The sequence below is a fragment of the Rhodanobacter sp. B04 genome, from assembly GCF_002001125.1.
Lineage (GTDB): Bacteria > Pseudomonadota > Gammaproteobacteria > Xanthomonadales > Rhodanobacteraceae > Rhodanobacter.
Genome location: NZ_MUNV01000007.1, coordinates 114,361 through 171,004, shown reverse-complemented (window position 1 = coordinate 171,004; position 56,644 = coordinate 114,361). Strand labels below are relative to the sequence as shown.

General features: G+C 65.4%; 54 protein-coding genes and 1 tRNA gene (2 of these 55 running past the window's edge). 21 read left to right on the top strand and 34 right to left on the bottom strand.

What is annotated here, in order from left to right:
* The 21 genes from B0E46_RS05495 to B0E46_RS05390 all read right to left on the bottom strand — a co-directional run.
* A protein-coding gene (locus tag B0E46_RS05495; protein WP_077554772.1) for a LacI family DNA-binding transcriptional regulator crosses the window boundary here: on the bottom strand, positions 1-475 show its beginning. It extends 533 nt beyond the left edge of the window; 475 of the gene's 1,008 nt are visible here — the first part of the coding sequence; it begins with the start codon at positions 473-475; the stop codon falls past the left edge of the window.
* A gap of 16 nt (positions 476-491) precedes the next feature.
* Positions 492-3,203 (bottom strand): sugar-binding domain-containing protein, encoded by a 2,712-nt coding sequence (locus B0E46_RS05490; RefSeq protein ID WP_254425056.1) that lies wholly within the window; start codon positions 3,201-3,203, stop codon positions 492-494.
* 37 nt (positions 3,204-3,240) lie between these two features.
* Entirely contained in the window at positions 3,241-4,668 is a 1,428-nt protein-coding gene (locus B0E46_RS05485) for an APC family permease (protein ID WP_254425055.1), read from the bottom strand.
* A 29-nt stretch (positions 4,669-4,697) separates the two neighbouring features.
* The gene (locus B0E46_RS05480; RefSeq protein ID WP_077554770.1) at positions 4,698-7,883 is read right to left on the bottom strand and encodes a TonB-dependent receptor; all 3,186 of its coding nucleotides are present in this window, start codon (positions 7,881-7,883) and stop codon (positions 4,698-4,700) included.
* Positions 7,884-8,076: 193 nt separating this feature from the next.
* Complete coding sequence (locus B0E46_RS05475; RefSeq protein WP_077554769.1) at positions 8,077-10,422, bottom strand: family 20 glycosylhydrolase; 2,346 nt, start codon at positions 10,420-10,422, stop codon at positions 8,077-8,079.
* Positions 10,419-11,483, bottom strand: coding sequence for a glucokinase (locus tag B0E46_RS05470; protein WP_077554768.1), 1,065 nt, complete (start codon positions 11,481-11,483; stop codon positions 10,419-10,421). The genes B0E46_RS05475 and B0E46_RS05470 overlap by 4 nt, the downstream gene beginning before the upstream one ends.
* 809 nt (positions 11,484-12,292) lie before the next feature.
* The gene (locus B0E46_RS05460; RefSeq protein ID WP_254425054.1) at positions 12,293-12,799 is read right to left on the bottom strand and encodes an Arm DNA-binding domain-containing protein; all 507 of its coding nucleotides are present in this window, start codon (positions 12,797-12,799) and stop codon (positions 12,293-12,295) included.
* Positions 12,800-12,988: 189 nt separating this feature from the next.
* Positions 12,989-13,074 (bottom strand) — tRNA-Leu (locus tag B0E46_RS05455).
* A gap of 25 nt (positions 13,075-13,099) precedes the next feature.
* Complete coding sequence (locus B0E46_RS05450) at positions 13,100-13,681, bottom strand: cysteine dioxygenase family protein (RefSeq protein WP_077554766.1); 582 nt, start codon at positions 13,679-13,681, stop codon at positions 13,100-13,102.
* A 48-nt stretch (positions 13,682-13,729) separates the two neighbouring features.
* Positions 13,730-14,857 carry a homoserine O-acetyltransferase gene (locus B0E46_RS05445; RefSeq protein ID WP_077554765.1) on the bottom strand — a complete coding sequence of 376 codons (1,128 nt, stop codon included), beginning with the start codon at positions 14,855-14,857 and terminating at the stop codon, positions 13,730-13,732.
* Positions 14,857-15,909, bottom strand: a complete 1,053-nt coding sequence (locus tag B0E46_RS05440) for a hypothetical protein (RefSeq protein ID WP_077554764.1) — start codon at positions 15,907-15,909, stop codon at positions 14,857-14,859. The genes B0E46_RS05445 and B0E46_RS05440 overlap by 1 nt, the downstream gene beginning before the upstream one ends.
* A complete protein-coding gene (locus B0E46_RS05435; RefSeq protein ID WP_077554984.1) occupies positions 15,906-16,379 on the bottom strand; it encodes a cytochrome c-type biogenesis protein in 474 nt (157 codons plus the stop codon). Before B0E46_RS05435 ends, B0E46_RS05440 begins: the two co-directional genes overlap by 4 nt.
* The gene (locus B0E46_RS05430; RefSeq protein WP_077554763.1) at positions 16,379-16,924 is read right to left on the bottom strand and encodes a DsbE family thiol:disulfide interchange protein; all 546 of its coding nucleotides are present in this window, start codon (positions 16,922-16,924) and stop codon (positions 16,379-16,381) included. The genes B0E46_RS05435 and B0E46_RS05430 overlap by 1 nt, the downstream gene beginning before the upstream one ends.
* Entirely contained in the window at positions 16,921-18,897 is a 1,977-nt protein-coding gene (locus tag B0E46_RS05425; RefSeq protein ID WP_077554762.1) for a heme lyase CcmF/NrfE family subunit, read from the bottom strand. Before B0E46_RS05425 ends, B0E46_RS05430 begins: the two co-directional genes overlap by 4 nt.
* On the bottom strand, positions 18,894-19,361 hold the full coding sequence (gene ccmE / locus B0E46_RS05420; protein ID WP_174567061.1) for a cytochrome c maturation protein CcmE: 468 nt from the start codon (positions 19,359-19,361) through the stop codon (positions 18,894-18,896). Before ccmE ends, B0E46_RS05425 begins: the two co-directional genes overlap by 4 nt.
* A gap of 24 nt (positions 19,362-19,385) precedes the next feature.
* Positions 19,386-19,580 (bottom strand): heme exporter protein CcmD, encoded by a 195-nt coding sequence (gene ccmD / locus B0E46_RS05415; RefSeq protein ID WP_174567062.1) that lies wholly within the window; start codon positions 19,578-19,580, stop codon positions 19,386-19,388.
* 5 nt (positions 19,581-19,585) lie between these two features.
* Positions 19,586-20,344, bottom strand: coding sequence for a heme ABC transporter permease (locus tag B0E46_RS05410; RefSeq protein ID WP_077554759.1), 759 nt, complete (start codon positions 20,342-20,344; stop codon positions 19,586-19,588).
* A gap of 6 nt (positions 20,345-20,350) precedes the next feature.
* Positions 20,351-21,037 carry a heme exporter protein CcmB gene (gene ccmB / locus B0E46_RS05405; RefSeq protein WP_077554758.1) on the bottom strand — a complete coding sequence of 229 codons (687 nt, stop codon included), beginning with the start codon at positions 21,035-21,037 and terminating at the stop codon, positions 20,351-20,353.
* Positions 21,034-21,669, bottom strand: coding sequence for a cytochrome c biogenesis heme-transporting ATPase CcmA (gene ccmA / locus B0E46_RS05400; RefSeq protein WP_077554757.1), 636 nt, complete (start codon positions 21,667-21,669; stop codon positions 21,034-21,036). The genes ccmB and ccmA overlap by 4 nt, the downstream gene beginning before the upstream one ends.
* 60 nt (positions 21,670-21,729) lie before the next feature.
* Positions 21,730-22,137, bottom strand: coding sequence for a DUF3293 domain-containing protein (locus B0E46_RS05395; protein WP_077554756.1), 408 nt, complete (start codon positions 22,135-22,137; stop codon positions 21,730-21,732).
* Positions 22,130-23,533 (bottom strand): NAD(P)/FAD-dependent oxidoreductase, encoded by a 1,404-nt coding sequence (locus tag B0E46_RS05390; RefSeq protein ID WP_077554755.1) that lies wholly within the window; start codon positions 23,531-23,533, stop codon positions 22,130-22,132. The genes B0E46_RS05395 and B0E46_RS05390 overlap by 8 nt, the downstream gene beginning before the upstream one ends.
* Positions 23,534-24,084: 551 nt before the next feature.
* On the opposite strand from B0E46_RS05390, the gene B0E46_RS17250 reads away from it, so the two are divergent.
* Positions 24,085-24,459 (top strand): STY0301 family protein, encoded by a 375-nt coding sequence (locus B0E46_RS17250; RefSeq protein ID WP_139350436.1) that lies wholly within the window; start codon positions 24,085-24,087, stop codon positions 24,457-24,459.
* Between the two features lie 118 nt (positions 24,460-24,577).
* Here B0E46_RS17250 and phbB read toward each other — a convergent pair whose 3' ends face one another.
* The 7 genes from phbB to B0E46_RS05355 form a co-directional block, all read right to left on the bottom strand.
* Complete coding sequence (phbB, locus tag B0E46_RS05385) at positions 24,578-25,339, bottom strand: acetoacetyl-CoA reductase (RefSeq protein WP_077554754.1); 762 nt, start codon at positions 25,337-25,339, stop codon at positions 24,578-24,580.
* 121 nt (positions 25,340-25,460) lie between these two features.
* On the bottom strand, positions 25,461-25,958 hold the full coding sequence (gene phaR / locus B0E46_RS05380; RefSeq protein WP_077554753.1) for a polyhydroxyalkanoate synthesis repressor PhaR: 498 nt from the start codon (positions 25,956-25,958) through the stop codon (positions 25,461-25,463).
* Positions 25,959-26,049: 91 nt separating this feature from the next.
* Positions 26,050-27,618, bottom strand: a complete 1,569-nt coding sequence (locus B0E46_RS05375) for a DHA2 family efflux MFS transporter permease subunit (RefSeq protein WP_077554752.1) — start codon at positions 27,616-27,618, stop codon at positions 26,050-26,052.
* Positions 27,619-27,634: 16 nt separating this feature from the next.
* Positions 27,635-28,870, bottom strand: a complete 1,236-nt coding sequence (locus B0E46_RS05370) for an efflux RND transporter periplasmic adaptor subunit (protein WP_077554751.1) — start codon at positions 28,868-28,870, stop codon at positions 27,635-27,637.
* Positions 28,857-30,353 (bottom strand): efflux transporter outer membrane subunit, encoded by a 1,497-nt coding sequence (locus B0E46_RS05365; RefSeq protein ID WP_077554983.1) that lies wholly within the window; start codon positions 30,351-30,353, stop codon positions 28,857-28,859. The genes B0E46_RS05370 and B0E46_RS05365 overlap by 14 nt, the downstream gene beginning before the upstream one ends.
* A gap of 25 nt (positions 30,354-30,378) precedes the next feature.
* Positions 30,379-30,903 (bottom strand): MarR family transcriptional regulator, encoded by a 525-nt coding sequence (locus B0E46_RS05360; protein ID WP_077554750.1) that lies wholly within the window; start codon positions 30,901-30,903, stop codon positions 30,379-30,381.
* 67 nt (positions 30,904-30,970) lie between these two features.
* A complete protein-coding gene (locus B0E46_RS05355) occupies positions 30,971-31,771 on the bottom strand; it encodes a TatD family hydrolase (protein WP_077554749.1) in 801 nt (266 codons plus the stop codon).
* Between the two features lie 172 nt (positions 31,772-31,943).
* Here B0E46_RS05355 and B0E46_RS05350 point away from each other — a divergent pair, with 172 nt between their 5' ends.
* Positions 31,944-32,570 carry a glycine zipper 2TM domain-containing protein gene (locus tag B0E46_RS05350; protein WP_077554748.1) on the top strand — a complete coding sequence of 209 codons (627 nt, stop codon included), beginning with the start codon at positions 31,944-31,946 and terminating at the stop codon, positions 32,568-32,570.
* 26 nt (positions 32,571-32,596) lie between these two features.
* Positions 32,597-33,085: a glycine zipper 2TM domain-containing protein gene (locus B0E46_RS05345; protein ID WP_077554747.1), complete on the top strand. Its 489-nt coding sequence runs from the start codon at positions 32,597-32,599 to the stop codon at positions 33,083-33,085.
* 104 nt (positions 33,086-33,189) lie between these two features.
* Here the strand turns inward: B0E46_RS05345 and B0E46_RS05340 are convergent, their stop codons facing one another.
* Positions 33,190-33,624 (bottom strand): cell wall hydrolase, encoded by a 435-nt coding sequence (locus B0E46_RS05340; RefSeq protein ID WP_254425053.1) that lies wholly within the window; start codon positions 33,622-33,624, stop codon positions 33,190-33,192.
* A gap of 478 nt (positions 33,625-34,102) precedes the next feature.
* Positions 34,103-34,906: a folate-binding protein YgfZ gene (locus B0E46_RS05335; protein WP_077554745.1), complete on the bottom strand. Its 804-nt coding sequence runs from the start codon at positions 34,904-34,906 to the stop codon at positions 34,103-34,105.
* Between the two features lie 107 nt (positions 34,907-35,013).
* On the opposite strand from B0E46_RS05335, the gene B0E46_RS05330 reads away from it, so the two are divergent.
* The 14 genes from B0E46_RS05330 (at position 35,014) to lpxK (ending at position 47,961) form a co-directional block, all read left to right on the top strand.
* The gene (locus tag B0E46_RS05330) at positions 35,014-35,181 is read left to right on the top strand and encodes a DUF1674 domain-containing protein (protein WP_077554744.1); all 168 of its coding nucleotides are present in this window, start codon (positions 35,014-35,016) and stop codon (positions 35,179-35,181) included.
* A 91-nt stretch (positions 35,182-35,272) separates the two neighbouring features.
* Entirely contained in the window at positions 35,273-35,668 is a 396-nt protein-coding gene (gene sdhC, locus B0E46_RS05325) for a succinate dehydrogenase, cytochrome b556 subunit (RefSeq protein WP_077554743.1), read from the top strand.
* Positions 35,669-35,685: 17 nt separating this feature from the next.
* On the top strand, positions 35,686-36,069 hold the full coding sequence (sdhD, locus tag B0E46_RS05320) for a succinate dehydrogenase, hydrophobic membrane anchor protein (protein WP_139350449.1): 384 nt from the start codon (positions 35,686-35,688) through the stop codon (positions 36,067-36,069).
* 19 nt (positions 36,070-36,088) lie between these two features.
* Positions 36,089-37,876, top strand: a complete 1,788-nt coding sequence (gene sdhA / locus B0E46_RS05315) for a succinate dehydrogenase flavoprotein subunit (RefSeq protein WP_077554741.1) — start codon at positions 36,089-36,091, stop codon at positions 37,874-37,876.
* 22 nt (positions 37,877-37,898) lie between these two features.
* Positions 37,899-38,681 carry a succinate dehydrogenase iron-sulfur subunit gene (locus B0E46_RS05310; RefSeq protein WP_077554740.1) on the top strand — a complete coding sequence of 261 codons (783 nt, stop codon included), beginning with the start codon at positions 37,899-37,901 and terminating at the stop codon, positions 38,679-38,681.
* Between the two features lie 100 nt (positions 38,682-38,781).
* Positions 38,782-39,033 (top strand): succinate dehydrogenase assembly factor 2, encoded by a 252-nt coding sequence (locus tag B0E46_RS05305; RefSeq protein ID WP_077554982.1) that lies wholly within the window; start codon positions 38,782-38,784, stop codon positions 39,031-39,033.
* Positions 39,005-39,442 carry a protein YgfX gene (locus B0E46_RS05300; protein WP_077554739.1) on the top strand — a complete coding sequence of 146 codons (438 nt, stop codon included), beginning with the start codon at positions 39,005-39,007 and terminating at the stop codon, positions 39,440-39,442. The genes B0E46_RS05305 and B0E46_RS05300 overlap by 29 nt, the downstream gene beginning before the upstream one ends.
* Positions 39,443-39,567: 125 nt before the next feature.
* Entirely contained in the window at positions 39,568-40,809 is a 1,242-nt protein-coding gene (locus B0E46_RS05295) for a lipoprotein-releasing ABC transporter permease subunit (RefSeq protein WP_077554738.1), read from the top strand.
* Between the two features lie 7 nt (positions 40,810-40,816).
* A complete protein-coding gene (gene lolD / locus B0E46_RS05290) occupies positions 40,817-41,530 on the top strand; it encodes a lipoprotein-releasing ABC transporter ATP-binding protein LolD (RefSeq protein WP_077554737.1) in 714 nt (237 codons plus the stop codon).
* Positions 41,531-41,649: 119 nt separating this feature from the next.
* Positions 41,650-43,959 (top strand): DNA internalization-related competence protein ComEC/Rec2, encoded by a 2,310-nt coding sequence (locus tag B0E46_RS05285; RefSeq protein ID WP_077554736.1) that lies wholly within the window; start codon positions 41,650-41,652, stop codon positions 43,957-43,959.
* Between the two features lie 115 nt (positions 43,960-44,074).
* Positions 44,075-44,746 (top strand): MotA/TolQ/ExbB proton channel family protein, encoded by a 672-nt coding sequence (locus B0E46_RS05280; RefSeq protein ID WP_217316319.1) that lies wholly within the window; start codon positions 44,075-44,077, stop codon positions 44,744-44,746.
* A 9-nt stretch (positions 44,747-44,755) separates the two neighbouring features.
* The gene (locus B0E46_RS05275; protein WP_077554735.1) at positions 44,756-45,187 is read left to right on the top strand and encodes a biopolymer transporter ExbD; all 432 of its coding nucleotides are present in this window, start codon (positions 44,756-44,758) and stop codon (positions 45,185-45,187) included.
* A gap of 17 nt (positions 45,188-45,204) precedes the next feature.
* Positions 45,205-46,968: a lipid A export permease/ATP-binding protein MsbA gene (gene msbA, locus B0E46_RS05270; RefSeq protein WP_077554980.1), complete on the top strand. Its 1,764-nt coding sequence runs from the start codon at positions 45,205-45,207 to the stop codon at positions 46,966-46,968.
* Between the two features lie 9 nt (positions 46,969-46,977).
* A complete protein-coding gene (lpxK, locus tag B0E46_RS05265; protein WP_077554734.1) occupies positions 46,978-47,961 on the top strand; it encodes a tetraacyldisaccharide 4'-kinase in 984 nt (327 codons plus the stop codon).
* On the opposite strand, the gene hutI is transcribed toward lpxK, so the two are convergent.
* Genes hutI through B0E46_RS05250 form a run of 3 tightly spaced genes read right to left on the bottom strand, consistent with a single transcriptional unit; the run spans position 47,947 to position 52,257 of the window.
* Positions 47,947-49,176 (bottom strand): imidazolonepropionase, encoded by a 1,230-nt coding sequence (gene hutI / locus B0E46_RS05260; RefSeq protein ID WP_077554733.1) that lies wholly within the window; start codon positions 49,174-49,176, stop codon positions 47,947-47,949. The two genes, lpxK and hutI, sit on opposite strands and share 15 nt — an antisense overlap.
* The gene (locus B0E46_RS05255; protein ID WP_077554732.1) at positions 49,173-50,648 is read right to left on the bottom strand and encodes a chloride channel protein; all 1,476 of its coding nucleotides are present in this window, start codon (positions 50,646-50,648) and stop codon (positions 49,173-49,175) included. The genes hutI and B0E46_RS05255 overlap by 4 nt, the downstream gene beginning before the upstream one ends.
* Before the next feature lie 49 nt (positions 50,649-50,697).
* Positions 50,698-52,257 (bottom strand): carbon-nitrogen hydrolase family protein, encoded by a 1,560-nt coding sequence (locus B0E46_RS05250; RefSeq protein ID WP_077554731.1) that lies wholly within the window; start codon positions 52,255-52,257, stop codon positions 50,698-50,700.
* Between the two features lie 92 nt (positions 52,258-52,349).
* On the opposite strand from B0E46_RS05250, the gene B0E46_RS05245 reads away from it, so the two are divergent.
* Positions 52,350-53,720 (top strand): formimidoylglutamate deiminase, encoded by a 1,371-nt coding sequence (locus B0E46_RS05245; protein ID WP_077554730.1) that lies wholly within the window; start codon positions 52,350-52,352, stop codon positions 53,718-53,720.
* A gap of 156 nt (positions 53,721-53,876) precedes the next feature.
* The gene (locus B0E46_RS17680; RefSeq protein ID WP_168171137.1) at positions 53,877-54,023 is read left to right on the top strand and encodes a hypothetical protein; all 147 of its coding nucleotides are present in this window, start codon (positions 53,877-53,879) and stop codon (positions 54,021-54,023) included.
* A 73-nt stretch (positions 54,024-54,096) separates the two neighbouring features.
* Here B0E46_RS17680 and B0E46_RS05240 read toward each other — a convergent pair whose 3' ends face one another.
* Positions 54,097-54,597 carry a Spy/CpxP family protein refolding chaperone gene (locus B0E46_RS05240; protein WP_077554729.1) on the bottom strand — a complete coding sequence of 167 codons (501 nt, stop codon included), beginning with the start codon at positions 54,595-54,597 and terminating at the stop codon, positions 54,097-54,099.
* Between the two features lie 156 nt (positions 54,598-54,753).
* On the opposite strand from B0E46_RS05240, the gene B0E46_RS05235 reads away from it, so the two are divergent.
* Together B0E46_RS05235 and B0E46_RS05230 are read left to right on the top strand one after the other, a co-directional pair.
* Positions 54,754-55,440, top strand: a complete 687-nt coding sequence (locus B0E46_RS05235; protein ID WP_077554728.1) for a response regulator — start codon at positions 54,754-54,756, stop codon at positions 55,438-55,440.
* On the top strand, positions 55,437-56,644 hold the 5' portion of the coding sequence (locus tag B0E46_RS05230) for a HAMP domain-containing sensor histidine kinase (RefSeq protein ID WP_077554727.1). The gene runs 163 nt beyond the window's last position; the window shows 1,208 of its 1,371 coding nt (coding positions 1-1,208); its start codon is at positions 55,437-55,439; its stop codon lies beyond the right edge, outside the window. The genes B0E46_RS05235 and B0E46_RS05230 overlap by 4 nt, the downstream gene beginning before the upstream one ends.

The window sequence follows — 56,644 nt, the reverse complement described above, 5'->3', positions numbered from 1 at the left end:
CGCCGATGCAGCCCTCGGGGTGGTGGGGTGCGATCGAGGCAAACGGAAGGTCGTTCTTGCGCAGGCATTCCAGCAACTGCGGATGGTCGGTGATCGGCGGCGTGAGGATCAGCCCGTCCGGCCGGTGTCGCGACAGGATGTCCTCGACGTGCCCGACGAAGTCTGCTGCCGTCGAGACCAGTGGCTGCACCATCATGCTGTAGTGCTGCGCCTCGCACGCCTCCAGCACGCCGGCCTGGACTTCCATGATGTAGCTGGGCGACAGGTTGTCGTACAGCAGGCCGATCATGAAGGAGCGGTTCGTCGCCAGGCTGCGCGCCGAGGTGAGCCGCCGGTAATTGAGTTCCGCAATGGCAGCCAGCACGCGTTCGCGCACGGAGTCGCGCACGTTCGGCTCGTTGTTGAGTACCCGCGACACGGTCTTTTTCGAGGTGCCCGAGGCACGGGCGACATCGTTGATGGTCACATGCGCCATGGAAGCCTGTCCCGATTCAATGATTTTTCCCTTGCGCGGCGTCAGTCGGGTTTCCGGCAGCAGCCGGAATGTATCGGGTTGAAACGTTCCACCCGCTCACTTCGACCACGGGCGCTTCAGATCCTTGGGATGCGTAATGTGCGATCAAGACGATCGACTCGCCGGGCCACAGTGTGACGTCATTGTCGTTCCACAGGATGGGAAGCGCGAGGTCGCCGTGCGCACCGCGCCTGATCGACACGTGCTGGAACAAGGCCACTGCCTTGGCCGATGCGGGTACCGACAGCGTGACCGTGGTGACGTCCTCGTTGCCTTCATGCCGCGTGGTCGCGCGGGCCTCGCTCGTCGTGGCTGGAAGCGACTGCAACGCGGTCAGATCCGCGTACCGCGTCACCGGCGTGAGATACCAGTTCGAACGATCCCAGTCGAGCTTGTCGGGCTGGGCAGGGAGCCAGTAGACGTTGCGGCTGATCGGCTTGCCATCGGACGAGGCGAGGTCGAGTTCGATGAAGTGTGTGTGCGACAGGCCGGCCAGGGTTGGAAGCGTCGTTAATGACCGCGTGTGGTTTCCTGCGAGGTCGATGCCTTGCAGGTGTTTCTCGTAACGCATGCTGCCGTCCAGATTGCGCACCCGGATGCTTGCCTGCAAGCCGTGTGCATCCTCCAATGTGTGGTTCACCAGCACGATGGCATCCGAATCATACGAATACTGGATGTGCACCGGCTCGTTCGCCTTCTTGGCGCCGAAATAGGCGCCCGCCGGATTCATGTAGTAGTCGTACAGATGCCAGTGCAGCGAGGGCCAGGCGTTGTTGAGCATCCAGTAGACCACGCCGGTCGATGGATTGGCCGCATCCATGTGCGCGTTGAACGCCTCGAACTGCGCGCGCACGTTGTCGTAGTTGTCGAGCTGGGCCTTGGCAACATAGTCGGCAAGACCCGTGGGCGCGCCGTAGCGATGGGCCAGCGCGGTGTCGAACGGCGTCAGCACGGCGAATGTCGACCAGTCCGCGGATGCGTGGTATTGCCGCGCCTCCGGGTATTTCCACAGCGCTTCCTGCTCTTGCGGCGACAGCATGCGCTGCACATCCTCCAGCCGCGGAATATCCGCGCCTGCGCTGACCTCCGAGTCGAAGCCGAACGCACCGCCCAGCTTGTCGGCATACCAATAGGACGGCGGTATCCAGTCGTAAGGGCCATCCATCTTCAGGCCGGAAGGGCCGGCTTCGGCGGTGCCCTTGGGAACGGCCGCCGAGATGATCGGCAACGGCCAGTCAGCGGCACGCAGCGCGTCGACGTACATTTTCGCGATGGGCGGCGGGGGTGGGTTGTCGCTGCCGATCAGGAAACCGATCACGGAGGGGTGGTTGCGCAGCAGACGTGCCTCGCTGGCCATGGAGTCTTCGGCCACGTTCATGTCGGCGGCATCCCAGGGCGCACCGCCGGTCTTGGCGGCCGACTCCCATTTGTCGCAGCATTCCCAGCCCGCCAGTATCAGGATGCCGTTGCGGTCGGCGAGGTCGTAGAAGCGCTGATTCTCCAGCTTGCCTTCGCTGCGGATGGCGTTGAGGCCGAGGTTGAGGACGTAGCTGAACTCGGCCTCCATGCGCGCGGGGTCATCGCGCAGGAACATGTCCGGTGCCCAGCCGCCGCCGCGGATCAACAGCGGTTTTCCGTTGATGAAGAATTGGCGATAGCCCTGCCTGGTCAGGCTTGAACTGACGCTGCGTATGCCGAACGTCGTTGTGGTCCGGTCGGATACAGCGCCATCAACCGCGGCACTCATCTCCAATTGGTACAGCGGATGTTCGCCCATGCCGACGGGCCACCAGATCTTCGGGTGATCCAGGGCGAGGCCCGGCGTTGTCGTGGGTGAGAACGAAACGACCCGGGTTTGTCCGGGCGCGAGGTGCACGGTTTGTTGCAGCGGCACGCCGGCCACGGTGCCGGTGATCGTCGCATCATGCGCCACCGCATCAAGGTTCTTCGCGTCCACCTTCACGGTCAGCGTGGCGCGCGCGAGATCGGGCAGCGACAGCGTCGAAACGACCTGTGGAAAGCTCAATTCCACAGGTCCGGTCTGCATGATGTCCACGCCGCGCCATGGACCCATGTTGTTGTCCGGAGGCGTGGGGTTCCAGTCCACCCAGCCCATCGACAGGCTCATTCTCGGATCGGCCGGATGCACGCGCATGGCCAGGATGTTGGTGCCCGTGTGTGTCCAGCGCGTCACGTCGAACGCGTGCACGGGATAGGCCCCCGCGACGTCGGCGTGGCCGGCGACCAGATGCCCGTTTATCCACACGTCGGCGCTCGCGATCATGCCGTTGGTACGCAGCAGCGTATGCCGTCCCGCCAGGTCCTTCGGCAGCTTGAATTCGGCGCGATACCACCAGGGCGTCACGAAGAGGTTGCCGCTGGAGTCCGGCACCTGCACCGCGCGCAGGTTGTCGCTGTAGAACACGTCGTTCTTGAAGGTGCTGTCCTTGAACGCATGATTCTCCAGCAGTGCGGCCATGACGGTCGCCCGCCCACTCGCCGGGTACCAGCCCTCGGTGGGGAAGCCGGTCGAGGAAATCTCGGCGCCGCTTTGCTGCGCCTTCGCGCTGTCCTGGATTTGCCAATGATCGATGGCGGTGGTGGCGCCGGCGTCGACAGAGACCTGGGTGGGCGCGTAGGTCGTTTGCGCGTATGCGGCCGGCGCGGCCGACACTGCCATCGCGGCCATTATCCAAAGCGCGTGCTTCGCTGGAGTTTGCATGGCGTCAATGCTTCTCAAGATAGGTTTCGCGAATTTCAACGGGCGCGAACGGCCACGACTGATTGAGCCTGGCCCAGATCGCAAACACCGCGAGGCCGGCGATGATCCACAGGCCGGACAGAATCAACGATAGCGTGGAGGCAGATACGTACACATAGATCCATCCCGCCAGCGCGATCACGCAAGGCACGGGGTAAAGCCATTGCTTGTACGGCCGCTCGAGATTCGGCTGGCGCCTGCGCAGCACGACCAGCGCGGCGATCTGCGCGATGGACTGCACGATGATGGTCACGGCCAGCAGCATGTTGATGACTTCGGTCAGGTCGAAGAAGGTGCCGATCGCCGTCACCGCACCCATCGTGAGCAGCGCTATGTGCGGGAAGCCGTGCTTGGCGTGCAGGTGTCCGAACACCGACAGGAACACCTTGTCCCGCGCTGCCTCGAAGGGCACGCGCGAGCCGCCAAGCAGGCCGGTGAACACCGAGGCGAACGCGGTCACGATGATGAGGATGGTCATGACAGCCGCGGCCAGGTGCCCCCAGCTGCGCTGCACGACCAGCGAGGCCACGGACTTGGACTGGGCGATTTCCTGCCACGGCGCCACGCCAAGCACGCTGATGTTGAGTAGGAGGTAGATGAACATCATCGCGATGACCGAGATGATGATGGAGCCAGGCATCGTCCGGCCCGGATGGCGCAACTCGTCGCCGATGTAGGCCGTCGTGTTGTAGCCGAGATAGTCGTAAATGCCGATGATCAGCCCGGCGCCCAGCCCCACGAAGAAGTGGCTGCCGAACGCGCCCGCCGGGTAGGCGAAGGCGAAGCCCGCATTGAAGTGTGAAAAGCCCGCCGCCGTCACGCCGACGACGGAGACCAGCATGATCACCCACAGTGCGATGGTGATCGCGCGCACCGATTCGATCCGCCGGTACAGCAGCCAGGTGACCAGCGCGGTCGACGCCAGGCCGATGAGGTGCACCGGCCACCAGCCGAGATCGGGGAAGAAGAACCCGAGGTATTCCACCATGCCGATGATGCCGGTGGACATCAGCAGGGGAATCGCCAGCAGCATCGTCCAGATGAACAGGAACGGCATCAGCTTGCCGCTGCGGTACTGGAACGCCTCGCGCAGGTAGACGTAGGTGCCACCGGAGCCCGGCATGGCCGCGCCGAGTTCGGCCCAGACCAGGCCGTCGGCCATGGCCAGGATGGCGCCGGCGATCCAGCCGATCACTGCCTGCGGGCCGCCCATGACGGCGACCATGATCGGGATGGTGATGAACGGTCCGATGCCGCACATCTGCGTCATGTTGATCGCGGTGCCCGAGAACAGGCCGATGGAGCGATGGAAGCCGTTGTCGCGGATGGGCTGGGGCGCGCTGGAATCCTGCATGTCTGCCTTGTCGTTGTCGGTTGCGGGCGTGGCGCGCATGCCGCGCGCCACGGACCCAGGCCTTGCCATCACCACTGCCCGCGTACGCCGACCATGAACATGCGCTCGGAAAAGTTCGAGTGCGCCGGCTGGTCGGACCATACAAGGTAGTACCGCTGGTACTCGTTGGTAAGGTTGGTGCCGTCCACGAACACCTCGGCATATTTGTTGATCTTGTACGAGACCGACGCGTCGACGTACTTCTGCGGCGCCTCGTACATCTCCATGCCCGTGATGCCGCCCACGGTGTCCATCACCGCGCGGCGCGAACGGTAGTTGTAAGCGAGGCGGGCCTGGAAGCGGTCGTCCTGGTACCACAGGATGAAGTTGCCGGACCGGGTCGAGTTGTCCTGGAACGGAATCTTGTTGCCGGCCAGATCCCTTTCACCCGAGTTGCTGGGTGCGTAGGTGGCGTTCACTTCCATGCCCGTCTTGGACAGGATGCCCGGCAGGAAGGTGAAGCCCTGGCGGTAATCGAACTCCGCACCCTGGATGCTGTTGCCGGTGCCCTGCACCGGCTCGGTGATCACGATGCAATGGTCGCGGACCACGCCGTCCTCGTCCGGCAAGGTGCAGTTGGTCACGCTGCCGTTCTTGATGAAGCTCTGCATGTCGATGCGGAACAGCGCGAGGCTGAGCATGCTGGTGGGGTTGATGTAGTACTCCAGCGATGCCCCATAGTTGGTGGAGCGCCACGGGTTGAGGTTCGGGTTGCCCGTCGACGTGCCGTCCGAGACCCGGAAGATCGGCCCTTGCGGTGTTTCCATCAGCGAGTAGTTCAGCTGAAGGCCGCCACCCCAGGTGCTGAGGTCGAGCGGCATCATGTTTTTCGAATAGGCCAGCCGCAACTTCAGGGCATCGGTCAGATCCAGTGCGAAGTTGGCCGACGGCAGGATGTCACGGTAACTGCGGTTGGTGATGGAGGTACCGGCATCGACAGGCTCGTCGCCATACGAACCCGGGGCGCCGCTCAGGTGCTGGGTCACGTTCAAGTCGGTGTGGATCATGCGGACGCCGACGTTGCCGCTGTACGGCATCTCGCCGAGGTTGCCGTTGAAATCCGCCTGCAGATATCCCGACAACTCGCGCAGTCCCACGCCCCAGGTGGTTCCCGGTTCGCCCACCTCGACGGTGTCCGGGTAGAGCGACTTCCAGTACGCGATGGGATTGGTCATGGCGGAGGGATTGACCGCCCAGAAGTTGATGCCCGAGCCGAGCAGGTTGGTGTATTCCTTGAAGTTGCCCGACAGCGGCGCAGCGGTATTCGGCATCGAAATCGCGGACAGCGGTCCTGCGCGGTAGTAACCCTCGGCGTTGCCGGCGGTGCACGAGCCACTGTCCATGACCACGTCGGCGCCGACGTAGCGCACCAGGCATCCATTCGGATCACTGGCGCCCATGCCTGCGTAGACCGGTGTTTCCAGCGTCCAGCCGTTGTTGTCGGCGCTGCGGATGCTGTCGCGCACACCGAATTCGAGCTTGATGCCGTCCTCGAAGTCGAACTTCCCGTCGAAGCGCAGCGCGTTGAGATCCACCTGGCGGTCATAGTCGCCGGAGGACTCCAGCGTCTTCATCGTCCAGCCATTGGGGTTGGCGAAATCAGCGGCCAGCGAGGCGGGCATGTTGACCGTGAGGTAGCGGCCACCGAAGTTCGCGATGATCGGTATGGTGTTCTGCGCAACGCCGTTGGCGTTGAACACGCGGTCGCCGCCCAGTTGCGCCGGGTAGACCATGGTGCCGGCTGGCAACGAGACACCGTCATTCAGCACGTTGGGCCACAGCGCACCGTCGGAATCGGAAACATTGATGTCGGTTTCGACGTTCGATTGGAACGCCGTGTCGTGAATGCCGCGCACAGTTGCCGTGAACGGGCCGCCGTTGTCGTAATCCAGCTGCAGGTTGAAGTTCTTCGCGTTGGAACTCTTCTGCGTGATCTGCGAGAACGACTCCACGTCGCCCGGCCACTTCTCGTACACCTGCGTGGTGTAGATCTGCGAGCCCTCCCAGCCCGGCTCCGGCGTGCCATAGGCGCCGAGGGCGGGGCTTCCGGTGTTGCGCGATTGCAGCGGCACGTAGGTCGCGCCCTGCCAGTTGGTGGAATTGAACTGGATGCCGACGTTGCGATCCCATTGGCGCTGCTGCGAGTAGAAGTAGTCGCTGGTCAGGCTGAGGCCATTGCCGAGATCCATCTGGAACGAGGCATTGCCGGACTTGCGCTTCCGCTGGGTGACGGTGTCGTAGAGGCTGATGTCCTGGCTGCCCATGAAGACGCCGTTGGACTTGCCGTCGCCATTGACGTCCACGCTGCCGTCGGCGTTCTGGTGGATCTGCGACGGGATGGGCGCGCCGTTCCACGGGGCCAGGAATCCGTTGTAGCCGCCCGAGCTGGCCGCGTTCTCGCCGTTCAGCACGACGCCGTACTGGTCGAGGCCTTCGGTCGCGTTCATCCGCGTGGTGTCGGAGTAATCGGCGGATATCAGCAAGCCCCAGTGGCCATCGTCGTTGTACGAGACGAGGCCGCTTCCCTCCGGACCCCAGCGATTGGTGGTCGTGCCGCGCTCCCCATCGGCGGAATAGCTGTAAGTGAATCCGCTGGGCAGGTCCCATGGGCGGTAGGTATGCAGGTCGATGGCACCGCTGATGCCGCCGTCGGTCTCGTTGGCCGTGGACGACTTGACCACGTCCACGCCGTGGAACAGCGTGGACGGCAACATGGTGAAGTCGGGCTGCTGCGAGTCGATCTGGTCCGCGGTGATGAATACTTCGCCGTTCAACATGGTGCCGACCTGCGGCAGGCCACGCACGTCCACCGAGGTGCCGACGCCGGCATCGCGGTTGATCTGCACGCCGGTGACGCGCTGCAGGGAATCGGTGATGGTCACGTCGGGCAGCGCGCCGATGTTTTCCGCCGTGATGCTGTCCTGGATGTTCGGCGCTTCGCGCTTCAGGTCGATCGCGCGCATCTGCGACGCGCGCACGCCGGAGACGCTGACGGTCGACAGCGTGACCGCGTTTTTCTCCGCGTCGGTGCCGCTGGCCTTCTTGGCGCCAGGTGACGATGTCGCTGGCGCGGTTTGCGCCGTGCTGTCCTGCGTTGCCGGGCTGGCGGTTTGCGCATCGGCGACTGGCGCCACGGCGGCCGCCGTCGACACGACGGCGAACAGCGACATGGTGATGGCAAATGACAAGGGATGCTTGCGATGTACGGTGGGCATGGGCGTTAACCTCGTTGTGGGTGCCTGTCGAACCTCAGGTGCTCCGCGGTGTTCCAAAACGCGTGTAGTTCAGCGGCGCCTGCCGCTTCGCACGCCGTCGTGATGCAATGCCTCGCTGTCCCCAGCCATGGCCTTGCCGGCCATGGCTGTTTCATTCGGTGCCACTGCGCGGGACGCCTGCCCCGCGCACCGCTTATTTCGAAAACGCCATGCGCGCCAACGCCCACTGGCCATCGCGCGGATCGCCGGTAGCAAAGACACACAGGTCGCGAATGCCGGCCCCCACCGGCACCGCCACGTTTGCATTGAGACGGGTTTGTCCCTGCGCCTGCACCGCGGGCGCCAGCGGCAGGGTGGCAAGCAGCGGCCCCGTGCAGGAGTCGGCATGGATCTCGAGCTCGCCGGCCGCGCTGGTCTTGCTGCGCACCACGGTATCCTTGTCGGCCACGTCGCCGAAGCGCCATGTCACCCGCTCGACGGTCAGTACGGCATGCTTGATGCCGTCCAGCGGCGCCTGTGGCCACAGCCAGCACGCGTTGCCGATATCCACCATGTAGATCGGCCTCGATCCCTGCGTCGACCGGCTGCCATCCAGGCGCGAGCCTGGATGGTGCGAGCACGTTGCAAGCGCGCTGCTGTCGCGGCTCAACCGTGTTGTGTCATCCAGCACCTGGGTACGTGCCGCGGCGAGCTCGAAGCCGTCGGCTGCGAATGCCGCGGCGCGCAGCGTCGTCTTGTCCGGCAGCGTGAGCGGCTGGACATACTGCGTGGAACGGATGGTCGGCACGGAGCCGTCCGTGCTGTAACGGATCGTGCCGAATCCCGCCTGATTGGACAGCTCGACCCGGAATGCGCCGTTGGCCGCTGCCGTCACCAGGAAGGCGGGAGCGAACGCACTGTCGGCATAACCGATGCCGAGTGCGCGATAGCGCGCCAGCTCCGCCGGCATGCGTTGCAGGAAACCGTTCCAGTCGTGCGCGCTTGCGGGCGACCAGCCAAGCTCCGACAGCGCCGCGATGCGCGGAAACACCGCATGCCGGTCGTGCGCGAAGGTGGGCATCTGCTCGGTCCAGAGGCCGGCTTGCACGCCGATGATGCGCGTGGCTTCGGTCTCGCTGGCACCGTTCGGGATGACAACCGTGTCATAGGCTTGCCGCAACGTCGTCACGGGCGGCGGCCCCTGCCATTCGTCGGGCAGGTCGGACTGATAGTGGTCGAAGTACAGCGACTCCTGCGGCGTCATGACCACATCGTGGCCTTGCCTGATCGCTTGCAGCGCCACGCGTTCGTTGTCGTTGCCATGCCACGACATCACCACTTCCGAAGCCGGCAGCGTCGCACCCGCGACCAGCTCGTCGTCCCAGCCGACCGGCGTGCGTCCGTGCCTGGTTAGGTAGTCGGCGACCTGGCCGGTGAACCAGCCCTGCAGCTGATCCATGTTTGTCAGGCCCAGCGCGTGCATCTGCGCACTCACTTGGGGCGATGCGTTCCACTGCTGCTTGTCGGCCTCGTCGCCGCCGATCGAGATGTAGCGGGAGGGGAACAGCCGCATCACCTCGTCGAGCACCTCGTCGACGAAGCGCAAGGTTTTTTCGTCGGGCTTGAGCAGCCATGGGCTGACGCCCCAGTCGGTCCACACCGGCGGACGCTGGCCGGTGACGCCCAGCCACGGGTAGGCGGCGATGGCCGCCTGCGAATGTCCGGGCAGATCGATTTCCGGCACGACATCGACGAAGCGCTCGGCGGCATAGCGCACGATGTCGCGCGCCTCGGCCCGGGTATAGAAGCCGCAATAGGGTTTGTCGGCAGAACCAGTCAGCTCGGCATCGAGGCCTGCCGCCTTGCGGCAGGCGCCGGTGTGGGTGAGCTCGGGAAACTCGGGAATATCGAGGCGCCAGCCCTGGTCTTCGGTCACATGCCAGAGCAACACGTTGAGCTTGTTGAGCGACATCCAGTCGATCAGTTTCTTGATGTCGGCTGTGCTCTGGTAGTGCCGCCCGGAGTCGAGCAGCAGTGCGCGCCATGCGAAACGCGGGTAATCGTCGATGACGCCTTCGGCGACCCCGACCGGTGTGCCGTGAGCCCAGCCTGGCGGCGTCAGCAACTGCCACAGGGTGACGCCGCCGTAGAATGCACCGCGCGGCGTGCGGGCGATGACATGAATGCCTTGGTCGCCCACCACGAGCCGATAGCCGGCATCTCCCGCGACATCGGCGTGCGGATCCACCTCGAACGTGATGGCCGGATGTCTGGTCGCCGCAGTCGCCATGTGCAGATGCAATCCGCTCGTGCCGGCCAGCAACTGCGCGAAGCGTCTTGCGATGGATTGCACTTGCCGAAGATCGGTGCCGCGCACCGCAACCGTGGCGCCATCTGCAACCCGGACCGTGCCCGATCCGGAAGGGCTCATCCGGGCGGGTTGCGGCACCAGCGACCATGCGGGCGGGGCAGGTGCGGTGGATGCCGCAGCCACACCCGCTGCAGCGAGCCAGACGCCGGCCATGCGCCGGAAAAGTTTCGACGTCGTGACATGGCTCATGCGCTCAGTCCGCTTGCCGCGGCATGACGTGTCGTTGCCTCACCAGACATGCCGCGCCTGAGATACCACTCGGCCGCCCCGGCGACGCCATGGCGACCGTGCTCCGTCACCCACACCGGAATCTGCGACAGCAACGCACGCGCGCTGCGCCCGTGCAGGAACCGCTCTTCGAAGCTGCTGCGTTCGAGCAGTGCGAACATCGATGACAGGAAGCCGCCAGCCAGATACACGCCACCGGTGGCCATGAAGGCCATCGCGAGGTTGCCGGCAAGGCTTCCCAGCGACCCACAGAAAACCTCCACGGCTTCCACGGCATGCATGTCGCTGCGCGCGGCGGCTGAGGCGGTCACGGCTTCGGGCGTTGCGAGCTTCGGCGTGTCCCCATGCAAGGCGCACAGGGTCGCGTAAACGGTCAGCAGGCCGGGGCCTGACACGATGCGTTCGAACTCCACGTAGCCGCCATGCGGTGCCAGCTGCGCGAGGATTTCGCGCTCGCGGATCGAGTTCGGCGCGAAATCCATCTGGCCGGCTTCTGTCGTCAGCACGAAACCGCCTGCAGAGCCGGGCACATGCACCGCCGCGCCAAGGCCGGTGCCCGGGCCGATCACCAGGGTCGGGCCCTTTGCATGAATATCGGGTCCGCACAAGTGACGGCCGCTGTGGGCGAGGGGACCGTCGAGCGCGTATCCCAGCGCCTCGAAGTCGTTGAGTACGGCAATGTCGTCCAGGGCAAGTGCCCGGCGCAATTGCGACAGCTGGATGGACCAGGCGAGGTTGTCGTTCACGACCTCGTCGCCCATGACCTGGCCCGCGCACGCCAGCACGCAGTGCCGTACCGGAATCCGCACGTCGGCATCGACAAACGTCTGCAACAGCTCCGCCAATCCCGCGAAGTCCCGGCACGCAAGCTTGCGGTAGGCAAGCGTCTCGACCTTCCGGCCATCCTCGTGCGAGGCCCGCATCAATGCGATGCGCGTGTGCGTGCCGCCGACATCCGCCGCAAGAAACGGCGATGCCGGAGCCTCTTCCGACTGGTCCAGATGGCCGATTGCCACGTCCATCGCGCTCCCCCGCAATAGAACTGTCATGCAGCTTGGACAGTATTGACACCGGTGTCAAGCGGTAACGCACCATGCCTGGAAGCGGCATCGGGAGCGATGCATTCCACGGCTCGGATGGCCCTGGATCTATCTTCAGGCATGAAAAAACCCGCAGTTACGCGGGTTTGGGGCATTCATGGGTTTCGCTGGTCTTGCCTGAAACCCTCACGTGGTGGTGATAGGAACAAACAAGGCCGCTGTTATGCGGCTTGCAAGGCATCGCTTCCGAATGCACCCCCAGATATACCCCCAGACGTGGCGGGCTTGCTGTTGATCCATGCCTCAACCTCGGCAGCCAACCATGCCACGGTGGAACCGTTGGGGGTGAGTGAGCGGGGGCGCGGGAAGTGTCCGGCGTGAATCCATCGGTACAACGTGGTGCGTGACACGCCGATGTGCTGGAGTACCGCCTTCAGGCGCAGCAAGCTCGGCGCGGTGGTGCTGCTGGTGACTAGGTTCATTGCGTGGTGTCCTTCATGACGTGACACGAGACGGCTGGCAGGATGCTCGGCCGTGTCGGTGGGGTGCTGGGGTTCCTGTGAGGTTCGGCCGGGGGCACGGGGGGAAGTGCGCGACTTCCCTCTGTTAGATACCCTCACGGAAATTCGTGGTGTGAACTTTTCAGGGGCTGGCGTGGTGGCCGCTGGGGACACGCTCGGGAGCCTTGCGCCGTCCTTCGGTGATCTCTGCCTTCTCGGGCTTATCGGTGATGAACTCGACAGTGCCGGGACGCAAGGCGTTCGCTGCGGTGGGGGCGTGTCCTCCGCCTTTTACGGCGCGTAGGTTGTCCCCACGCAAGTTGCAGCGGTCAGCCGCCACAAGTCCTTGCCCATCGTGGCCTCGGCAGTCTTGCCGCGTGACTCGCGCCATGCCATCCAATCGCGAGCGACCTTCTCGAATGTCTCGGAGGCGACGGTTTCGGCTGCCGCTGCGGCCAGTCGCTCGGCCTTAGCTGCCTGCTTCATCTCGCCGGGGTCGCAACCGTTCGCCAGTAGCTTCCGGGCATCCTCTCGGCGCTGCCGTGCGTCTGCAAGGGAGATGACGGGGTACACCCCGAACGCCAGCAGCTTCTCCCTGCCGTCCGTGCGGTACTTCATCCGCCAGTACCTAGCCCCGTTCGGCTGCACCAACAGGAACAGACCGCCACCGTCGAACAGCTTCTGGGGCTTGTCCGTGGGCTTGGTCTTGCGGATCAGGGTATCGGTGAGCATCGCGCCGCCTCGCTGGGGGGTATCAGCAGATTCTTGCATGTGAATATGCAAGAACTTGCGGTGCATTCTGGGGGTATCTGCTGCTGCCTTGCAAGCCCCGTTGCTGGGGTATACCCCCAGATGCACCCCCAGATACCCCGTGCTTGGACGGGTTTCCGTGGGACGGGCTGGACGCCTTCAGGCATGAAAAAGCCCGCTGTGATGCGGGCTTGGGGTATTCCACGGGTCTCGCTGGTCTTGCTTGAAACCCTCACTTGGTACCGGTGATAGGACTCGAACCTACACGACATCGCTGCCAGCGGATTTTGAGTCCGCCGCGTCTACCATTCCGCCACACCGGCATGTGAGCTGCGCATTATGCCGGGTTCAATGCACGCGGTCGAGCCCCAGCTGGCGTATGTCGCGTCCATACCAGCGATCCTCCGGCAGCGGCTGGAACACCGCGCAGCGGGTCATCGGGCCGGAGTAGATGTGCAGGCTGACGGTGACGCTGTTGTCGCTGGGGTTGCGGATGCTGTGGTATTCGTGCGGCGGGATCAGGCTGCCGGCGGAGCCGGCGCCGGCCTGGATCGAGCCGACCGGCTGGAAGCAATAACGTTTCGCATCGTGCTCGACCAGCTCGTACTGCACGATCTCCAGCGCGCCGTTCCACACGCCCTCGACGCACCACATGCCGTCGTGATCGTGGATCGGCGTGCCCTGGCCCGGGCCCCAGGTCATCGCCACCACGCAGTAGCCGTGCTCGTCGCTGCGGTAGAGCTCGCGGCGGGCGTAGTGATCCGGATTGGCTTCGAACACGCAGTCGGGCAGCTTCACTTCGTTGTCGCGGATCAGCTTGCATAGGCTGTTGCGCAGGCTGTCGGTGAGCTCGTGGGTGGTCGGCTTGGCCACGGCGGTGTCGATCGCGTCGATCAGGGTACGGCTGCCGGGGAAATCCAGGGTGAGCATTATGGTCTCGGGCGGTGCGTGATGCTGGCTATCTTAGCAGCGGCGCGGTTAAGCGGCCGGCAGTCGGTTCAGGAAGCCGCCGATCGCACGGCTGTAGTTCTCGATGTCGACCAGGAACGCGTCGTGGCCCTGCGGCGAATCCAGCGCCACGAATTCCACCTCGGCGCCGGCGGCCTGCAGGCCTTCGGCGATCTGTTGCTGTTGCTGCAGCGGAAACAGGATGTCGGTGCTGACGCCGATCACCATCGCCTGCTCGATGCGGATGCGCTTGAGTCCCTCCAGCACGCTGCCGTGGCCGTATTCGGCGATGTCGAACCAGTCGCTGGCGCGCGAGAGGTACAGATAACTGTTGGGATCGAAGTTGCGCACGAAACGCTGCGCATGGCCTTCGAGATACGACTCGACCTGGAACTCGCGGCCGAACGGCTCGTCCTCACGCTGCTCCGGATCGAGCCGGATACGCGCGAAGCGGCCGTTCCATTCCATCGCCGAGCGATAGGTGATCACGCCGAGCTTGCGCGCGATGCTCATGCCCATGTCGGGGTAGGCTCCGCCGTGTTCGGCATGGATGTCGTAACGACCTTCGTTCCACTGCGGGTCGAGCCGGATCGCCTCGCGCTGAAGCGAGCGGATCGCGATCGCGAACGGTTGTGCCTGCGGTGCGGTATCCACGCTGATATGCGCACGCACGCTGCCCGGGTGCAGCAGCATGTAGGCCAGCGCGCTCATGCCGCCCATCGAGCAGCCGATCAGGCAGGCCAGTTGGGTGATGCCGAGGCTGCTGACGGCGGCCTGCGCGGCGTTGGCGACGTCTTCCAGCGCCAGCTCGGGAAAGGTCAGCCGATAGGCTTCGCCGGTCGCCGGGTCGATCGAGGCGGGGCAGGTCGAGCCCTTGTCGCTGCCCAGCGAGTTCACGCAGATCACGAACCAGCGCGTGGTGTCGATCGCCTTGCCCGGACCGGCCATGTCCTCCCACCAGCCGGGCGTGGGATCGGCGGCACAGGAGGCCATGTGCGCGCTGGGCGACAGGCCGGTCAGCACCAGCACGGCGTTGTCGCGCGCTTCGTTCAACTCGCCCCAGGTTTCGTAGGCGACGTGCGCACCGTGCAGCGCACCGCCGCGCTTCATCGCGAACGGCGAGGGCAGGCTGAAGTAACGGCGTGCATCGTGGCTCATCAATGCACCTTGTCGATATGGATCGTGATCGGCGTCTTGCTAGCCACCGGCACGATGCCGGCATCGCCTTCGAGATCGCCCGGCTGGGCGATCGGCTGGCCGCTATGGCTGATCCGCGCGCCGACGAACACGCGAGAGACCGACGACAGTTTCATCGCCGGCGTCATCGCCATGGCATCGGTAAGAGTAACGCTGGCTGGCAGCTGGCTGGCATCGAGTTTGGCCACAGCCAGAGGCATGGGAGGTCCGTTCTCGGCGCGGGCGTAGATGAACAATGTGTCGCCTGCAGCGACCTTGTCCTTGAGCGCCGCTGCCAGTGAGACCTTTACCTGCAATGCTGCGCCTTGTGGTGTGGCAGCCAGTGCCGAGGTCGAGGCATCGGCCGGGGCGCCGCCAGCGCGGGCATCGGCCACGGCGATCTGCTCGGCTACCGCCTGGGCGACCTTCGAGCCGGGCTCCAGCTGCGGCTGCAGCACGCGCCAGGTGGCAGCGGCTTCCCGATACTGACCATGCTGGAAATCGCTGATGCCGAGCAGCCACAGGCCGCGCTGGCTGTCCGGCTGCAATTGCACGGCGCGCTTGAGCAGTTCCAGCGCACGACCCTCGATCATGTGGTCATCGCGTGTCATCGAATCGGTTTCGGCCCAGCCCACCATCGCCTCGGCGTTGTTGGGGGCGAGCTTCAGCACGTGGTCGTAGGCGTCGCGCGCCGCGGCCGGATCGCGCTGCATGGTGCTGGTCTGCGCCAGCAGCATCCAGCCCTGCACATCGTCGGGCTGCTGGGCCAGGTGGGCGTGCAGCTCATCGATCGCCTGCGGCAGGGTGAGCGGCCGTTCGGCCTCGGCGGAGACGCCATTCAGCGCAGCCGGCGTACCCACCAGCAGGTACAGCGCACCCGCGCTCAGCGGCAGCACGAAGGCGATCGCGAGCGTCAGCGCGAACACGCCGCGCGAGCGTCCCGACTTGCGGCCTTGGCGTACCAGCGGCAGCAGCAAGGCAGCCAGCGCCACAGCGATCATCACTGCAGCGGCGATGAAAAACGCGATCTTCACCAGTCGTCCCCGTTGTCGGCCGGTTCGTTGTCGAGCGGCATGCGGTCAGATGTTGTGTCGGTGGCACTGCCGTCACGGCCACGCTTGCGGATCGCGACCAGCACCACGCCAGCGCCGGCACACAGGATCAGCAGCGGACCGAACCACAGCAGCCAGGTGCCGGGTTTCAGTGGCGGGTCGTACAGCACGTAATCGGAATAGCGGGCGACCAGGTATCGCTTGATCTCGTCGTCGCTCTTGCCTTGCTGCATCAGCTGGAAGATCTGGTTGCGCAGGTCGCGTGCGATCGGTGCGTTGGAATCGGCCAGCGTCTCGTTCTGGCACATCGGGCAGCGCAGCTGCTGGGTCAGGTGCTGGAAGCGCAGTTCCTGCGCGTGGTCGGCGAACGGCATCGGCTCGATCGCCTGCGCGTGGGTCACGCCGGCAAATGCCAGCAAGGCCACCAGCAGTACATGAAGAAGCGCACGCATCATGGCTGCGCCTCGCGCGACAGTGCCGCGATCGCCGGCTTCAGTTCGCTGGCGACCACATCGGGCGTCAGCGGACCGATGTGCTTGTAGCGGATCACGCCATGCGCATCGATCAGGAAACTTTCCGGTGCGCCGTACACGCCGAAGTCGATCGCGGTGTTGCCCGGTTCATCGGCAATCAACACGTTGTAGGGATTGCCGTGTTCAGCCAGCCAGCGCTTGGCATCGACCGGCGCGTCCTTGTAGTTGTAGCCGACCAGCTGTACACCCAGCGTCGGGCCCTCGGCTTCCAGTACCGGATGCTCCGCGCCGCATTCCACGCACCAACTGGCGAACACGTTGAGCAGGTAGGGTTTGCCAAGCAAGTCCGCCTTGCTCACCGTCTGCGTGGGTTCGTACAGTTTGGGCAGCACGAACGCGGGTGCGGGTTTGTTCAATAGTGGTGTCGGAATCGCATTCGGATCGTGCCGCGAGTTCCACCAGATGCCGAAACCGAACAGAACCACCAGCAACATGAAGCCGACGAACGGCAGCAACCGGTTCATGCATGCGTCTCCTGCACCTGCAGACTTTCGGCCGCTACGGCATCGGTGGCTGCACGCCTGAGGCGGAAGCGCTTGTCGGCAGCACAGACAAAACCGCCCAGCATCATCAACAGGCCGCCGCCCCAGATCCAGCGGATGAACGGCTTGTAGTACAGCCGCAGCGACCACGCGTCCTCGACCTTGTTCGCGTCCATCGGCTCACCCAGCGCGACATACAGATCGCGGAAGATGCCGGCATCCACCGCCGATTCGGTCTGCACCTGGCCGCGCAGGTAGGTGCGCTTCTGCGGATGCATCACGGTGAGCTGGCGACCATCGCGGGTCACCGTGATCACGCCCTGGTCGGCACGCCAGTTCGGTCCGCTGGCGCGATGCACGCCGTCGAAGCGGAAGTCGTAGCCGCCGACGTGTTCGGTCTGTCCCGGCGCCATCCGCACGTCGCTGGTCACGCTGAGCGACTCGGACAGCAGCACGCCGGCCACGAACACGCCCACGCCCAGATGCGCCAGCAGCATGCCGGCCATCTCGGCCGGATAACGCCGGCCGCGCGGCATCTCGCGCCAGCGTTTGTACGCATACAGCAGCACGCCGGCGACGATCCATACCGCGGCGGCCACGCCGGCGATCGCCTTGAGCTGACCGTCGACGAAGAACGCCGCCACGATCGCGCACGCCGCGGCGGCGATGCCGGCGCGCAGCAAGATCTGTTTCAGCATGGGTGCTTCGCCCTTGCCCCAGCGCAGGAACGGCCCGAACGGCAGCAGCAGCACCACCGGCAGCATCAGCAATGGAAACAGGAAGCCGAAGTAGGGCGGCCCGACCGAGATCCGGCCCAGGTTCAGCGCATCGCCGATCAGCGGGAACAGCGTACCCAGCAGGACCATCGCCGCGGCCACCGCGAACATCAGGTTGCCGATCAGCAGGGCGCTTTCGCGCGAGACCGGCTTGAACGGTTTGCCGCTGGCTACCTTCGGCGCGCGCAGTGCGTACAGCAACAGCGAGCCACCGACCACGAGGGTCAGGAAAATCAGGATGAAGATGCCGCGGCGCGGATCGGAGGCGAATGCATGCACCGAGGTGAGCACGCCCGAGCGCACCAGGAAGGTGCCGAGCAGGGAGAGCGAGAACGCGAAGATCGACAGCAGGATCGTCCAGGCGCGCAGGCCGCCGCGCTTCTCGGTGATCGCCTGCGCGTGGATCAGCGCGGCGCCGACCAGCCACGGCATGAAGCTGGCGTTTTCCACCGGATCCCAGAACCACCAGCCGCCCCAGCCCAGTTCCGCATACGCCCACCAGCTGCCGGCGACGATGCCGAGAGTCAGGAAAGCCCAGGCGATATTCGTCCACGGTCGCGCCCAGCGCACCCAGGCCTGCTCCAGCCCACCGCCGAGCAGGGCGGCGATCGAGAACGCGAACGCCACCGAGAAGCCGACGTAGCCGGTGTAAAGCACCGGCGGGTGGAACGTCATGCCCGGATCCTGCAGCACCGGGTTCAGGTCGGCGCCGTCGCCCGGCATCGGCAGCAGCCGTCCGAACGGATTCGAGGTGAAGATGATGAAGGCGAGGAAACCCACCGCGATCAGTCCCATCACGGCCAGTACGCGCGCGGCGAACACTTCCGGCAGCTTCTGGCTGAACGCGGCCAGCGCCACCGTCCACACGTTGAGGATGAAGATCCACAGCAGCAGCGAACCCTCATGCGCGCCCCATACCGCGGCGATGCGGTAGTACCACGGCAGCGCCAGGTTCGAATTGTCGGCCACGTACTGCACCGAGAAATCGAAATGCACGAACGCCCACACCAGGATGCCGAACGCGAGCGCCACGAACACGGCCTGGCCAGCGGCGGCAGGACGCGCCACGGCCATCAGCGCACGGTTGCCGTGCCATGCGCCGAGCAATGGCAGGATGCCCTGCGCCAGTGCCAGCAACAGGGCAAGGATCAGCGCGAGCTGGCCGAGTTCCGGCGTCATGGCATGTCGCCCTGCGCGGATTCGTCGCCGACTTTCTTGTCCGCGTGTGCCTTGGCCATCGCGTCCTTCAGCTCTTTCGGCATGTAGGTCTCGTCATGCTTGGCCAGTACTTCGGTGGCGACGAAGCGCGCGCCGTCCATGTGGCCGGTGGCGATCACCGACTGGTTGTCGCGGAACAGGTCGGGCAGGATGCCGGTGTATTCCACCGGCATCGCGCCGCCGGCATCGACCACGGTGAAGGTGACCTTGAGCGAGTCGCTGCTGCGCTGGATCGAGCCGGCCTTGACCATCCCGCCGAGGCGGAAGGTCTTGTAATCGGCGGCCTGTCCCGATTGCACCTGGCTCGGCGTGAGCAGGTAGTTCATGTTGTTCTGCAGCGCATACACGCCCAGGCCGACCGCCAGCGCAGCGGCGGCGACGATCAGGACGACGATGGTGAGCCGGCGTTTACGGGTGGGGTTCATGGGCATGCTCGTGGGCCGTTCCGGTCAGGGCGACGGCGGGGCAGGAGTAGGGCGATTCTGGCGCATGCTTTGACGCGCCAGCCTGGTGCGAAGTTCGCGCAGCACGCGGCGGCGGCGCACGCCGGGCGCGATGGTATCGGCGATCAGCACGGTGAAGAACAGGGCGTAGGCCGGCCACACGTACATGGCGTAACCCCCCATCGCAAAGAAGGTCTGCAGGGAGTTCATGACCTCGCCTCGTCTGCGGCGATCTTGCGCACCCAGTCCTTGCCGCCTTCCAGCGCCAGCAGGTCGGTGCGCACGCGGTTGAACAGGCTGGCGACGTAATAGAACTTGGTCGCCAGCATCATCGTCAGCAGCGGCCACAGCATGTCCCAGGACATCTTCGACTTGCCGAAGATGTTGACCGTGCTGCCCTGGTGCAAGGTGTTCCACCAGTTCACCGAGAAATGCACGATCGGCACGTTGATGATGCCGATGATCGCCAGGAAAGCAGCGGCGCGCGCGCCCTGGCGGCGATCCTCGAACGCGTGATAGAGCCCGATCACGCCCAGATAGAGGAACAACAGCACCAGCTCGGAGGTGAGCCGCGCATCCCACGTCCACCAGGTGCCCCACATCGGCTTGCCCCACAGCGAGCCGGTGACCAGGGTGATGAAGGTGAACGCCGCACCGATCGGTGCCGATTCCATCGCCACCACCTCGGCCAGCTTGATCCGCCACACCAGCGCGATGAACGCGGCCGCGCCCATCGCCGCATAGATGAACATGCTCATCTCGGCGCTGGGTACGTGGATGAAGATGATCCGGTAGGCGTCGCCCTGCTGGTAGTCGGCTGGCGCCAGCACCAGGCCGCCATACAACCCAACCGCACCGAGCAGCAGCGCCAGCGCCATCGCCCACGGCCGCAAACTGCCGGCGAAGCGATAGAAGGTCGGCGGTGAGCCGAGCTTGTGCAACCAGAGGGGGATCCAGCTAGACATAAACAGTCAGGCATCCAGGGCAATACGAAGGGCCGCCGCGCAGGCCAGCGGCGCCAGCACCACGGCCAGCACCAAGGCGGCTGCGAGCCAGGCGATCGGCGCGAGCCACGGCAGCCCCTGTTGGGCGGCTGCCACGGCGCCAGCGGCAAAGATCACGGCAGGCATGCACAGAGGCAGCAGCATCAAGGCCAACAGCATACCAGAGCGCCGGGTCCCGGCCGTGAGCGCCACTAGCACGGCGCCCAGCAGACTGAGCAGCGGCGTGGCCAGCAGCAGGGCCAGCAACAGCACCGGAATCACCGCGCCGGGCAGGTGCAGCATCGCGGCCAACAAGGGTGCGATCACGATCAGCGGCAATGCGGTGGTGAGCCAGTGGGCGAGGATCTTCATGCCCAGCATCAGCGCCAGCGGCTGCGGTGCCAGCACCAGTTGCTCCAGCGAGCCGTCCTCGATATCGCTGGAGAACATCGCATCCAGCGCCAGCAGCATCGCCAGCAGCACGGTGACCAGCACCACGCCGCCGGCGATCCGCTGCAGCAAGGTGTCCTCCGGCCCCAGCGCAAACGGGAACAGCATCGTCACGATCAGCGCATACAGCACCGGCATCGCGATATCGCCGCGCCGGCGCCAGGCCAGGGTGAGGTCGCGCCGCAGCATCGCGGTGCAGGCGGTGGCGAGGCCTGGACGCTTCATGCATGCATCCGGATATGCCGCGGTTCGCCGCCATGGAAACCCACCGCGCCATGGCTGGTGACCAGCGCGGCACCGCCGGCGGCGGTATGCGTTTCCAGCAGTTGATTGACCAGGGCGATGCCGATGCGGTCGAGGTTGGCATAGGGCTCGTCGAGCAGCCACAGGGTGGCCGGCAACAGCAGCAAGCGCGCGAGTGCGGCGCGCTTCTTCTGGCCTGCGGACAGTCGGCGCACCGGCTCGTCCTCGTAGCCGCGCAGGCCGACCTCCTCCAGCGCCGTCGCCACGCTTACACCGTCGCGGCAACCGAACAGGCCGGCGGCGATCTGCAGGTTCTCGCGTGGACTGAGGTCGGCCTTGAGGCCGAGCTGATGGCCGAGGAACAGGATCTCGCCAGCGCAGGTGTCGCGCTGCATCGGTTCGCCGCGCCAGCGCAGCTCGCCCTCGCCGACATGCAGCAGGCCGGCGAGGATGCGCAGCAAGGTGGTCTTGCCGCTGCCGTTGTCACCCTCGACCAGCGCCAGTTCGCCCGCATGCAGGTGGAAATCCAGCGGCGCGAACACCGGTTCGTCCTGGCGAAGAAAGCTCAAGGCCCGCGCTTCGAGCAGGGGCACGGCGGTGTTTGCGGCAGTCATTGCCTCGATTGTCCGCAATGCCGTGGGTGCTTGTCCATGCGGCGCACTGCCGCTGAAGACTCAGTCCAGGACGCGCAGAAGAGCCGCGCCGGCGGCCTCGCCATGCACGTAAGCCAGTTGTTTGTGCACCCTGGCCAGCTGGTCGAGCGTGACGACGTCCGGACCGATGGCGAACAGGCTGGGTTCGCTCCAGCCGCTGCTGCCCACGCCGATGGCGGGCAGCACGACGGTGCCAGGCTGCGCCTGCAGAGCCGCCAGCAGCTCGCGCTGGGCGGCCAGGTTCTCTGCCGGCGGGCGTCGTCGCGCCTGTGGATTCCAGGCGGTGATGAACGCCCACGAGTGCATGCCGACCACGCCGGCAAGCGCGACCGGCAACGGCAGGTCGATCCGCAGGGTTGCCCAGTTCACCGTGTCGATGCAGACGTGGTAGGTCGTGGAGCGGAACGCTTCCAGCAGGGCCTCATCCATGGCGCAGCGCCGGTAGCGGGGCCAGCGTAGTCAGGAACAGCTGGGCAGCGGCGTCGATGTCGATGGTCGCCACGTTCGGGTTCTCGCGCAGCAGCTGCTCCAGCAAACGGTCCTGCGCACGACCACGTTCCAGCGCATACGCATAGGGAAGATGGGTGAAGGTCACCATGCGGTAGCGCGCCATGTAGTGGGCGGGAATGCGGGTGGCCAGCAGCGCGCCGAGTTCGCGCTTGGCCAGGTAGTGAGGATCGGCCACCGAGTCGCGCATCTCGATGTAGTTTTCCAGCGCCATCGCGGCGATCGCGTTCGCGTTCGGCTGGCGCACGCGCTGGAATTCGGCGAAGACCTCGGCGCCGTCGTCCGGTGCGGCAGCCAGCAGGTTCGCCAGCACCACGGTGTCCTCGAATCCGCAGTTCATGCCCTGGCCGTGGAACGGCACGATCGCGTGGGCGGCGTCGCCGATCAGCAGGGCGCGACCGTCCAGATGCCAGCGGTCCAGGTACAGCGTGGACAGGGTGCCGACCGGATGGCTGTCGTAGTCCTCGTGGAAATTCGGGATCAGCGACAGCAGGCCCGGAAACTGTTCGCTGAAAAAGGTGGCGGCAGCGGTTGCATCGGGCAGCGTGGCGAAGCTTGGCGCCGCCCCTTGCGCAGGCAGGAACAGGGTGACGGTGAAGCTGCCCTCGGTATTCGGCAGCGCGATGCACATGTAGCCGCCACGCGGCCAGATATGCAACGCATGCGGTTCCAGCGCGAACTGGTCGCGGCCACCGCTGAGCTGCAGCACGGCCGCAGGCAGTTCGCCTGCGGGAGGAATTTCCAGCTCCTTGTAGCCGTGGCCGAGCGACTCGATGCGCTCACCCAGCGGCATGTGGACGTTCATCGCGGCGCGTACCGCCGAGCCGGCGCCGTCGGCACCGATCAGCATGCCGACCTGCAGTTCGTGTTGCACGCCCGCGTCATCGGCCAGCCGGATGCGCCGGGCATCGAAATCGGCACCGACCAGCGACTGCCCGAAATGGAACCGCACCCCAGCCGCCTCGGCAGCATCCAGCAGCAGCATGTTCAGGGCGCCGCGAGACACCGACCAGATCACCTCGCTGTCGTCGACCCCATAGCGTTGCAGTCCGCTGTCGCCGTCGCGGGTATGCACCATGCGACCGCGCATCATCACCGCACGCTCCAGCACGTCGTCAGCCAGACCAGCTGTGCGCAGGGCCTGCAAGCCGCGTTCGGCCAGTGCCAGGTTGATCGATCGGCCGCCCATGAAACCAGCCACGCGCGGGTCTGCGCGCTTCTCGTAAACCTCGACCGCAAAGCCGCGTTGCGCCAGTTGTTGCGCCAACAATGCGCCGACCAGGCCGCCGCCGATGAGGGTGATGGGTTGCTGCGCCATGCTGCGATCCGTCGAGTGAGTCTGCCCACTGTTCCGCAAGCGGCGAGAGACTGCAATCCCATGCGGCGTTTCTCGACTCCTGAGAACGATGCTGTCCGATGGACTTGCCGCTTGCTCTTGGCGGCGACGATCGTGACAAGCGCTGACGGTCTCGCACATGGAAGAAGCGCGACCTGCCTGGTTGTCTTTGCGGATATTGGATGTCGCCTTTTGGGCGGTCCAGATGAATCAGGTCAAATGTGCCCTGTTCCGCATCGCGGCCTTTGCTTACCTGTAGCGGCACATTGCGCTTTGGCAACGGTTTGCCTGTGTGGATATCACAACTTCATTTATCCAAAGGAATGGATATGCCTCATGTCTTGCAAAGGCCGGAGTCTTATGGCGGCAGGGTTTTTGCCAATAGCCAAGGGAATACGGAGTGCGTGAGGTATCCATGTTCTGGATCAGTGGGGGGCACAAGGCAAGGTGCTTCCACGCACGATTCCGTGGCAGCCGCATCGACCTGGCTGGAGCAATGATGGAAACGCCTTCCCGGTGATCGAATGGTGAGCATGGCCTCTCTTCGCGCGATCACGCTGCTATGCCTGTCCATTGTCTGGGCAAGCCAGCTTTTCGCTGAAAACGTATCATGTCCTGAATCGATTTCAGTCGCGGAGGCGCTGCATCAGCCACCGCCTGAAGGATGGGCCATGCAATCGTATGCGCCGGTTCGCTATCTTGCAGGAGTGACGTTCTTCGATGGTGATCCCAAGGAAAACCAGAGCATCGCTCCTGCGCGCGACATCGCAACGAAAGGCAGGGAGCGCATTGCCCAATGGCGCCTTGGATCAGGCGCGGAACCTGTCTGGCTGGCGTGCAGATATCTGGATACAGGCATCTCTCTCGTGCGGCGACTGCCCGCCTCCTATATAAGGAATGTCAGCTGACTTACGGTCCTGGTGGGGTCGTCAAGGCACTCAGCTGCAAGTAATTCGAGACATGCTTGGTGTACAGCAAACATCAAATGCCAGCGCATGACGACCGCTGCCATTTCCGCACCGAGGCTCAGAAGCTCATGAAGTAGCCGCCGTTGACCGGCAGGTTGGCGCCGGTGATGTAGCCGGCGGCATCATCGGCGAGAAAGTTCACCGCGCGGGCGATGTCGGCTGGTGCGCCGAGGCGGCCGACCGGGATGTCGGCGATGATCTGCGCGCGGATCTCGGCGGAGACGGCGGCGACCATCGGGGTATCGCAATAGCCCGGCGAGACCGTGTTCACGGTGACGCCCTTGCGTGCGGTCTCACGTGCCAGCGCCATGCTGAAGCCGTGCACGCCGGCCTTGGCGGCGGAGTAGTTGGTCTGGCCGAACTGGCCGGTCTGGCCATTCACCGAACTGATGTTGACGATGCGGCCGAAACCGCGCGTGGTCATGCCGTCGACCACGTTGCGGCACATGTTGAACACGCCGTCGAGATTCACCCGCATCAGCTCGTGCCATTGCTGCGGCGACATCTTGCGCAGGCTGGCGTCGCGGGTGATGCCGGCGGCGTTGACCAGCACGTCGACGCCGCCGTGTTGCTGTTCGATGCGCGTGGTCAGTTGCTGGCAGCTGTCGAAGTCGCTGACGTCAGCGGCCTCGAAGCTGATTGCGCCATCGAAACCGGCCAGTTCCTGGCGGAATGCCGCGATGCGCTCATCGCGTGCAGCCAGGTCCACCGCAATCACCTTGCGGCCCGCCTGCAGCAGTTGGCGACAGATGGCGGTGCCGAGTCCTCCGATGCCGCCGGTGACCACCGCCACACGCTTTGGGAGAGCGACTTCGCTCATGTGTCTTGCGTCCCCTTAGGTTTCGATCATGCGGCAAGGCAGCACATGCTGTACTGCAGCGCTCGACCTGTAATGCAACAAGCGAGCGGCGCGCGAGTACGCGCCGTCGCGCGGGCTGGACTCAGCCGGGCTTCTTGCTGCCGCGACCGCCGGCGCCCGGCGTCGGCATGACCTTGGCGGCAGTATCGATCAGCCCCCGCTGCATCGCCTGGAAGGCCGCCATGTTGCGCTCGGTCAGGTCATTCAGCGTGTTCCACGGGGTCTGCCCCATCAGGCTGTTGAGCTGGCTGCGGAACTGGGTCTGCTGATCCAGGAACACCTGCAGGCTGCGCTCCAGATAGGGGCCCATGAAGCCTTGCAGCGAATCGCCGTAGAAGCGGATGATCTGACTGAGCAGCTGCGGCGACAGCATGGGCTGCCCCTTGTCCTCGTGCTCGGAGATGATCTGCAGCAGGACAGAGCGGGTCAGGTCCTCGCCGGTCTTGGCATCGCGGACCTCGAAATCCTCGTTGTCCAGCACCAGCTGGCGGACTTCCTCCAGCGTGATGTAGCTGGAGATTTCCGTGTCGTAGAGACGCCGGTTCGGATACTTCTTGATGGTGCGTTTAGTTTGTGCCATGCGGCGAACGCTAGCAGAAGATATTGCGCCGCACCAGCCGTGGCCGGGTATCCATGCTGCAGCTGGAAGCTGCAGCAATTTCAGTTTGTACCTAATGACCCACCGCGCCACCGGCGCTGCCGAACGGCGGCTTGGCCAGCCACAGCAGCGGGATCATGCAGATGAAGATCACCGAGCACAGCCAGAACACGTCGTTGACCGCCAGCGTGGCCGCCTCCCGGCTGAGCAACTGATCGACCACCGCCAGGCCACGCTGGCCGGCCAGCCCCGCCGCCTGCAAATGCTGCAGGAACCCGCTCGCCGCGGGAGCGGCTGCGGTGATGTTTTCGGTCAGTGAAGCGTGGTGGAACTCGGTGCGGTGCTGCCACAGCGTCACCGTCGCGGCGGTGGAAACGCTGGAGCCGAGCGTGCGGAAGAAATTGGCCAGGCCCGAGGCACTGGCGATCTGATCCGCCGGCAGGCCGGAAAGATAGATCTGGTTCAACGGAATGAAAAACAGCGGGATGCCCAGGCCCATCACCAGCCGTGGCCACACCATGCTGCCGTACGAGGCGCTGCTGTCGAAGGTGGACAGCCAGAACGAGGTGCCGGCGAGTATCACGAAGGCCATCGTGATCATCGCGCGCAGGTCGAACTTGCCCAGCATGCTGCCGACCACCGGCGACAGCAGGAAGGCCAGCACGCCGACCCAGGCGCTGGTGAGTCCCGACCAGCTGGCGGTGAAGCCCAGCGTGGTCTGCAGCCACAGCGGCGAGACCACGTTGATCGCGAAGAACGCCAGCATGCCGAATGACATGGCGCTGACGCCGATGGTGAAGTTGCGCTGCTTGAAAAGTGTGAGGTCGATCACCGGATGTTTTGCATTGAGCTCCCAGGCGACCAGGAAGCTCAGGCAGACCACGGCAATCAGCCCCAGCGTGAGGATCAGCGGCGAGGCGAACCAGTCGTGGTCGTTGCCATTGTCCAGCATGAACTGCATGCAGCCGATGCCGGCCACCAGCAGCAGCAGACCGACGGCGTCGATCGGCGCCTTCACCGTCTTCGATTCACGCTTGCGCAGCAGGAACCAGGTGGTCATGGCCGCGCCGATACCGACCGGCAGGTTGATGTAGAAGATCCACGGCCAGGTGAAGTTGTCGGTGATCCAGCCGCCGAGGATCGGCCCCAGCACCGGTGCGATCACCACGGTCATCGCCCACAGCGCCAGCGCGATGCCCTGCTTGCTCTTGGGATAGTTGGCCAGCAACAGCGACAGCGCCAGCGCCACCATCGGGCCGGAGCCGGCGCCCTGCAGCAGGCGGGCCACCACCAGCATCGGCATGCTGGTGGCCAGGCCGCACAGCATCGAGAACACCACGAACAACATCACCGAGAACACGAAGGTGCGCACTTCGCCGAAGCGCTTGGCGATCCAGCCGGTCAGCGGCTGCATGATCGCGCTGGCCATCGAGTACGAGCTGATCGCCCAGGTGCCTTCGCTGGGGCTCACCGCCAGGCTGCCGGCGATATGCGGCACGGCCACGTTGACGATGGTCATGTCCAGCACCTCCATGAAGGTGCTGAACGCGACGGCGATGGTCATCAGGGCCAGCATGCCGCCCTGCAACGGCTTCAGGGGAGCGGCATCGGCAGGTGCGGCATCGGAGGAAATGGCAGCCATGGGGTTGGACTCGGCCTCAGTTCGAGTGGTTGCCGCCGGTGTTGCCGGAGGCTCCCAGGTTGGCGCGAATCACCCGATCGGCTTCGGCGTCGGCCTGGCTGGCCATCTGCTCGTACACCGTGGTTTTGGCCACCACGGATGGATGCTCGGCCTGCGGTGCCAGCACGGCGCCGCGGTCGTCGGTGATGTCGACGGTGACATTGCTGGACAGGCCGATGCGCAGCGGATGCTTGTCCAGTTCCTGGTTGTCCAGCGCAATGCGCACGGGGACGCGCTGCACCACCTTGATCCAGTTGCCGGTGGCGTTCTGCGCGGGCAGCAGCGAGAACACGCTGCCGGTGCCGGCACCCAGGCCGATCACCTTGCCGTGGTATTCGACGCTGTCGCCATAGAGGTCGGTCTCGATCCTGGCCGGCTGGCCGATGCGAACGTGGCGCAGCTGGTTTTCCTTGAAGTTGGCGTCGATCCACAGGTCGTGCAGCGGCAGCACGGTCATCAGCTGCTGGCCAGGCTGCACGCTGTTGCCCAGCTGCACACTGCGTTGTGCCACATAGCCGGATACCGGCGCGTAGATCGTGTTGCGCTGCGCCGCGACCCAGGCTGCGCGGAAATTCGCGCGTGCCTGCAGCACCGCCGGATTGTTGGCGATGTCGGTACCTTCGATCGAGGCGTGTTCGGCCGATGCCTGCGCCTGGGCCGAGGTCAGCGCGGCACGTGCCTGATCGACGGCATCGCGCAGGTGCTGGATGGTTTCCGGCGCTTCGGCCTGCTGGGCGATCAGCGGCAGGCGCCGCTTGAGATCGGCCTCGGCCTTCTTCAGGTCGATCTGCCGTGCGGCGACTGCGGCATCGCTGCCGCTGGCGGAGTCGGTCTGCTGGCGTACCTGCCGCACCGCCTGTGCCAGCGCGCTGCGTGCCTGGCTCAGCCGCACGCTGGCGTCGGTGTCGTCCAGCTTGACCAGGACCTGGCCGGCGTCGACGTGCTGGGTATCGTCGGCAAGGATCGCCACCACGGTGCCCGGCACCTGGGCCGAGATCGCCACCTGGTTGCCATTCACGTACGCGTTGTCGGTGGTGACGCGCGTGGAAAACACCAGCTTCCACAGCAGGAACCAGATCATGCCGATCAGCGCAAACACCAGCAGCATGATCAACAAGGTCTTGCGGCGCTTGGCCGGGTTCTTCGCCGCCAGGCCGCTGTCGTTGTCGTCAGCGGTCTTGTTGGCGGTCTTGTCGGACTCAGTGGCGCTCATCGGCGTCGTCTCCGGACGGATTTGAAGGGGAGGGGGAAGTCGGGTTGGCGCTGCCGATCCCGCCGGTGTTCTGGTAGCCGCCGCCGAGGGCCTTGATCAGGGCCAGGTCCGTGGAAACGGCCTGGGCCTTCAGGCTGGCGGCATCGTCTTGCTGCTGCAGCAGCTGCGCTGCCGCAGCGAGGCCTTCGCGTGCATCACGCACGCCTTGATGGGCACGCGCCTGTGCGGTGGCGAGCAGGCGTTCGTTGGCGATGATCTGCGCGGACTGTTCCCTGCGCCGTGCGGCGATCTGTTGCGCGGTGAGTGCCTGGGTCGCCACGTCGCGTGCGGCACTGACCACGGTGCTGTTGTATTCCGCCACGGCAGCGGCGAGCTGGGCCTTGCTGACGCCGTAGTTGGCCCTCAGCTGACCGCCTTCGAAGATCGGCAGGTGCAGCGCGGGGGTCAGTGCAAAGGTGCGGCTGCCGGCTTCGAGCAGTTTGCCCATGTCGAGGCTGGACAGGCCCGCCATCGCACTGATGCCGATGTCCGGGAAGAACTGCGCGCGCGCCACATCCGTCTGTTTCAGCGCCGCTTCGACCTGCCAGCGGCTGGCGGCGATATCGGGGCGGCGCGCAATCAGGTCGAGCCGCGCGCTGGCGGGAAGGCGGCTGTCCACTTCGGGCAGCGGCCGGGCTTGCAAGGCGGGCAGATCGGCCGGCGCAATGCCGAGCAGGGAAGCCAGCGCCACCCTGCGGATCGCGGCCGAGCCCTGCAGGGCGACATGCATCTCGCGCGCAGCTGCGAGTTGTGCCTTGGCCTGCTGCGCGGTATCGGCGAGGTCCACGCCCTGCGCCACGCGCAACTCGGCGATGCGCACCAGTTTTTCCTGCGCAGCGACCAGCCGGATGGAGAGCGCCAGGCGTGCCTGGTCGCCCTGCCAGCCGAAATAGGTATCGGCCACGGCGTTCTGGATCGTCAACGCGGCGGCGCTGCGCTGCGCCTCGGCGGCATGCGCCTGATCGAGTGCGGCCTCGATGCTCGAGCGCTTCTTGCCCCACCAGTCGAAGGTGTATTTCGCCTGCAGGCCGAGATCGGTCTGGTTGTACCAGGGGTCGATCGGGATGTTCGGCGGCAGCAGGCTGAGGATGCCGTTCTTGCTCATGCGCTGACGTTCGAACTGCGCATTGCCATTCACGTTGAGCCCCGCCTGGGCGGCAGCGAGTCGCACCGATTGCTCGGCATTGACCACGCGGCTGTGCGCCTGCTCCAGGTCCGGCGACTGCTTCATCGCGATCGCGATCAGCTGGTCCAGCTGCGGGTCGCCATAGGCGCGCCACCAATCGGCATCCGGCCAGCCGGCGCGGGCAGGCGCCTGCAAGCCGGCGAGCGGCACATCGTCACGCAGGTTCGGGCGATTCAGCCGTGCCGGTATCGCGCAGGCGCCGAGCAGCAAGGCCAATGCCGTCGCAATGGCGGTGCGATGAAGCGGAAGATGTTTCATCGGGACCTTCTTCATTTCGTGGCCTTCATGGCTGGGTATCCGGATCCAGCTGGTCGAGATTGTGCGCGAGCTTGCCCAGCAGGCGGCCCAGGTTGCGTTTGTCGGCCTCGCTGAAGCCGGCAAACATCGCGCTGACACGGGGGAACATCGGCGGCAGCATCTTCTGCACGAAGCGCTTTCCGGCGGCGGTGATGCGGATCACTACCCGACGGCGATCCTCGGCGCTGGCGCCGCGGGTGATCAGCCCGCGCTTCACCAGTGCATTGGTGATGCGTGTCATGTTGGTGGCGCCCTGGGTGGCGAACTCGCACAGTTCACCCGGCGTGGAGCTGCCATCCGGACGGCTGTACAGGATCATCAGGGTGAGGAAGTCGCTGTGGTTGAGCTTGTGCGGCTTCAGCTTGAACTCGAGCTCTTCCTCGAGGCTGCTGCCTACCATCAGCATCAACCGGCACAGCCGCGCCTCGACGGCAGGCATCTGCGGGATGATCTGGCTCACCCGTTCGATGCCCTCGTTCATCATCGCGATGCAGTTTGTCAGCTGAGCCATTTCACCAAGTCATATTTCACTGATGAAGTAAAATGTAGCAAGGGCCGCTCGTCGTGCGCAAGTGGCGTCAGGGAACATGACGGCTGTGCTGGTCGCTGCGCCGTTCCAGGTCGAACAGGCGACGGGTGTTGGCGGTGGTCGCCGCGGCAATCACGGCTTCGGATTCGTCTCGCAGCATCGCGATGCTGCGCAGTACTTCCGTGATGCGGGCCGGTTCGTTGCGCTGGCCGCGATGGGCGGCGTCCGGCTGGTCCGGCGCATCGCTTTCCAGCAGCAGGAACTCGAGCGGCATCCGCGCGACGATACGGCGCAGGCGCTGGGCGCGCTCGTAGGTCACCGGGCCACCAATCCCGATGCAAAAGCCCATGTCCCACAAATGCCGCGCCTGTTGCTCGCTGCCTGAGAAGCTGTGCACGACGCCGCGCAGGTCGCCGGTCCGGCGCAACGTGAGAATCACCTCTTCCAGCGCGCCGCGCGCATGCACGATAGCCGGCAGTTTCCGTTCGCGCGCGAGCTGCAGCTGGCTCGCAAAGTAGTGTCGCTGACGGTCATGGTCGAGGCCGGCCACATGAAAATCCAGGCCGATTTCGCCGACAGCCACCGCGCTGCCGTCTTCAAGCCATGCAGGCAGCGCGTCGACGTGCTCAGGCACATGCCGGGGCAGAAACATCGGGTGCAGGCCAAACGCCGCAAACAGGCCGGGATGCTGCGCACACATGGTCTTGATGCGTGGCCAGCTGGCCGCATCAACGGCCGGAACGATCATCGCCTCGACCCCGGCATCGCGTGCGCGCCCGATCACGGCTTCGCGATCGTCAGCGAATGCGTCGTCGTCGAGGTGGACGTGACTGTCGACGAGCTTGGGCATGATGCCGTTCCGTGCGGTGGGCGAGAGTTCTGCGACTTCGACGTGAAGATAATGTAACGGGAGCGAGCTAGCTCTGATTCAGTTGCATAGCGGTTCAATGGGCGCAGGTAATTGCGGTGACGCATGCTTCGCCGGGATTGCCGCCATCATAAAAACAGAGGATAGGATTGTTATGAACAGGTTGATGGTCAACGCCCTCAATGCCGGTGTTGCAGCAGCGCTCGCGATGAGCCTGGCGGCGTGCAACCGCAATGCGGATGCCGGCACTTCCAGTGGTGCGGCAGTGACGGCGAGTGATGCGGCTGCATCGTCTGGTGCACCGGGTGCCACGGACAGCGGTGCGCCTGACAACGGCATCAAGTACGCCAGGGTGGTCAGTGTCGACCCGGTGCGTGAGTCGTCGAACAATCCCCAGCAGGTCTGTCGCGATCAGACAGTGACTCACACTGCGCCGCCGAAAGATCAGCACAGGATCGCCGGCACGGCGATCGGTGCCGTGGCCGGCGGCCTGCTTGGACATATGGTGGGCGGCGGCAAGGGCAATACGCTGGCCACGGTGGCCGGAGCGGTGGGTGGCGGCTATGCCGGCAATCGCATCGAGGCAAGCCACCAGCAGCCCCAGGTGACCTCATCGGTGGAGCGTCGGTGCAGCACGGTGAACAATCCTGGCAGCCAGATCGTCGCTTACGACGTGCGCTACGTGTACAACGGCGTGACCCGTACGGTACGTATGGATCACGATCCGGGTGATCGAGTACAGGTGCAGGAAGGCGTGACCGCGGTATCCGACGCTCGCTGAGTCGACCCAACAAAAGGAACGGGATCATGAGTGCAATGAAACGCAAGTTAACCCTGGTGGCGGCGATGGTTGGCAGCCTGATGCTCGCGGGCTGCGTTACCCAGCCCTATGGCAGCAATGGTGGCTATGGTTATCAGGGGCAGCCGAACGGTTACGGCGGCCGCAACGGTCGCTGCCAGACCTGTGGCGTCGTGCAGGACGTGCGGCAGGTCTATATCAACAACGGCAGCAACAACACTGCGTTGGGCACGATCATCGGTGCCGTGGCTGGCGGTGTCCTTGGCAGCACGGTGGGCAAGGGTGATGGCCGTACGGCCGCCACCGTGGTTGGTGCGGTGGCCGGTGGTGTCGTCGGCAATCAGGTGGGGCAGCGCAGCGACGGCAATGGCACGGGATGGCGGATTGTGGTCCAGTTGGACAATGGCCAGTACGCCACGGTGACGCAGCGTGACAATCCAGGAGTGCGCAACGGCGATTACGTCGAGGTGCGCGATGGCCTGGTCTATGCGCGATGACATGATGTGATTGAATGGACGTCCATATGTATGGACGTCCAAATAAAAAAGGCCATCGCATGATGGCCTTTTTTATTTGGTTTGGCGGCTGGCTTCTTTGTTGGTTAGTTCACTGCGTAAAATGCATGTTCGCCGATCGTGACGCTGGGACGATTGCGCGACCATGCCGGAGTGATCGCAGTCGTTGCGAAGTGATCGGCATGCGGTACGAACATGCGACGCTGTGCGAGCGGTAGCTGCCAGTTCTGCAGTGAGCGCCCGGCAATTTCCCAGGCTTTGCTGAACGAATCCAGATTGTCGACTTCGAAGGAGCCGGGTGTGGTGGTGGTCGCGAACTGATGCGGAGCGGTCACCACCTTGCATACGGTGTTGCCCCATTGGCCACGGTCGCGACGACGCAGGGCGACTTCGGCGACGGCCAACTGGCCGATGGTGGGTTCGCTTCGCGCCTCCAGGTACACCGTGGTGGCCAGGCAAGCATGGTCGGCGACGGGCTGGGGCATCAGTGAAGTCAGCCACAACAGCATGGAAAGTTTCATGTATCTGCCTCCAACGTGCTGTACGCGCAAAGCGGGTTGCAAGCTTTGTGCGCCATTGCGGTGGACGGGCTGGCAGGCGCCGTTCCACCTGGATTGATCGCCGCAGCCGAAACTTGTGGCTGGGCGCTTTGCCACGGGATTGTGGCGGTATGAGCGGCGGAGTCTGTGCCGATCCTGGGTTGGGTGCTGCGTGGCGATATGCGGGCGGTATGGGCCCTGTTGCCTGCAACTTCATCCGCACTCGTGGACGCGAGGCGGTCTTCCATCCGGCGATGCTGCTGCCGGGTCGCGCCGATTCGGATACATCCGGTTCGTCGCGTACATCGACACCCCTTGTTCCGGATGTCGCGATATTCGGTCGGCGGAGCCTAGTTGCGGATCAGTCCGCTGGCAAGTGCCGGGGTGGTGCAGTTTAACTGATGCTCATCTTGCGTTGGCAAGTGCCATGACGAATCTTGTTGCTGTTGACAAGCACGACTCATGCCGACCATGTGTTGATGAAGTGAATGTCCGGATGGTCATCCAATCCATTCAGACGTCCATGACTGGCTTTCGCTGCAACGTCATCATTCAGCACGATCAAGGCCTCGATGCCGGCACGTGTGTCGACGACATCGAGTGCGCGGCCGACTTCATGCGCATCCGAACGCAGCGAATCACCGGCGCCTGTTGCTTGCGACAAAATGACATGGTGCAGGTGTCGCTTGTTGCCGCCGCGATAATGCAGTCGTGCAACAATTTCCTGACCCGGGTAGCAGCCTTTGTCGACGGCGACGGCCTGCAGTCGATGCAGCGAGAGCGCAGGTGGCAACAGTTCGCCAAGTGTTTGCTCTGGCAGCCAGGGCCAGCCTTCGCGCAGTTGCAACAGGTGCCATGCATCGTCGCCGAGATCCGCCGTCGTGCTCCGCATGCTGTACGTGCCGCAGCCGAACAGCCATGTGTCCACGTCGCCGGCGATGGCGTGCATCAGTCGAGCGGGAGCGGTGGCCAGCGCGCGCGACGGCAAGGCCGTCAAGCTGAGTTTCGAACGAAACACGAAGCGTTGCAGCGCATCGACCATCGCTGCCGCGCTGCCGCCGCGCAGAAGCAGGAGCAGCCGGTCGTCGGCAAGCCTGGCCAGATGGAACAGCGCGCGCACGCGACCTTGTGGATCGAGCCATGCGCTGAATTGCCATTGGCCGGTGGCAAGGGATGTGACCTTGCTGCTGAATTGGGCTTGTGCAAACGCGACGGCGTCCGTGCCTTCGATCAGCAGGGTTTCTGCGGGATAAGGTGTCGGCATAGGGCAATCTAGGTTGGGGCAGGTGGCCCGAGTACAAGTAGTACGACCGTGGTCGAGGTTGTGCTGCTTTGCCGCAGGTATTAACCTTTTGCGGCTAACAAAAAACCATGTCCAAGACCTCCTCCCCCATCAAGTCCACGCCTGCTTCCGTTCCGACGGAGCCAGCGGCCGTTTCCGAACGGCCGAATCAGGACAAGGTTCCGGAGGAGCGACCGGCTCCCGATCCCACCCGTTACGGCGACTGGGAAAAGAACGGACGCTGTATCGATTTCTGAAGCCACCGTTGCGACGATCGTCGTCGCAACGGAGTGGGTCTCGGGAAACGGTACGGCACGGACATCAGCGATTCCACACAGGATAGCCGCCATGGCAGACATGCAACGACCGCTCTCACCGCATCTTCAGATCTACAAGTGGCAAGTGCAGATGATGACGTCCATCCTGCATCGCGCCACCGGTGTCGCCCTGGCCGTCGGCACCTTGCTGGTGCTGTGGGGGTTGCTCTCGCTGGCCGGCGGGGAGGCCAGCTTCAATCAGTTCAAGGTCTGCACTGGCAGTCCGCTTGGCCTGGTGCTGTTGCTCGGCTGGAGCTGGGCGCTGTTCTATCACCTGTGCAACGGCATCCGTCACCTGATCCAGGATGCCGGTGCCGGTTATGCGATTCCCCAGTTCGTGCGCTCCAGCTGGCTGTCGGTGGCTGGCAGCATCGTGCTCACCGTGCTGGTGTGGGCTTATGCATTGATGGCCGGAGGTGCGGCATGAGCGCGAAGGACACCGTCATGAAAGACCGGCGCAATCCGCTGAAGACGGCCCTCGGCCTGGGTTCGTCGCAGTCAGGCGTAGGCCACTGGTGGACCCAGCGGGTGACCGCCGCGGCGCTGGTGCTGCTCGGCCTGTGGTTCGTCGCCACCGTGTTGTGCCTGCTGCATGCCGACTACGCCACGGCGCATGCGGCGGTGGCGAAGCCGTGGAACGCGCTGCTGCTGATCGCGTTCGTGCTCACCATGTTCTGGCATGCCGTGCTCGGCCTGCAGGTGGTGATCGAGGATTACGTGCATACCCGCTGGAAGGAAGTCGTCCTGCTGGTGGCGATCAAGTTCCTCGCGGTGCTGGGCGCGCTGGCATGCGTGCTGGCCGTGCTGCGCATTGCGCTGACCCCTTAAGACGCGAGGCCGAGATTTCATGGAAAGCTACAAGATCCAGCAACATCTGTATGACGTGATCGTGGTTGGCGCCGGTGGCGCGGGCCTGCGCGCCACCTTCGGCCTGGCCGAGAAGGGCCTCAAGGCGGCGTGCATCACCAAGGTGTTTCCGACCCGCTCGCACACCGTGGCGGCGCAAGGCGGCATCTCGGCCGCGCTCGGCAACATGGGTGAGGACGACTGGCGCTTCCACTTCTACGACACCGTCAAGGGTTCCGACTGGCTCGGCGACCAGGACGCGATCGAGTACATGTGCCGCGAGGCGATTCCCTCGATCATCGAGCTGGAGCACTACGGCGTGCCGTTCTCGCGCACCGACGAAGGCAAGATCTACCAGCGCCCGTTCGGCGGCATGACCACGCATTACGGCAAGGGCACCGCGCAGCGCACCTGCGCCGCGGCCGACCGTACCGGCCATGCGATCCTGCACACGCTGTACCAGCAGGCGCTGGCGCACGACGCCACCTTCTTCATCGAATACTTCGCGATCGACCTGATCTTCGACGAGGCGGGCGTCTGCCGCGGCGTGCTTGCGCTCGACATGAACGAGGGCACCCTGCATTTCTTCCGCGGCCACGCGGTGGTGATGGCGACCGGCGGCTACGGCCGTGCCTACTTCAGCGCCACCTCGGCGCATACCTGCACCGGCGACGGTGGCGGCATGGTCTTGCGTGCCGGTCTCGCGTTGCAGGACATGGAGTTCGTGCAGTTCCATCCGACCGGCATCTACGGCGCGGGCTGCCTGATCACCGAGGGCGTGCGTGGCGAAGGCGGTTACCTGACCAACTCCGAGGGCGAGCGCTTCATGGAGCGCTACGCACCGAATGCGAAGGACCTGGCTTCCCGCGACGTGGTCAGCCGCGCGATGACGATGGAGATCCGCGAAGGCCGCGGCGTCGGCGAGCACAAGGACCACATCTACATCAACCTGATGCATCTCGGTCCCGAGGTGATCCACGAGCGCCTGCCGGGCATCGCCGAGTCGGCGCGCATCTTTGCCGGCGTCGACGTGACCAAGGAGCCGATCCCGGTCATCCCGACGGTGCACTACAACATGGGCGGCATCCCGACCAACTACCACGGCGAAGTGGTGCAGAAGAAGGGCGACGACGTCGACGCGATCGTGCCCGGCCTGTTCGCGATCGGCGAGGCGGCCTGCGTGTCGGTGCATGGCGCCAATCGCCTTGGCTCCAACTCGCTGCTCGACCTGGTGGTGTTCGGTCGTGCGGTGGCGCATCGCTGCGCCGAACTGATCAAGCCGGAGACGGCGCACAAGGACCTGCCGACCAACGTGCTGGACAAGGCGCTGGCCCGGTTCGACGCGTTGCGCAACGCGAACGGCAGCAAGCCGACCGCGCAGATCCGGCTGGAGATGCAACGCATCATGCAGAGCGATGCGGCGGTGTTCCGTACCGGCAGCACGCTGAAGGAAGGTTCGGAGAAGATTTCCGCGGTGCGCGAATCGTTCAAGGATGTCCGCGTCAGCGATCGCTCGCTGGTGTGGAACTCCGACCTGATCGAGACGCTGGAGCTGGCCAACCTGCTGGACCAGGCCGTCGCCACCATGCACTCGGCCCAGCAGCGCACGGAGAGCCGTGGCGGTCATGCGCGCGAGGACTTCCCCGATCGCAACGACGCCGAGTGGATGAAGCACACGCTGGTGAAGGTGGACGAGGCCGGCAAGAGCAGCTTCGACTTCCGTCCGGTACACATGTACACCTTGACCGATGAGGTCGAGGTGGTGCCGCCGAAGAAGCGCGTTTACTAAGTTTTCGACTGGAGAGGCAACCGTGGCCGAGTTCACGCTACCCAAGAATTCCAAGATCCAGCCGGGCAAGCATTATCCGGCGAAGGGCGCGAAGAATCCGCGCACCTTCCGCATCTATCGCTGGTCGCCGGACGACGGCCAGAACCCGCGCATCGACACGTACGAGGTCGACCTGGCCGTGTGCGGCCCGATGGTTCTGGACGCGCTGCTGAAGATCAAGAACGAGATCGATTCCACGCTGACGCTGCGCCGTTCCTGCCGCGAAGGCATCTGCGGTTCGTGCGCGATGAACATCGACGGCACCAACACGCTGGCCTGCACCCGGGCGATCTCGGAATGCGCGTCGGGCGACGTGAAGATCTATCCGTTGCCGCACATGCCGGTGGTGAAGGATCTGGTTCCCGACCTGACCCACTTCTACGCGCAGTTCGCCTCGATCAAGCCATGGCTGCGCACGCAGAGCCCGGCGCCGGATCGCGAGCGGCTGCAGTCGCCGGAAGAGCGCAAGAAGCTCGACGGGCTGTACGAGTGCATCCTGTGCGCCTGCTGCTCGACCAGTTGCCCGAGCTACTGGTGGAACGGCGACAAGTACCTCGGCCCGGCGATCCTGCTGCAGGCCTACCGCTGGATCGTCGACTCGCGGGACGAGGCCACCGGTGCGCGGCTGGACGATCTGGAAGATCCGTTCAAGCTGTACCGCTGCCATACCATCATGAACTGCACGCGCACCTGCCCGAAGGGCCTGAACCCGGCCAAGGCGATTGCGGAGATCAAGAAGCTGATGGTGGAGCGGCGTTCGCCCTGATTTTTTCTTTAGCTGCATCGCCACGACAGGCCGCCTGGTGCGGCCTGTCGTGTTTTGCGGGGCTGACGTTACACTTCCGTGCATGAGCAACGATCATGTCATGCCGGACGATGCCCGCCTCAAGCGCCTGCGCTGGCGCACCCGTCGCGGCACCCGCGAACTGGATGCCCTGTTCGGCGGCTGGCTGGACGAACGTTTTGCCAGCGCCGATGAAGCGCAGCGGCAGGCGTTCGACGAACTGCTCGACGTGCAGGATCCGGACCTGTGGGACTGGGTGATGGGTCATGCGCGCCCGCAACGAACGGACTGGCAGGCGATCATCGATGACATCCGCGCCCGCCATCGGCTTTGAATACCGGCCGTCGCGCCTGCTGCGGCGCGCGTTGCTCGCAGTCGCTGCGCTGGCGGTGCTGGCTGTCTGGCTGTGCGCGCTGGCGCCGTGGATGAAATGGTTTCTGATCGCCGGCGTGCTGCTGGCGACAAGGCAATCGCTCCGCAAGGTGGAAGATTCACCGGTGGCGGCCGCGGGCTGGAGTGCCGCTAACGACTGGACGCTGCACCTGGTGGATCGCGAGGATGTGCCTGCGCTGCTGCTTTCGTTCCGGATGCTGGGCGGTTTCGTGTTGCTGCGCCTGCAGACTGCGCGGCAGGGCACGCAGGTGCTGCTGCTGGCGCCGGACAACAGCGACGCGGATATCCGTCGGCGCCTGCGCATGCGGCTGGCGACGGTGCAGCCGGGCGAGGCCGTGCCGCGGCTCTGATTTGCATGAATTGATCCGCATGGCCTGGGCTCTCGGCAACTTCGCCACTGCGGCGCGGTCTCACCGAATACCTGATAATGCACGACCGGGCGGCCCGCCCTGCGATCCCCACAAGCGACCCGCCCATGTTCCGACCGCTCGAACTCTTCATCGGCCTGCGCTACACGCGTGCCAAGCGACGCAACCAGTTCATCTCGTTCATTTCCACCGTGTCGATCGTATGCATCGCGATCAGCGTGATCGCGCTGATCACCGTGATGTCGGTGATGAACGGTTTCGACTACCAGATGAAGTCGCGCATCCTCGGCGCGATCTCGCATGCGACCGTGTCCGGTGTCGGCGAAAGCGTGCAGGACTGGCCGCGCACGCTGCAGGTCGCCGAGGCGAACCCGCATGTGCTGGGCGCTGCGCCGTACGTGGAGGCGGAGGCCTATCTGACCGCCGGTCGTTCCAGCGCGGCGTTGCTGCGTGGCATCGAGCCGACGCAGGAGCCGAAGGTCGTCGACATCGACAAGCACATGGTCGCGGGCTCGCTGGGCGAGCTGACCCCGGGCAGCTGGAACATCGTGCTCGGCCGTGACCTGGCGATGACGCTCGGCGTCAGCGTCGGCGACCGGGTGACGGTGATCGTGCAGCAGCTGTATGCCACGCCGATGGGTGGCGTGCCGAAGATGCGCAGCTTCCACGTGGTGGGCCTGTTCGAACTGGGCATGGAGCAGTTCGACTCCGGCCTGGCGCTGGTCAACATGAGCGATGCCGAGAAGCTCAACAGCCTGAGCGGGCCCACCGGCATCCGATTGAAGCTCGACGACATGTTCAACGCGCGCCCGGTCGCCCGCGAGCTGGCCGACAAGCTGGGGCAGGTATACCGGGTGCAGACCTGGATGGACACCAACGCGAACCTGTTCGCCGCGCTGTCGATGGAAAAGATGGTGATGTTCGTGATCCTCTCGCTGATCATCCTGGTGGCGGTGATCAACCTGATCTCGATGCTGATGATGCTGGTCACCGACAAGCAGGCGGACATCGCGATCCTGCGCACGCTCGGCGCCACGCCGCGCAGCATCATGGGCATGTTCATGGTGCAGGGCGTGCTGGTGGGTTTTGTCGGCATCGGCTTCGGCGTGGGCCTCGGCTCGCTGCTGTCGTGGAAGTTGCCGGGCATCATCAAGTGGATCGAGCACACCTTCCACGTGACCTTCCTGTCGCCGGACGTCTATTACATCAGCGAGGTGCCGAGCCGGCTGGACTGGCACGATGTGGGCTGGACCGCCCTGCTGACATTCGCCTTCTCGCTGCTGGCCACCCTCTATCCCGCGTGGCGCGCGTCGCGCACGCAGCCGGCGCAGGCGCTGCGCTATGAATAAGACCGCCATGAACCCGACCGCTACCGATCAAGCCGGCGAAAACGTGCTGCGCGCCAGCCATGTCGCCAAGACCTACGACGAAGGCGGCCTGCGCACCGATGTGCTCAGCGACGTCAGCTTCACCCTGAAGCGCGGCGAGACGATGGCGATCGTCGGCGCCTCCGGTTCGGGCAAGAGCACGCTGCTGCACATCATCGGCGGGCTGGACACGCTGACCGCCGGCGAGGTTGAAGTGGACGGCCGCGTGCTGTCGAAACTCTCCGACGCCGAACGCGGTCGCGTGCGCAACCGCTCGCTCGGTTTCATCTACCAGTTCCATCACCTGCTGCCGGAGTTCACCGCGCTGGAGAACGTGTGCATGCCGCTGCTGATCCGCGGCACCGCGATCGCCGAGGCGCAGCGCCAGGCCAGCACGCTGCTGGAGCGGGTAGGCCTGGGCGGGCGCAGCCACCACAAGCCGTCCGAGCTGTCCGGCGGCGAGCGCCAGCGCTGTGCGGTGGCGCGTGCGCTGGTGACCCGGCCGGCCTGCGTGCTCGGCGACGAGCCCACCGGCAACCTCGACGAAGGCAACGCCGCGCAGGTCTACGCGCTGATGCTGGAGCTCAACCGCGAGATCGGCACCAGCTTCATCCTGGTCACCCATGACACGCACCTGGCGGGGCGGATGGATCGCACCCTGGTGCTGCACAACGGCATGCTGCAGGAAAGTCCGAAGGCCTGATCGCCGGCTGTACCGTGACGCTGCCGCCTGGGCGGCGAGTGCCTACATGCTTTTCATCCGCGCAGCCGGCAGGGCCGCGTTAGGCTCGACCGTATCCAGGATGGAGCGCGGGGCGCGGCATGACACGAACGGCGGCAATCACGGCGGCACTGGCCTTGCTGGCCGGCGTGCTGCTGGTGCAATGGCTGCCGAGCCTGCCGCCGCGCTGGTGTCTCGGGCTGCTGCTGGCGGCAGTGTTGCTGTTGGCGTGGCGCTTGCCACGCTGGCGCTGGCTGGCGTGGGCCTTGTTCGGCTTCGTCTGGGCGGCATGGCATGGTGCCGCAGCGATGGACGCGCGGTTGCCGCGCGCACTGGAAGGCCAGGACATCGCGGTGGTCGGCCGCATCGTCGGCTTGCCGCAGGCCGGCACGGACGCCAATCGCTTCGTGCTGCGCGTGGAGCACGCCACGCTGGATGGACATCCCGTCGCGTTGCATGGTCGCGTGACGGTGTCCTGGTATGACGATGCGCCGCTGCTGCAGCCGTGTAGCCAATGGCGGTTGCTGCTGCGACTGAAGCGACCGCGTGGCCTGCTCAATCCTGGTGTGGCTGACAGCGAGCGTTCCGCGCTGGAGCGCGGCATCGTTGCCACGGGCTATGTGCGCGATGATCCTGGCAACACACGGTTGTCTGGCACGCACTGGTGTGTCGATGGCGTGCGCGACGCGATCGCCCGCGGCATCGCCGAACGCGTGCACGATCCGCACGATGCCACCTTGCTGCAGGCCTTTTCCGTGGGCGACACGCGAGGGCTGGAGCAGCGTGACTGGGAAGTCGCGCGGGCCAACGGGGTGTCGCACCTGATCGCGATTTCCGGCTTTCACGTCGGCGTCGCAGCCGTGTCCGGCGTGTGGCTGGCGATGCTGGTCTACTGGCTGTGGCCACGCTTGGGGTCGTGGCTGCCACGCCCGCAGGCGCAGGCCGCGGCGGCCTTGCTGGTGGCCGGCATCTACAGTGCGCTGGCCGGTTTCGGCCTGCCGACGGTGCGCACGTTGCTGATGATCGCGGTGGTCGCGCTGGCGCGCTGCAGCCGGCGTGGCGGCGGTGGCGCGCAATCCCTGGCGCTGGCGATGATCGCGATCCTGCTGTTCGATCCGCTGGCGGTACTCGCCGCCGGTTTCTGGCTGTCGTTCGTCGGCGTGGCCTTCCTGATGCTCTGCCTGCAATCGCGCGGCCGCGGGTTGCGCGCGTTCCTGCACGAACTGTCGGCCGGGCAGATGGTGATGACGGTGTCGCTGCTGCCGCTGACCCTGTGGTTTTTCGGCGAGGCTTCGCTGGTGGGTGCGTTGTCCAACCTGGTCGCGGTGCCGGTGGTCAGCTTCGTGATCGTGCCGTGCGCGCTGCTAGGCATGCTGGCATTGGGGTTATGCCCGCCGCTGGCCACGCCGGTGCTGTGGCTGGCGGCGCAGCTGGCGCACGCGCAGTGGTGGCTGCTGGAGCGGATGGCGAGCTGGCCCGGCGCGCACTGGTATCTGCCGACCGTGCAACCGTGGGCGTTGCTGCTGGCGTTGCTGGGGGCGTCGTGGCTGTTCCTGCCGCGTGGCGTGCCGTTGCGCTGGTTCGGCGTGCTGCTGTTCCTGCCGTTGCTGTGGCCGCCGCGTCAGCTGCCGGTCGAGGGAGCGTTCCAGGTCTGGGTGCTGGATGTCGGCCAGGGCTTGTCGGTGCTGTTGCGCACGCGCGACCACGCGCTGGTCTACGACGCCGGTGCGCGCTATCCGTCCGGCTTCGACCTGGGCGAGGCCGCCGTGGTGCCGTCGATCCATGCGCTTGGCATCACGCGCCTGGACATGCTGATGGTCAGCCATGGCGACAACGACCATGCCGGCGGTGCCGAGGCCGTCGCAAGCGCCTTTCCGGAAGCGCAGCGCTATGCCGGCGAGCCGGCCCGAATGGCGCGCATGAAATTGCCGATGCAGCAGTGCGTCGCTGGGCAGTCATGGCAATGGGACGGCGTGCGTTTCCGTGTACTGAGTCCTCGCAGCGGCGCGGGCGATCGGGGCAATGACAGCTCCTGCGTAGTACTGGTCGAAGGTCATGGCGGGAGCTTGCTGCTGACCGGCGACATCAGCCTGAAGGCCGAGCCGCAGGTGGCCGCTGTGCTCGGCTCCGGAGCGCGGCCGGTATTGCTGGTGCCGCATCATGGCAGCAAGACTTCGTCCAGCATGGCTTTCATCGCCGCGGTGCGGCCACCCATGGCGCTGGTGTCGGCGGGTTGGCGCAACCGTTTTGGACACCCGAAGCCGGAGGTGCTGGCACGCTATGCCGGCGCTGGCATAGCGGTATTCAATACCGCCCTGGAGGGGGCGATTCCGCTGGATTTTCCCGCCGGCGGCCCCGTGCAGCGCAAACCGGGCTGGCGCTGGCGGCAGCCACGCTACTGGCGGGAGTGACTTAATGGTTTGCCACAAGTGGCGTGAATAAGGGATTGCCACGCGTGCCGCAGTACGACAGGACGGGACTGCTATCATGCGCGCTTCCCGAGAGGTCGCAAGACGAGGTCGTAACGTGCTGCAAATCCTGATGGCTGGCGGTTGGGCGATGGTGCCCATCCTGATCTGCTCGGCGATCGCGCTGGCGATCGTGCTGGAGCGTTGCTGGACCTTGCGCCGCAAATCGGTGCTGCCGCCGGGTCTGGGCGACGAGGTGCGCGAGTGGGCGCGCACGGGCCAGTTGTATCCGGCGCATCTGGAAGCGCTGACCAATGGTTCGCCGCTGGGTGAACTGCTGGCTTCGGCGCTGGCGGTGCGCAACCAGCCGCGCGATCTGATCAAGGAACGCATCGAGGATACCGGCCGGCATGTGATCCACCGGATGGAGCGCTACCTCAACACGCTGGGCACGATCGCGCTGATCGGCCCTCTGCTCGGCCTGTTCGGCACGGTGATCGGCCTTATCCGCATGTTCATGGAAGTGATGGCCGGCGGCATCGGCGATCCGGCCAAGATGGCCGGCGGCATCGGCGAGGCGTTGATCTGCACCGCGTCGGGCCTGACCGTGGCGATTCCGGCGTATGTGCTGCACCGTTATTTCCGCTCGCGCGTGGCTGGCTATTGCGTGGAGATGGAAAAGCAGGCCACCGCCTTGCTCGACGACCTGACCCTGGCGCCCGCCGCGCCGACGCCGGCGCCGGCACGGGTGCGGCGCACGCCGGCCTCGTCCGCGCCGAGCGCGAGCTGAGCGCGCACCATGCGTATCAGCAACAACCGCCGTGGCGATGATTTCGAGATCAACGTGATCCCGTTGATCGACGTGCTGCTGACCCTGCTGATGTTCTTCGTGCTGACCAGCACCTTCGTGCAGCATTCGCGGATGCAGGTGACCTTGCCCAAGGCCAGCACGCAGGACCGCGACATGAACGCGCCGGCGCTGACCATCATGATCGACCGCGATGGTCGCTATTACGTGGGCAGCGACGAGGTGATGGGCGAGGGCATCGAGCCGCTCAAGCAGGCCATCGCGCGCAATGCCGGTACCGACCACGACCGGCCGGTGACGATCCGTGCCGACGCGATGACGCCGAACCAGGACGTGGTGACCGCAATGGACGCACTGGGCCAGCTCGGCTTCACCAGGCTGTCGATCGCCACCACGCCGAGCAAGCCGGGCGCGGGGCAGTGAGCAAACCGAAGGCCCGCATGTGGGGTGCGGAAAGCTGGCGCGTGTACAAGCGCCTGCTCGGTTATTCCGCACGCTACTGGCCGATCGGCCTGGTCGCGATGGTCGGCATGGCGGCCGACGGCGGCGGCCTGGCGCTGTTCACGAACCTGCTGAAGACCATGATCGACGGCCTGTTCGTGAGAAAGGACCCGTATCTGATCTTCTGGATGCCGATATGGATCATCGGCATCTTTCTGGTGCGTTCCTGCGGCACCTTCGTCAGCGATTACGGCATCTCGTACATCGGCCGCCATGTCGTGCAGAAGATGCGGCATGACGTCTTTGCGGCCTATTTGAGGTTGCCGGCGTCGTTCTTCGGCGGTGAGTCGTCGGGCCAGCAGATTTCACGCATCACCTACACCAGCGAGCAGGTGGCATCGGCTGCCACCGATGCGCTGAAGGTTTCCGTCACCGATGGCCTCACCGTCATCTACATGCTGATGGTGATGCTGTACAACAGCGCCTATCTCACCATGTCGCTGCTGATCATGGTGCCGGCGATCGCCTTCGTGGCCACCGTCGTGAGCAGGCGCTACCGGCTGATCAGCCGCCGGATCCAGGGCACCATGGGATCGGTCACCGGCACGGTCGAGGAATCCGTCGGCGCACACCGCGAAGTGCGCATCTACGGCGGCCAGCAACACGAGGCCACGCGTTTCGATGCGATCACCGAACGTACGCGCTCGCTCAATCTGAAGATTTCGGCGACCAACGCCGCCTCCAGTTCCACGGTCCAGCTGATAGCGGCCTCCGCCATGGCCGCCCTGGTCTTCCTGGGGACCCGGCCGGACGTGCTGTACCAGATGTCGCCCGGCAAATTCTTTGCCGTCCTGATCGCGATGGGCACCATGCTGCCGTCGCTGAAGCGGCTGGCCACGGTGCAGGCGAATATCCAGCGTGGCCTGTCCGCTGCCGAAGACCTTTTCGAAGTCATCGACCTGCCGCCGGAAACCGATGATGGCAAGCTCGAGCTGGCACGCACCCGCGGCGACCTGCGCTTCGAGGATGTGCGGATGGTTTATCCACGCGAAGGGTTCGAAGCCCTGCGCGGTGTCGACCTGCAATGCGCGCCAGGTACGGTGACCGCGCTGGTGGGGCGTTCCGGCAGCGGCAAGAGCAGCCTGGTCAGCCTGTTGCCGCGCTTCAATGAGCTCAGTGCCGGCCGCATCGTGCTCGACGGCCACGACTACCAGGAATACACGCTGGCCTCGCTGCGCCGGCAGATCGCCTGGGTCGGACAGAACGTGGTGCTGTTCGATGACACGGTGGCCAACAACATCGCGTATGGCGAACTGGCTGGGGCGAGCGAAGCGGACATCATCGCGGCCGCTGAAGCTGCCAATGCGATGGAATTCATCGAGCGCCTGCCCAAGGGCATCCACACCCAGATCGGCCAGAGCGGCAACACGCTCTCCGGCGGCCAGCGCCAGCGCCTCGCGATCGCCCGCGCGATCCTCAAGAACGCGCCGATCCTGGTGCTGGACGAAGCCACCAGCGCGCTCGATACCGAATCGGAGCGGCTGATCCAGCAGGCGCTGCAGCGCCTGATGAAGGACCGTACCACGCTGGTGATCGCGCATCGCCTGTCCACCGTCGAGGGCGCCGAGCAGATCGCGGTGATGGATCAGGGCCGCATCATCGAGCGCGGCACGCATGCCGAGCTGTTGGCGCTCGGCGGGCAGTACGCCGCGTTGCACCGGATGCAGTTCCACGATCACGCCGATCAACAGGCGGGCGACTGAGGGGCACCGATGGCGCTGATCGATACGCTCGAATCAGCCTGGTACGACGGTGGCCGTGCGCCGTGGTGGACATGGCCGTTGATGCTGCTCTATGCCGGCCTGACTCGCCTGCGCGGCCGGCTGTATCGATCCGGCGTGCTGCGCAGTGTGCGCCTGCCGGTTCCGGTCGTGGTGATCGGCAACCTCAGCGTGGGCGGCACCGGCAAGACACCGTTGACCATCGCAGTGGTCGAAGCTTTGCGCGCCCGGGGCTTCCGCCCCGGTGTAGCCAGCCGGGGCTACGGCGGCAGCCGGCGCGGGCCGTTGCTGCTCGGCGACGCACCCGATCCGGCAGAAGTCGGTGACGAACCCTGCCTGATCCATGCGAGTGGCGTGCCGGTGGCGGTGGGGCGGGATCGTCCTGCGGCCGCCCGGTTGCTGCTCGACGCGGGATGCAATGTGCTGGTGGCCGACGACGGGCTGCAGCACTACCGGCTGGCGCGCGACGTGGAGATCTGCGTGATCGACGGTGTGCGCCGCTTCGGCAATCGCAGGCTGTTGCCAGCCGGCCCATTGCGCGAACCGATGAGCAGGCTGCAGCGGGTAGACCTGTGCGTCTGCAATGGCGTCGTCGCCGAGGCGGGCGAATATCCTATGCAGCTGCGCGCTGGCGATGTCCTGGCGCTGTGCGACGGTCGGCGACAACCCCTGGCCAGTTTCAGCGGTGGGCGGGTGCATGCGGTGGCGGCGATCGGCAACCCACGGCGATTTTTCGACAGTCTCCGTGCGCTGGGCATCGAGGTCGTCGAACATGCGTTCGCAGATCACCACCAGTTCGCACAGTCCGATCTGGCCTTTGCCGATGACCTGCCGGTATTGATGACCGACAAGGATGCGGTGAAATGCCTGCGCTTCGCACAGCCGCACTGGTGGCGGGTGCCGGTGCGCGCTGAATTGCCGTCGGCATTTGTCGACGCGCTGGTCCAGCGCATCGAGGCGTCAAACCGTTACTGATTCGCCGCCCACATAGACTTCGCGCACCAGCGAGCCGCCAATCCAGTAACACAGCTCGGCGGGTCGCTTCACCTTCCATACCGCCAGATCGGCACGCTGGCCGGCGGCAAGCGTGCCGCGATCGTGCAAGCCCAGCGCACGTGCCGCGTTCACGGTGACGCCACGCAATGCTTCCTCCGGCGTCAGCCGGAACAGCGTGCAGGCCATGCCTGCAGCCATCCGCAGCGACAGCAGCGGCGAGGTGCCGGGGTTGCAGTCGGTGGCGATCGCGATCGCCACACCGTGCTCGCGCAGCAGCGCAATCGGCGGCAATTTCGTTTCGCGCAGCGCGTAGAACGCACCGGGCAACAACACGGCAACGGTGCCGGCGGCAGCCATCGCCTTGATGCCCGGTTCGCTCAGGTATTCCAGATGATCCGCGGAGAGGCCGCCGAACTCGGCGACCAGCGCGGCGCCGTCCTGATCGGAAAGTTGTTCGGCATGCAGTTTCACCGGCAGGCCCAGCTGCTGCGCACGCTCGAAGACCCGATGGGTTTCCCCGCGGGTGAAGCCGATGTTTTCGCAGAATGCATCGACGGCATCGAGCAGGCCTTCGGCAGCGAGAGCCGGCAGCAGTTCGTCGCAGGCCAGGGCCACATAGTCGTCGCGTCGATCCGTGTACTCCGGTGGCAGCGCATGCAGGCCCAGGAAACTGGTGCGCACGCTGATGCCCAGTTCGCGGCCGATGCGCCGCGCCACCCGCAGCATGCGGCGCTCGCTGTCCAGCTCGAGGCCGTAGCCGGACTTGATCTCCAGTGTGCTCACGCCGTCGGCGAGCAGGGCCTGCGCACGCGGCAGCGATTGCGCGAACAGCTGCTCCTCGCTGGCGGCGCGGGTGGCGTTGACGGTGGAGACGATGCCGCCGCCGGCGCGCGCAATCTCCTCGTAGCTGGCACCGTTCAGGCGCAGGTCGAACTCCTGCGCACGATCGCCGCCGAACACCAGATGGGTATGGCAGTCGATCAGCCCCGGTGTGACCAGTGCGCCATCGAGCGACTCCACGGCGGCTGCCAGCGTGCCCGGGGCATCCGGCAATTCATCCATGCGGCCGACCCAGGCGATGCGGCCGTGATGCAGCGCGATGGCGCCACGTTCGACCAAGCCACAGGGCGTGTCGCCGACAAACGTGGCCAGCGTGGCATTCAACAGCAGTCGATCCCAGCGTGGCTCGCTCATGCTTCCGGTGCCTCGGTGGGGGCATCGTCCACTGGCGCAGCCGTCTCGGCGAAGGCGCTCGTATTGCCGACGTGCTGTAACGCATCGGCTTCCAGCCGGGCCTTTTCCGCGCTTTCCGCATGGGCTGCCTGCTGGTGTTCAAAGTCCTGCACCATGCGTTCGGCGAAATCCTTGTAGACCGGCGTCGGACAGAACAGCGAGGCGGCCGCACGTGCCAGCAGGCAGGCGGCCATGATCGGGATCACCATGTCCTGGTTGTCGGTCAGTTCCATCGCGATCACCGCCGAAGTCAGCGGCGCGCCGGTGACCCCGGAGAGGTAGGCGCTCATGCCCAGCAGCACCACCGTGCCGGCCGGCACACTGGGCAGGAAATACGCGATGTTGTGGCCAAGCCCGGCGCCTACCGCGAGTGCGGGCGAAAAGATGCCGCCAGGAATGCCAGCCCAGTAGGAAAAGACATTCGCAAGCAGTTTGGCGATGCCGAAGGTCTGCCCCGGCGTGACGGCGGCTTCCTGCACGAAGGCGCGTGCCTGGTCGTAGCCGGTGCCATAGACATTGTTGTGCGAGAACAGCCCGATCAGCGCCAGTGCCAAGCCGCAGCCGCCGGCGAACAGTACCGGCGCATGCGAGCGCAGACGGCCGATATAGGCCAGCGGCCCGTGCCGGCTGAGCAGGATCAGCCGCGCGAACAGGCCGCCCAGCAAGCCGCAGATGATGCCGGTGAGCAGCACGGCCAGCCATGCATGGCCCAGCGGCAGGCTGGCCTGCACCTGGCCGAAGTAGGAGTAATTGCCCATGATGCCGAGCGACACCACGCCGCCGACGATCACCGCCGTCAGCAGCAGGCCGCTGAAGCGATGCTCGAACGTGCCGGCCAGCTCCTCGATCGCGAACACCACGCCGGCCAGCGGAGTGTTGAAAGCGGCGGCGATGCCGCAGGCGCCGCCGGCAAGGATGAAGCGCGACGCCGCCTTGGGATCGGTGAAGCCAAAGCGGCGGCCCAGCGAGTAGAACAGGCCGGCGCCGACATGCACGGTCGGCCCCTCGCGCCCGATCGAGGCACCGACAGCCAGCGCGATCAGGGTCAGCACCATCTTGCCGACCGCGATCGGCAGCGCCAGCATGCGGGCCCGGAAGCCTTCGTCCTCGATATGCAAGGTGCCGATCACCTGGGGGATGCCGCTGCCGCGGGTGGCGCGCAGGCGCCCCTCGGTGACCCAGGCGAGCAGGCCGAACACGATCGGCGTGACGATCAGCGGGATCCATGCGCCGTAGCTCAGCATTCGCTGAAACAGGTGGTAGGACCAGTCGCTGGCCTTGGCAAACAGGATCGCTGCAAGCGCCACCACGACCGCGCCGATCCACAGCGCAAGGCGCCGTTTCCACTGGTGGGGCGCAAAGAACTCGTGGCCGAGCAGGGCCTGCAGGCGCGGATTCGAAGAAGGCGAAGCGGGCTGGGTTGGTTCTGTCATTCGCCCATTATCGCAGACCCTGCGTCGCGATCGGCAGGCAACGGGTCGACTAACGCGGCCGCCAGCGCGTCTCGTACAGGTCGAAGCGGCGATCCTTCAGGTTCTGCACCGCGCCGGCATTGCGCGCGCGGGCCAGGCTTTCCAGACGCAGGTCGGCGAACAGCACGGTCTCGATGTTCGGCGTCGAATCGGCGGCGATGCCGTCGCGCGCGAACGGGAAGTCGCTGGGGGTGAGGATGCAGCTCTGGCCGTACTGGATGTCGAAATTGTTGACGCCGGGCAGGTTGCCGACGTTGCCGGACAGCACCACGTAGCACTGGTTCTCGATCGCCCGTGCCTGCGAGCAGTAGCGCACGCGCAGGTAACCCTCGCGCACGTCGGTGCAGAACGGCACGAACAGGATCAGCGCGCCCTGGTCGGTGAGGTGACGGGCGACTTCCGGGAATTCGGAGTCGTAGCAGATCATCACGCCGATCGGCCCGCAGTCGGTAAGCACCGTCGCCGCGCTGTCGCCGCCGGTGATGTTCCACACGTTGCGCTCGCTCGGCGTGGGATGCAGCTTCTCGCGCTCGTGGATCGAACCGTCGCGCAGGCACACGTAGCAGACGTTGTGGATGTCGCCGTTCGGTTGCTCGGTCGGGTGCGAGCCGGCGACGATGTTGATGTTGTAGTGCACCGCCAGGTGGCTGAACAGTTCCTTCACCTGCGGCGTGTACTGGCTGAGCTTGCGGATCGTGTCGAACGGCGACAGTTCCTCGTTTTCGATCGACAGCAGCTGCAGCGTGATCAGCTCGGGGAAGGTGACGAAATCGGCGTTGTAGTCGGCGGCGATGTCGGTGAAGTATTCGACCTGGGTGGCGAATTCCTCGAACGACTTGATGCGTCGCTGCTGGTACTGCACCGAAGCCACCCGCACCGAATCGGGCAGGCGCTGGGTCGAGGGGATCGACGGCATGTCCGGATGGTCGAGCAGGCGCGGGTTGCGCCAGACCAGGTGCACGGCATAACCGAGCGAATCGTAGTCGGACGGGACATAGGCGCGCAGCAGCCCGATCGCCTCGAAATCGTTGTTGAGCTGGAAACTCAGGGTCAGATCGCGTCGCTTGCCTTCCACCACCGCCTGCACGTATGCCTCGGCGCTGCCATAGCGCTGCATGTTCTTGGCCAGGCCCGGGATGCGGCCGCCGAACACGATGCCGCGCAGCTTGAGATCGATGCACAGTCGTTTGCGCGCTTCATACAGCCGCTGGCCGATGCGCATGCCGCGATAGTCCGGGTGCACCACCACTTCCATGCCGTACAGCCAGTCGCCGTCGGGCTTGTGGCGCGAACCCATGCCGCCGCCGGTGATCTGCATCCAGGTATGCGGTGCCAGCGCGGTGGCTTCGTCGGTGCGGAAGGTGGCGCAATAGCCCACGACCTTGCCTTCGTACTCGACCACGAACTGGCCTTCGGGAAAGTGCGTCTGCTGGGAGCGCAGCATCTCCGCCGAGTGGCCCCATTCCGCCGTATAGACCCGGGCCGTGAGCTCGGTCAGTGCGGGCACATCGGCGGGATTCGCCTGTCGCAGTAGCAGCTTTGGCGTGTTTTCGCTGGTTTTCCTGGCCATGTTTCGATTATGCATGCTGCGGACGACGGTCACGTGAAGACGATGTCCCGCACCCGGTTACACTGCGCGGCATCAGTTACCGGAGCCATCGCATGAGCGAGATCGCCAGCATCCGCAGTTTCAAGGCCGGCCATTTATGGCATGCCGGGGACTGGCAGGCCGATGCCGTGTTCACGGTGGGTGCGGACGGACGACTGCAGGAGCACGTGCACGGTACCGCCGAACCGATCGGCCGCTGGGTGTTGCCTGGCATGCCGAACCTGCACTCGCATGCGTTCCAGCGTGCGATGGCCGGGCTGGCCGAGCGCAAGGGCAGGGCCGACGACAGTTTCTGGAGCTGGCGCGAGACCATGTACGCGTTCGCCGCCGCGATCGGCCCGGATGCACTCAAGGCGATCGCCGCCCAGCTCTACGTGGAGATGTTGAAGGCGGGCTACACCCAGGTCTGCGAGTTCCACTATCTGCATCACCAACCCGATGGCACGCCCCATGCGCAGCCCGAGGCGATGTCGCTGGCGCTGATCGAGGCCGCCCGCGAAGCGGGCATTGCGCTGACCCTGTTGCCGGTGCTGTACATCAGCGGCGGCTTCGACGGCCGTGCGCTCACTGCGCGCCAGCGCCGCTTCGGCCACGAGGTGGATGCTTATCTGCGCTTGCTGGAGACGTTGCGCCGGCACGAAAGCGCCGACGTGCGCATCGGTGTGGCGCTGCATTCGTTGCGTGCGGTACCCGAGCGCGCGATGCGCGACGTGCTGGCCGATCCCATGCTGCAGGCCTGCCCGATCCACATCCACATCGCCGAGCAGATCGGCGAAGTGCAGGATTGCCTCGCCACGCGCGGCGCGCGACCGGTGGAGTGGCTGTTCGAGCATGCTGCGGTCGATGCGCGCTGGTGCCTGGTGCATGCAACGCATCTGACCGACGCGGAGACCGCGCGGATCGCGCGCAGCGGCGCCGTGGCCGGCCTGTGCCCCACCACCGAGGCGAATCTCGGCGACGGCTTGTTCCCGCTGGCCGACTATCTCGATGCCGGCGGCACGCTCGGCATCGGTTCGGATTCGCACATCTCGATCTCGCCGGTGGAGGAGTTGCGCTGGCTCGAATACGGCCAGCGTCTGCACACGCGCCATCGCAACATCGCGGCGCGACACGAAGGTGACAGTGTCGGCGAGACGCTGTGGCGCGCCACGCTGCATGGCGGCGCGCAGGCTTCCGGTTTGTTCGTTGGCGAGTTGCGTGAGGGTGCGCGTGCGGACCTGATCGTGCTGGACGAAGCCTCGCCCTTGCTGGCCGCGCGCGATGCGCGCTCATTGCTGGACAGTTTCCTGTTTGCCGGCAATACGCCGCTGGTGCGCGACGTGATGGCCGGCGGTCGCTGGCTCGTGCGTGATTTCCGGCATCACGACGAGGAGCGCATAGCCGCGCGTTATCGCAGCGCAGTCATGGCGTTGGCTGCGCGGTGAGCCATCCGGCCCGCAGCGACACGGCCGAAGTGAAGCCGCGCAGCAATTGCTGAATGCGCTTCAAATGAATGCCAGCCATCCACTGCGCTTGGCACCGTCATCGAAGAACAGGAATACGGCGTTCCTGGCGACACGTCCCCATCGAGGAGTGTCCCCATGCGTCGCTTCATGTCTGTGCTGTTGCTTTCCGCCGCCCTGCTGAGCGGCTGCGTCGTGGTGCCGGCGCGCCCGGTTCGTGTCTGGGTGCCGGGTTACTGGGCGGTCGGCCATGTCTGGGTTGGCGGCCACTATCACTATCGGTGATCGCTCACCCGTTCCGCATGATAAAAAAGCTGCGCCAGCCCTGCCGCTGGCGCAGCTTCCTGCCGCTGACTGCTTACGGGGTCGTCGACGAGGCAGCCGAGGAAACCGGGTGCTGGGCCTTGAACTGTTCCCACTGCTGCTTGCGGGCCTGTTGCTGGGCCTGGAAGGTGGCCAGTTGCGCCTTCTGCGACGCGGTCAGCACGGCGTAGACCTGTGCACGGAGGTTGGCGCGCTGTTGCACACGCTGCTGGGCTGCTGCGCCCTCCGCCTGCGCCAGGCTCGCGGCGGCTGCCTGGTAGCCGACCTGATCCGGGGTCATCGACGCGAACGCACTGCGCTGCTGGCGGAGTGCCTGACGCTGCGTCTTGTTCTGGGCAAAGCTGGTCTGCATGATCTGCTTGATGCTGGCGCGCTGGGCATCGGTCAGGTTGAGCTTGCTGAAGGCCATCAACTGGCCGTGCCCCTGGCCGTGATGCCAGCCACCGAACGAGCCGGCGGCCGGAGCGGCGAAAGCGATCGTGGTGGCGGCTACGGCCGAGGCCAGGATCAGGCCGAGTGAAATGCTCTTGCGCATGGGTAGTACCTTTGTCGTCGTGGGGGGAGTGGATGTCTTGCACCCATTAGACGACCGTGCCGTGTGTATGTTCTTTGCCGCAGGGTAAAGATGCGTAAAGAGCTATGGTGTTTACCCGGGCGCCCGCTTTGAATGACTGAAAACCTTCCGGCCACCATGTCCAGAATCCTGATTGTCGATGACGACCGCGCGCTGTGCAGCCTGCTGGCCGAATACCTCCGGCGCGAGGGCTTTGTCGTGGACGTCGCCCATGACGGCGATGCGGCGCTGGCCCAGTTGCGTACCCAGGCATCCAGGCCCGATCTGCTGATCCTCGATGTGATGATGCCCGGTCGCGATGGCCTGGAGACCCTGCGGGACCTGCGGCTGCAGTACCGGTTGCCGGTCATCATGCTTTCCGCGCGCGGCGAGGCGGTGGACCGGGTGATCGGGCTGGAGCTGGGGGCCGACGATTATCTGGCCAAGCCCTGCCTGCCGCGCGAATTGCTGGCGCGCGTGCGTGCGCAGTTGCGGCGGAACACGCCGGCAACGGCAGCTGCGCTGCAGGTAGGCACGCTGCGCCTGCAGCCCGGCGAACGGCGTGCCTACGCCGACGGCAAGGAGCTGTCGCTGACCGGGGCCGAATTCCTGCTGCTGCAGGCGCTCGCCCAGCGTGCCGGCGAACTGGTCGACAAGGCGGTGTTGACGCGCATGGCACTGGGCCGCGAGCTGGAACGCTTCGACCGCAGCGTCGATGTCCACGTGAGCCGGCTGCGCCACAAGTTGATGGAGGCATCGGCGCAGGCGCCGCGGATCGAGTCGGTGCGCGGTGCCGGCTACGTGCTGGTCGTGGCCGAGTCATGAACCCGTTCCGGAGCTCACTGTACTGGCGCGTGCTGATCTGGTTCTGTGTGGCCAACCTGCTGGTGCTTCTGCTGGGCGGCCTGTTGACGCGCGGCTTCATCGAGTACACCACGGCCAGGGAGATCAACTGGGTGCTGCTGGCCCAGGGGGCCGACCAGGCCTACGAAAGCGGCGGCGCGGCGGCGCTGGAGGATTGGTCCGTGCAACAGCGCCAGGAGGGCATCGAGGCCACCCTGTACGAGAAGGGACAGCCGTTGTATCCGATCCGCCTGCACGCATCGGTGGCGAAGTCGCTGCCGGGCTGGCTCGAGGCGAGCCGCGATATCGTCGTGCAGCCATGGCCGGGTATCTACATCGCCGTACAGCAGGTCACCGGCGACGATGGCCAGGTTCGCCAGCTGGTGGCCATGAGCAGGACGCATACGCGATTGCGGCCGCAGACCAGGCAAACCATCCTGCTGAGCATCCAGCTGGTGCTGTCGCTGCTGTGCATCGGACTGCTGGGATGGTGGGTGGCGCGCAGCGTGGCGCGACCGGTCGAGGCGTTGCGCGAGGCGACCCGGCGCATGGCCGCCGGCGAGCTTTCCACCCGGGTCGGCGATCAGGGCGGCATGGCGCACGACGAACTGGCGCAACTCGCGCTCGACTTCGATGCGATGGCCGAACGCATCGAGGCGCTGGTGACGCACGACCGCGCCGTATTGCAGGATCTGTCGCACGAACTGCGCTCGCCGCTGGCGCGATTGCATCTGATCCTCGACCTGGCCCAGCGCAGTGCCAGCGCCACCGATGCGGCGGCTTATTTCACCCAGGCCGAGCAGGAGATCAGCCGGCTGGATCGGATGACCGGCGATATGCTCACGTTGTCGCGCCTGGAAGGCGGCATCCCGGGGATGGAGCGTGAACCGGTGGAGCTGGCCGAACTGGCACAGGCATGCATCGCACAGGCCGAGCTGGCAGCCGATGCGCGCCAGGTGCGGCTGCAATGGACGCCGAGCCAGCCGGTCAGCGTGCTGGGCAGCCGCTTGCTGCTGGAGCGGGCGCTGGACAACCTGATCACCAATGCCATCAAGTTCAGTCCTGCAGGCAGCAGCGTGGAGCTTGCCGTGCAGACTCGTGAGGGTCAGGCGGAGTTGTTCATCCGCGATCGTGGCCCGGGCGTACCCGACGCCGAGCTGGATTCGCTGTTCCGTCCGTTCTTCCG

Coding starts and splice junctions, on each gene's coding strand:
- B0E46_RS05490 (WP_254425056.1), bottom strand. CDS start 3,203: ATGGCCGCGATGGCAGTGTCGGCCGCGCCGGCCGCATACGCGCAAACG.
- B0E46_RS05485 (WP_254425055.1), bottom strand. CDS start 4,668: ATGCGCGCCACGCCCGCAACCGACAACGACAAGGCAGACATGCAGGAT.
- B0E46_RS05480 (WP_077554770.1), bottom strand. CDS start 7,883: ATGCCCACCGTACATCGCAAGCATCCCTTGTCATTTGCCATCACCATG.
- B0E46_RS05475 (WP_077554769.1), bottom strand. CDS start 10,422: ATGAGCCATGTCACGACGTCGAAACTTTTCCGGCGCATGGCCGGCGTC.
- B0E46_RS05470 (WP_077554768.1), bottom strand. CDS start 11,483: ATGGACGTGGCAATCGGCCATCTGGACCAGTCGGAAGAGGCTCCGGCA.
- B0E46_RS05460 (WP_254425054.1), bottom strand. CDS start 12,799: ATGCACCGCAAGTTCTTGCATATTCACATGCAAGAATCTGCTGATACC.
- B0E46_RS05450 (WP_077554766.1), bottom strand. CDS start 13,681: ATGCTCACCCTGGATTTCCCCGGCAGCCGTACCCTGATCGACGCGATC.
- B0E46_RS05445 (WP_077554765.1), bottom strand. CDS start 14,857: ATGAGCCACGATGCACGCCGTTACTTCAGCCTGCCCTCGCCGTTCGCG.
- B0E46_RS05435 (WP_077554984.1), bottom strand. CDS start 16,379: ATGCGTGCGCTTCTTCATGTACTGCTGGTGGCCTTGCTGGCATTTGCC.
- B0E46_RS05430 (WP_077554763.1), bottom strand. CDS start 16,924: ATGAACCGGTTGCTGCCGTTCGTCGGCTTCATGTTGCTGGTGGTTCTG.
- B0E46_RS05425 (WP_077554762.1), bottom strand. CDS start 18,897: ATGACGCCGGAACTCGGCCAGCTCGCGCTGATCCTTGCCCTGTTGCTG.
- ccmE (WP_174567061.1), bottom strand. CDS start 19,361: ATGAACCCCACCCGTAAACGCCGGCTCACCATCGTCGTCCTGATCGTC.
- B0E46_RS05410 (WP_077554759.1), bottom strand. CDS start 20,344: ATGTCTAGCTGGATCCCCCTCTGGTTGCACAAGCTCGGCTCACCGCCG.
- ccmB (WP_077554758.1), bottom strand. CDS start 21,037: ATGAAGCGTCCAGGCCTCGCCACCGCCTGCACCGCGATGCTGCGGCGC.
- ccmA (WP_077554757.1), bottom strand. CDS start 21,669: ATGACTGCCGCAAACACCGCCGTGCCCCTGCTCGAAGCGCGGGCCTTG.
- B0E46_RS05395 (WP_077554756.1), bottom strand. CDS start 22,137: ATGGATGAGGCCCTGCTGGAAGCGTTCCGCTCCACGACCTACCACGTC.
- B0E46_RS05390 (WP_077554755.1), bottom strand. CDS start 23,533: ATGGCGCAGCAACCCATCACCCTCATCGGCGGCGGCCTGGTCGGCGCA.
- B0E46_RS17250 (WP_139350436.1), top strand. CDS start 24,085: ATGGCCTCTCTTCGCGCGATCACGCTGCTATGCCTGTCCATTGTCTGG.
- phbB (WP_077554754.1), bottom strand. CDS start 25,339: ATGAGCGAAGTCGCTCTCCCAAAGCGTGTGGCGGTGGTCACCGGCGGC.
- phaR (WP_077554753.1), bottom strand. CDS start 25,958: ATGGCACAAACTAAACGCACCATCAAGAAGTATCCGAACCGGCGTCTC.
- B0E46_RS05375 (WP_077554752.1), bottom strand. CDS start 27,618: ATGGCTGCCATTTCCTCCGATGCCGCACCTGCCGATGCCGCTCCCCTG.
- B0E46_RS05370 (WP_077554751.1), bottom strand. CDS start 28,870: ATGAGCGCCACTGAGTCCGACAAGACCGCCAACAAGACCGCTGACGAC.
- B0E46_RS05365 (WP_077554983.1), bottom strand. CDS start 30,353: ATGAAACATCTTCCGCTTCATCGCACCGCCATTGCGACGGCATTGGCC.
- B0E46_RS05360 (WP_077554750.1), bottom strand. CDS start 30,903: ATGGCTCAGCTGACAAACTGCATCGCGATGATGAACGAGGGCATCGAA.
- B0E46_RS05355 (WP_077554749.1), bottom strand. CDS start 31,771: ATGCCCAAGCTCGTCGACAGTCACGTCCACCTCGACGACGACGCATTC.
- B0E46_RS05350 (WP_077554748.1), top strand. CDS start 31,944: ATGAACAGGTTGATGGTCAACGCCCTCAATGCCGGTGTTGCAGCAGCG.
- B0E46_RS05345 (WP_077554747.1), top strand. CDS start 32,597: ATGAGTGCAATGAAACGCAAGTTAACCCTGGTGGCGGCGATGGTTGGC.
- B0E46_RS05340 (WP_254425053.1), bottom strand. CDS start 33,624: ATGAAACTTTCCATGCTGTTGTGGCTGACTTCACTGATGCCCCAGCCC.
- B0E46_RS05335 (WP_077554745.1), bottom strand. CDS start 34,906: ATGCCGACACCTTATCCCGCAGAAACCCTGCTGATCGAAGGCACGGAC.
- B0E46_RS05330 (WP_077554744.1), top strand. CDS start 35,014: ATGTCCAAGACCTCCTCCCCCATCAAGTCCACGCCTGCTTCCGTTCCG.
- sdhC (WP_077554743.1), top strand. CDS start 35,273: ATGGCAGACATGCAACGACCGCTCTCACCGCATCTTCAGATCTACAAG.
- sdhD (WP_139350449.1), top strand. CDS start 35,686: ATGAAAGACCGGCGCAATCCGCTGAAGACGGCCCTCGGCCTGGGTTCG.
- sdhA (WP_077554741.1), top strand. CDS start 36,089: ATGGAAAGCTACAAGATCCAGCAACATCTGTATGACGTGATCGTGGTT.
- B0E46_RS05305 (WP_077554982.1), top strand. CDS start 38,782: ATGCCGGACGATGCCCGCCTCAAGCGCCTGCGCTGGCGCACCCGTCGC.
- B0E46_RS05300 (WP_077554739.1), top strand. CDS start 39,005: ATGACATCCGCGCCCGCCATCGGCTTTGAATACCGGCCGTCGCGCCTG.
- B0E46_RS05295 (WP_077554738.1), top strand. CDS start 39,568: ATGTTCCGACCGCTCGAACTCTTCATCGGCCTGCGCTACACGCGTGCC.
- lolD (WP_077554737.1), top strand. CDS start 40,817: ATGAACCCGACCGCTACCGATCAAGCCGGCGAAAACGTGCTGCGCGCC.
- B0E46_RS05285 (WP_077554736.1), top strand. CDS start 41,650: ATGACACGAACGGCGGCAATCACGGCGGCACTGGCCTTGCTGGCCGGC.
- B0E46_RS05275 (WP_077554735.1), top strand. CDS start 44,756: ATGCGTATCAGCAACAACCGCCGTGGCGATGATTTCGAGATCAACGTG.
- msbA (WP_077554980.1), top strand. CDS start 45,205: ATGTGGGGTGCGGAAAGCTGGCGCGTGTACAAGCGCCTGCTCGGTTAT.
- lpxK (WP_077554734.1), top strand. CDS start 46,978: ATGGCGCTGATCGATACGCTCGAATCAGCCTGGTACGACGGTGGCCGT.
- hutI (WP_077554733.1), bottom strand. CDS start 49,176: ATGAGCGAGCCACGCTGGGATCGACTGCTGTTGAATGCCACGCTGGCC.
- B0E46_RS05255 (WP_077554732.1), bottom strand. CDS start 50,648: ATGACAGAACCAACCCAGCCCGCTTCGCCTTCTTCGAATCCGCGCCTG.
- B0E46_RS05250 (WP_077554731.1), bottom strand. CDS start 52,257: ATGGCCAGGAAAACCAGCGAAAACACGCCAAAGCTGCTACTGCGACAG.
- B0E46_RS05245 (WP_077554730.1), top strand. CDS start 52,350: ATGAGCGAGATCGCCAGCATCCGCAGTTTCAAGGCCGGCCATTTATGG.
- B0E46_RS17680 (WP_168171137.1), top strand. CDS start 53,877: ATGCGTCGCTTCATGTCTGTGCTGTTGCTTTCCGCCGCCCTGCTGAGC.
- B0E46_RS05240 (WP_077554729.1), bottom strand. CDS start 54,597: ATGCGCAAGAGCATTTCACTCGGCCTGATCCTGGCCTCGGCCGTAGCC.
- B0E46_RS05235 (WP_077554728.1), top strand. CDS start 54,754: ATGTCCAGAATCCTGATTGTCGATGACGACCGCGCGCTGTGCAGCCTG.